42 protein-coding genes and 1 tRNA gene are annotated in these 43,438 nt (G+C 41.4%); 23 read left to right on the top strand and 20 right to left on the bottom strand.

What is annotated here, in order from left to right:
• Positions 1-45: 45 nt before the first annotated feature.
• On the bottom strand, positions 46-1,077 hold the full coding sequence (locus tag ACM0OP_RS11750) for a cysteine desulfurase family protein (protein ID WP_414528590.1): 1,032 nt from the start codon (positions 1,075-1,077) through the stop codon (positions 46-48).
• Positions 1,078-1,182: 105 nt separating this feature from the next.
• Positions 1,183-1,758, bottom strand: a complete 576-nt coding sequence (locus ACM0OP_RS11745) for a hypothetical protein (protein WP_414528589.1) — start codon at positions 1,756-1,758, stop codon at positions 1,183-1,185.
• A 190-nt stretch (positions 1,759-1,948) separates the two neighbouring features.
• Here ACM0OP_RS11745 and tnpC point away from each other — a divergent pair, with 190 nt between their 5' ends.
• On the top strand, positions 1,949-3,490 hold the full coding sequence (gene tnpC, locus ACM0OP_RS11740) for an IS66 family transposase (protein ID WP_414528588.1): 1,542 nt from the start codon (positions 1,949-1,951) through the stop codon (positions 3,488-3,490).
• 54 nt (positions 3,491-3,544) lie between these two features.
• Here the strand turns inward: tnpC and ACM0OP_RS11735 are convergent, their stop codons facing one another.
• The 3 genes from ACM0OP_RS11735 to ACM0OP_RS11725 all read right to left on the bottom strand — a co-directional run bounded on the left by ACM0OP_RS11735 (position 3,545) and on the right by ACM0OP_RS11725 (position 7,179).
• On the bottom strand, positions 3,545-5,866 hold the full coding sequence (locus tag ACM0OP_RS11735) for a hypothetical protein (protein WP_414528587.1): 2,322 nt from the start codon (positions 5,864-5,866) through the stop codon (positions 3,545-3,547).
• Between the two features lie 29 nt (positions 5,867-5,895).
• Positions 5,896-6,135 (bottom strand): hypothetical protein, encoded by a 240-nt coding sequence (locus ACM0OP_RS11730; protein WP_414528586.1) that lies wholly within the window; start codon positions 6,133-6,135, stop codon positions 5,896-5,898.
• Positions 6,136-6,261: 126 nt separating this feature from the next.
• A complete protein-coding gene (locus tag ACM0OP_RS11725; protein WP_414528585.1) occupies positions 6,262-7,179 on the bottom strand; it encodes a DUF4007 family protein in 918 nt (305 codons plus the stop codon).
• Between the two features lie 224 nt (positions 7,180-7,403).
• On the opposite strand from ACM0OP_RS11725, the gene mazG reads away from it, so the two are divergent.
• On the top strand, positions 7,404-8,207 hold the full coding sequence (gene mazG / locus ACM0OP_RS11720) for a nucleoside triphosphate pyrophosphohydrolase (RefSeq protein ID WP_414528584.1): 804 nt from the start codon (positions 7,404-7,406) through the stop codon (positions 8,205-8,207).
• 111 nt (positions 8,208-8,318) lie between these two features.
• Here mazG and ACM0OP_RS11715 read toward each other — a convergent pair whose 3' ends face one another.
• Positions 8,319-10,328, bottom strand: coding sequence for a M48 family metalloprotease (locus ACM0OP_RS11715; RefSeq protein WP_414528583.1), 2,010 nt, complete (start codon positions 10,326-10,328; stop codon positions 8,319-8,321).
• A 183-nt stretch (positions 10,329-10,511) separates the two neighbouring features.
• On the opposite strand from ACM0OP_RS11715, the gene ACM0OP_RS11710 reads away from it, so the two are divergent.
• The 14 genes from ACM0OP_RS11710 (at position 10,512) to ACM0OP_RS11645 (ending at position 24,185) form a co-directional block, all read left to right on the top strand.
• On the top strand, positions 10,512-11,819 hold the full coding sequence (locus tag ACM0OP_RS11710; protein WP_414528582.1) for a glutamate-5-semialdehyde dehydrogenase: 1,308 nt from the start codon (positions 10,512-10,514) through the stop codon (positions 11,817-11,819).
• Between the two features lie 71 nt (positions 11,820-11,890).
• The gene (locus tag ACM0OP_RS11705) at positions 11,891-12,787 is read left to right on the top strand and encodes a bestrophin family protein (RefSeq protein ID WP_414528581.1); all 897 of its coding nucleotides are present in this window, start codon (positions 11,891-11,893) and stop codon (positions 12,785-12,787) included.
• Positions 12,788-12,906: 119 nt separating this feature from the next.
• Positions 12,907-13,995 (top strand): chorismate synthase, encoded by a 1,089-nt coding sequence (gene aroC, locus ACM0OP_RS11700; protein WP_414528592.1) that lies wholly within the window; start codon positions 12,907-12,909, stop codon positions 13,993-13,995.
• A gap of 14 nt (positions 13,996-14,009) precedes the next feature.
• The gene (locus ACM0OP_RS11695) at positions 14,010-14,450 is read left to right on the top strand and encodes a DUF29 domain-containing protein (protein WP_414528580.1); all 441 of its coding nucleotides are present in this window, start codon (positions 14,010-14,012) and stop codon (positions 14,448-14,450) included.
• 38 nt (positions 14,451-14,488) lie between these two features.
• Positions 14,489-15,583, top strand: coding sequence for an AAA family ATPase (locus tag ACM0OP_RS11690; protein WP_414528579.1), 1,095 nt, complete (start codon positions 14,489-14,491; stop codon positions 15,581-15,583).
• On the top strand, positions 15,580-16,227 hold the full coding sequence (locus tag ACM0OP_RS11685) for a DUF4276 family protein (RefSeq protein WP_414528578.1): 648 nt from the start codon (positions 15,580-15,582) through the stop codon (positions 16,225-16,227). Before ACM0OP_RS11690 ends, ACM0OP_RS11685 begins: the two co-directional genes overlap by 4 nt.
• 129 nt (positions 16,228-16,356) lie before the next feature.
• Complete coding sequence (locus tag ACM0OP_RS11680; RefSeq protein WP_414528577.1) at positions 16,357-16,611, top strand: SemiSWEET transporter; 255 nt, start codon at positions 16,357-16,359, stop codon at positions 16,609-16,611.
• Positions 16,612-16,685: 74 nt separating this feature from the next.
• Positions 16,686-18,335 carry a B12-binding domain-containing radical SAM protein gene (locus ACM0OP_RS11675; protein WP_414528576.1) on the top strand — a complete coding sequence of 550 codons (1,650 nt, stop codon included), beginning with the start codon at positions 16,686-16,688 and terminating at the stop codon, positions 18,333-18,335.
• Positions 18,319-18,507, top strand: coding sequence for a CPXCG motif-containing cysteine-rich protein (locus tag ACM0OP_RS11670; RefSeq protein ID WP_414528575.1), 189 nt, complete (start codon positions 18,319-18,321; stop codon positions 18,505-18,507). The genes ACM0OP_RS11675 and ACM0OP_RS11670 overlap by 17 nt, the downstream gene beginning before the upstream one ends.
• Positions 18,508-18,526: 19 nt before the next feature.
• Complete coding sequence (locus ACM0OP_RS11665; RefSeq protein WP_414528574.1) at positions 18,527-18,976, top strand: SRPBCC family protein; 450 nt, start codon at positions 18,527-18,529, stop codon at positions 18,974-18,976.
• Between the two features lie 246 nt (positions 18,977-19,222).
• Complete coding sequence (gene bioD, locus ACM0OP_RS11660) at positions 19,223-19,906, top strand: dethiobiotin synthase (RefSeq protein ID WP_414528591.1); 684 nt, start codon at positions 19,223-19,225, stop codon at positions 19,904-19,906.
• 200 nt (positions 19,907-20,106) lie between these two features.
• Complete coding sequence (locus ACM0OP_RS11655) at positions 20,107-21,336, top strand: M20 family metallopeptidase (protein ID WP_414528573.1); 1,230 nt, start codon at positions 20,107-20,109, stop codon at positions 21,334-21,336.
• An 89-nt stretch (positions 21,337-21,425) separates the two neighbouring features.
• Positions 21,426-23,588, top strand: a complete 2,163-nt coding sequence (locus tag ACM0OP_RS11650) for a DEAD/DEAH box helicase (RefSeq protein ID WP_414528572.1) — start codon at positions 21,426-21,428, stop codon at positions 23,586-23,588.
• Positions 23,589-23,600: 12 nt separating this feature from the next.
• A complete protein-coding gene (locus ACM0OP_RS11645; RefSeq protein ID WP_414528571.1) occupies positions 23,601-24,185 on the top strand; it encodes an Npun_F5749 family FMN-dependent PPOX-type flavoprotein in 585 nt (194 codons plus the stop codon).
• A 65-nt stretch (positions 24,186-24,250) separates the two neighbouring features.
• On the opposite strand, the gene cysE is transcribed toward ACM0OP_RS11645, so the two are convergent.
• The 3 genes from cysE to ACM0OP_RS11630 form a co-directional block, all read right to left on the bottom strand.
• Entirely contained in the window at positions 24,251-25,015 is a 765-nt protein-coding gene (cysE, locus tag ACM0OP_RS11640) for a serine O-acetyltransferase (protein ID WP_414528570.1), read from the bottom strand.
• A gap of 152 nt (positions 25,016-25,167) precedes the next feature.
• Complete coding sequence (locus ACM0OP_RS11635) at positions 25,168-25,659, bottom strand: hypothetical protein (RefSeq protein ID WP_414528569.1); 492 nt, start codon at positions 25,657-25,659, stop codon at positions 25,168-25,170.
• A 157-nt stretch (positions 25,660-25,816) separates the two neighbouring features.
• Positions 25,817-27,478 (bottom strand): DUF3352 domain-containing protein, encoded by a 1,662-nt coding sequence (locus ACM0OP_RS11630; RefSeq protein ID WP_414528568.1) that lies wholly within the window; start codon positions 27,476-27,478, stop codon positions 25,817-25,819.
• 211 nt (positions 27,479-27,689) lie between these two features.
• Here ACM0OP_RS11630 and ACM0OP_RS11625 point away from each other — a divergent pair, with 211 nt between their 5' ends.
• The 3 genes from ACM0OP_RS11625 to ACM0OP_RS11615 all read left to right on the top strand — a co-directional run bounded on the left by ACM0OP_RS11625 (position 27,690) and on the right by ACM0OP_RS11615 (position 30,292).
• Entirely contained in the window at positions 27,690-28,049 is a 360-nt protein-coding gene (locus ACM0OP_RS11625; protein ID WP_414528567.1) for a rhodanese-like domain-containing protein, read from the top strand.
• A 490-nt stretch (positions 28,050-28,539) separates the two neighbouring features.
• Entirely contained in the window at positions 28,540-29,628 is a 1,089-nt protein-coding gene (hrcA, locus tag ACM0OP_RS11620; RefSeq protein ID WP_414528566.1) for a heat-inducible transcriptional repressor HrcA, read from the top strand.
• Between the two features lie 10 nt (positions 29,629-29,638).
• A complete protein-coding gene (locus ACM0OP_RS11615) occupies positions 29,639-30,292 on the top strand; it encodes a DUF2834 domain-containing protein (RefSeq protein WP_414528565.1) in 654 nt (217 codons plus the stop codon).
• A gap of 47 nt (positions 30,293-30,339) precedes the next feature.
• Here ACM0OP_RS11615 and crtW read toward each other — a convergent pair whose 3' ends face one another.
• On the bottom strand, positions 30,340-31,128 hold the full coding sequence (gene crtW, locus ACM0OP_RS11610) for a beta-carotene ketolase CrtW (protein ID WP_414528564.1): 789 nt from the start codon (positions 31,126-31,128) through the stop codon (positions 30,340-30,342).
• A gap of 272 nt (positions 31,129-31,400) precedes the next feature.
• Complete coding sequence (locus ACM0OP_RS11605; RefSeq protein WP_414528563.1) at positions 31,401-33,074, bottom strand: protein kinase domain-containing protein; 1,674 nt, start codon at positions 33,072-33,074, stop codon at positions 31,401-31,403.
• A gap of 634 nt (positions 33,075-33,708) precedes the next feature.
• Between ACM0OP_RS11605 and ACM0OP_RS11600 the strand changes: the two genes are divergently transcribed.
• A complete protein-coding gene (locus ACM0OP_RS11600) occupies positions 33,709-34,725 on the top strand; it encodes a ribose-phosphate pyrophosphokinase (RefSeq protein WP_414528562.1) in 1,017 nt (338 codons plus the stop codon).
• A 66-nt stretch (positions 34,726-34,791) separates the two neighbouring features.
• Here the strand turns inward: ACM0OP_RS11600 and ACM0OP_RS11595 are convergent, their stop codons facing one another.
• The gene (locus ACM0OP_RS11595; RefSeq protein WP_414528561.1) at positions 34,792-35,967 is read right to left on the bottom strand and encodes a CapA family protein; all 1,176 of its coding nucleotides are present in this window, start codon (positions 35,965-35,967) and stop codon (positions 34,792-34,794) included.
• Positions 35,968-36,047: 80 nt separating this feature from the next.
• Positions 36,048-36,680: a TetR/AcrR family transcriptional regulator gene (locus ACM0OP_RS11590; RefSeq protein ID WP_414528560.1), complete on the bottom strand. Its 633-nt coding sequence runs from the start codon at positions 36,678-36,680 to the stop codon at positions 36,048-36,050.
• Between the two features lie 113 nt (positions 36,681-36,793).
• Here ACM0OP_RS11590 and ACM0OP_RS11585 point away from each other — a divergent pair, with 113 nt between their 5' ends.
• Genes ACM0OP_RS11585 through ACM0OP_RS11575 form a run of 3 tightly spaced genes read left to right on the top strand, consistent with a single transcriptional unit; the run spans position 36,794 to position 38,005 of the window.
• Positions 36,794-37,006, top strand: coding sequence for a hypothetical protein (locus tag ACM0OP_RS11585; protein ID WP_414528559.1), 213 nt, complete (start codon positions 36,794-36,796; stop codon positions 37,004-37,006).
• A gap of 30 nt (positions 37,007-37,036) precedes the next feature.
• Positions 37,037-37,738 carry a Coq4 family protein gene (locus tag ACM0OP_RS11580; RefSeq protein WP_414528558.1) on the top strand — a complete coding sequence of 234 codons (702 nt, stop codon included), beginning with the start codon at positions 37,037-37,039 and terminating at the stop codon, positions 37,736-37,738.
• Between the two features lie 12 nt (positions 37,739-37,750).
• Entirely contained in the window at positions 37,751-38,005 is a 255-nt protein-coding gene (locus ACM0OP_RS11575) for a hypothetical protein (protein ID WP_414528556.1), read from the top strand.
• A gap of 5 nt (positions 38,006-38,010) precedes the next feature.
• Here the strand turns inward: ACM0OP_RS11575 and ACM0OP_RS11570 are convergent.
• The 7 genes from ACM0OP_RS11570 to ACM0OP_RS11540 all read right to left on the bottom strand — a co-directional run bounded on the left by ACM0OP_RS11570 (position 38,011) and on the right by ACM0OP_RS11540 (position 43,115).
• A tRNA-Ser gene (locus ACM0OP_RS11570) sits at positions 38,011-38,095 on the bottom strand.
• Between the two features lie 218 nt (positions 38,096-38,313).
• Complete coding sequence (gene proB / locus ACM0OP_RS11565) at positions 38,314-39,423, bottom strand: glutamate 5-kinase (RefSeq protein WP_414528555.1); 1,110 nt, start codon at positions 39,421-39,423, stop codon at positions 38,314-38,316.
• A 229-nt stretch (positions 39,424-39,652) separates the two neighbouring features.
• A complete protein-coding gene (locus ACM0OP_RS11560) occupies positions 39,653-40,225 on the bottom strand; it encodes a YqeG family HAD IIIA-type phosphatase (RefSeq protein WP_414528554.1) in 573 nt (190 codons plus the stop codon).
• 23 nt (positions 40,226-40,248) lie between these two features.
• Complete coding sequence (locus ACM0OP_RS11555; RefSeq protein ID WP_414528553.1) at positions 40,249-40,821, bottom strand: DUF3727 domain-containing protein; 573 nt, start codon at positions 40,819-40,821, stop codon at positions 40,249-40,251.
• Positions 40,822-40,969: 148 nt separating this feature from the next.
• Positions 40,970-41,437 (bottom strand): Holliday junction resolvase RuvX, encoded by a 468-nt coding sequence (gene ruvX / locus ACM0OP_RS11550; RefSeq protein WP_414528552.1) that lies wholly within the window; start codon positions 41,435-41,437, stop codon positions 40,970-40,972.
• A gap of 1 nt (position 41,438) precedes the next feature.
• Positions 41,439-42,677 (bottom strand): GNAT family N-acetyltransferase, encoded by a 1,239-nt coding sequence (locus ACM0OP_RS11545; protein ID WP_414528551.1) that lies wholly within the window; start codon positions 42,675-42,677, stop codon positions 41,439-41,441.
• Between the two features lie 231 nt (positions 42,678-42,908).
• On the bottom strand, positions 42,909-43,115 hold the full coding sequence (locus ACM0OP_RS11540) for a hypothetical protein (protein WP_414528550.1): 207 nt from the start codon (positions 43,113-43,115) through the stop codon (positions 42,909-42,911).
• Between the last annotated feature and the right edge of the window lie 323 nt (positions 43,116-43,438).

Raw genomic sequence — 43,438 nt, 5'->3', positions numbered from 1 at the left:
TCAATCCTCTCCTAGAATCCCACTGTCAATAGGGTTTGAGACGCGCTAACCCTGTTGTAAAACGTGAGAGGGTGCAACAATACCGGAAGAACAAGCCGCACCTGTAGAAATGGCTAATTGATGGCGAACTCTCGCAATAATCGCACTATTAGGAATATTTGGGATAGAAATATGTAAGTTACCTGATAAACGGTTGTTTAAGTCTCCGTTAATTACTAAGCCAGGTATTTGTGATTGTAGCAAGTTTTGGAGTTGGTTTCGCATAAGTGCGATCGCCTGTTCATCTGCTTCCATCTCCAAGCGTCTCCAGTGACAAGCTTCACCTAAACCAGCGATTCCGGGGACATTCAGCGTACCTGATCTAATTCCCTGTTCATGTCCACCACCATATATGATAGGTTGCAGGTAATGACCTTTTTTCACGACTAATGCACCAACTCCTTTGGGCGCATAAAGTTTGTGTCCAGAAATAGCTAAATAGGTAATACCCCAGTCTTGAAAGTTGAGAGGAATTTTACCCACTGCTTGAGAAGCATCACATAAGAAAGGAATATTGTAGGAAGATGCGATCGCACCAATTTTTGCAGTAGGATAAATTGTACCCACTTCATTATTAGCAGCCATCACACACAGCAAAGAAGCACCTTCAGCGCAGACTTTTTCCAGATAGTTTAAATCGATTTGAGCTTGTTGATTAACCTTTAACCAAACAATTTCCACTAACTTTTTTTTCGCTAAAGCAGCGCAAGTATCTAAAACCGCCTTGTGTTCAACAGGAGAAACAATAATTTTGCATGAGTGATTTTGTTGGGAAACATAACCTTGAATTGCTAAATTAATACTTTCCGTTGCACCAGAGGTAAAAATAATTTCCTTGGGGGAAGCATTAATTAATTCGGCTATTTGTTGACGGGCTTGTTTAACAACTTTTGCTGCTTCATCTCCATATATATGATCTACACTATTGGCATTACCAAAAGCAGTAGTCATATAATACATGACTTTTTCTGCTACTCTCAAATCAACGGGAGTAGTTGCATGATAATCAAGATAAATTATCTTTTCTTGTCTAGTCATTTTTTTAAACGCAAAGGTACGCAAAGGTAACGCGGAGTAACGCAGAGAATTATCATAAAATCTCTCCAAACTCTCTGCGCCTCTGCGCCTCTGCGGGAGTTTTCATCATAACTCATTCTCTAAAAATCTTCTGGCAACTCTCCCCCAATCAACGCGAGTATCTTGGGCATGATCTTTACGTTTTCCTTCAGGCTGTTCATCTTCATATCTAGCCCATGCCATTAATAGTAATTTTAACCCATCTAAGGAGTTAGTTAACCTTGAACGTAAAGTATCTATATCGGCTTTATCTACATCCTCTTCTAAAATTTCTACTAAGTTTTGATAAGCCGGATGATTGGTGTTCAAAGTAACAATAATTGCGCCACCTCTAGGTTTGACGGAGAAAAAAGCGGAACTATCAAGGGCAGATTGGGCAAAAGTATATTTTAAGCCATCATCTACAGTTGTTGCTGCTAATAATTCTGCTTGTGATTCAGCAACCCCTTCTTCTTTTAAAGTTTCTTTAATAACTTGTTTTCTTTCTTCTTTTGGTAATTGTTCATCTTCATCACTTTTGCCTTTATGACCTTGTAATTTACGTTCTTGGGTGATAGTTGTGGCTACTTTTTCTGGTGTGTTAAGGTCATGGCGCTTTGGGGGGGGTACGAGTGCCTTTTGTCTGTGCTTTAATGAAACCACGAATAAAACTGAGTTGGCTATTAATTTTATCAGCAATAACTATAAGTGAACTTTTTGGATCTTCTTCTTGTTCTAGTTCTTCTTTAAGTTGTGTAATAGTTTTTCCATCTTCTAGTAAAGATGTAACCGTTCAGGGGGGTAGTAGAGAGATAGCCAAAAATTCCCCCCAAAATCTGATAAATTAAGTGACATGGAATTTACTTGCGTCAATCACTTAGAACAGATACCCCCAGAAGATTGGGGAAAAACTCCAACCAGCGTCAAAAAACTGGTGGAGGAGATGGCGCAGCAAATAGAACAACAGTCAAAGAAATTAACTCAAGTCCTGACAGTTCAAGAACAATTATTAGAAAAAATTAATCGGACTTCGGTTAACTCATCATCACCACCATCAAGTGACCCACCGGGATTTGGAAAAAAGCCTGCAAAACACAAAAGCGGTAAAAAGCGAGGGGGACAGCCAGGTCACAAAGGAAAGAGCCGAGATTTATACCCAATCGAAGAATGTAGCGAAGTAATAAACCATCATCCAGAAGAATGTGCAAATTGTGGAGCCACCCTGACTGGAGTTGATACAAACCCCTATCGTCACCAGATAGTAGAAATACCACCCATCAGTCCCATAATCATAGAGCATCGTTTGCATCAATTGACCTGTACTGGATGTGGCACAAAGACCCGTGCCATATTACCATTCGATGTGAACCCAAGTGGTTACGGGGTAAGAGTAGTAGCTCTAGTAGCATTGCTGAGTGGAGTATATCGCAATAGTCAAAGAATGGTACAAAGTGCCATGCAAGAGGTGTTTGGAATCTCAATATCGTTGGGAACCGTCAACAAACTCAGGCTCGAAGCGAGCAACTCAGTGGCAGCCTGCGTAGATGAAGCCAAACGATATATTCAAAACGCAAACATCGTCGGAGCCGATGAAACCAGCTTTAATCAAGGAAATATTGACGGGTTTAATCCTGAACAGAGAAAAGCTTGGTTATGGGTTGCAGTTACGCCCTTAGTGACATTTTTTGAAATAGCCCTCACCCGTTGTACCCAAGGGGCAAAGAATTTATTGGGTGAAAACTTCAATGGAATTTTAAACTCCGACCGTCATGGTGCTTACAACTGGGTAGACTTAGAACGTCGGCAATTGTGTTGGGCGCACCTGCGACGGGAATTTATCAAAATATCGGAACGTCCTGGAGTCTCGGCTGAATTAGGAACTGCACTGGTTAAACAACAGGAAAAATTATTTGAGTTATGGCATCGAGTCCGAGATGGTACTCTGTCCCGTGATGAATTTGTGAAGTTAGTCACAGATATTCGGGAGCAAGTCCTAGTTTCCTTACAAGAAGCCGCCGACCATGAGATTAGCTATCGGGAAAAAACACCCTTGTCCAAAACTGTTCGTACTTGCCGCCAGCTTTTAAAGGTTGAATCTGCGATGTGGTTGTTTGTGACAACTGTTGGGGTTGAACCCACTAATAATGCTGCTGAAAGAGCTATTCGTCCCGCCGTGATCTGGCGACGGACTAGTTTCGGTTCTCAGACTGAAGCGGGTAGCAATTTTGTAGCTCGGATGTTGACTGTGGTCACAACGCTTAAGTCCCAAAAGCGTAATGTTTTGGAGTTTATGACTCAGGCTTTTGTTGCTGCTCGTGGTAGTACAGCCACTCCTTCTCTGCTTCCAGAAGCTACTGCTTGTTCTGATGGTTCTGACTTGTCGAAAGCTGCATAATTTGATTGCTTGATTTTGGGGGTTGTTTTCTTCTTCTTTACACCCCCTGAACGCTTACTTGAATACTTCCGCCCTTAATCCTAAAACTGCAAAATACTTAACTGCAAAACGTTCAGGATATTTGACTAATAATTCAAAATGTTCTGTTCCTAAAACTGGAATAAATGTTCCATCTTGATACACTCCCAAATCATCAGCGTGATATAACAGCACCGCCGCTATAATCACAGGAATTGCACCTTGTTTAACACCATAAGGAGGTGCGGCTAAACGTTGATAAACTAAATCAAAAGTTTGGCTTTTTTCCGTCGCTGATAAACAAAAATCCTCTACCACTTCCCAAAGAGAATTTAAACCCGAATCTTCTAATGGTGGTAAAAAGTCCCAATAATCATCTTCCTGTTGATGAATCCCGGTTTGTTCTAACAGAGAATAATACATACAAACTTCGGGACCATAACCTTCTAACCCTAATCTCTCCTCATTTTGATGTTCTAACATAGCCTGAATCAATTCTCGTCTAGCTTTTGTCCCCTGAGAGGTTAAATCTCGACGGTTAATTAATTCATTCCAGAGAATGGGACTTTGATGATAAACCTGATCGCAAATATCAGAAAGTTTGCTATTAAAATCAGTAACATTATTGAGTTTGGTGAGTTTTCCTTCTACCCAACAGCGCTGATTTATCCCAATACTAAAAGATTGACTGAGGTTTTCATCTAAAGATTGTTCAGCTTCTAATAAACGATAATTTACCTCTTTTCTCGCCACCCCATCTGTTTGTAATTCCTTGGCTGTTTTTTTGATATTATTCAAAGCCACAAATTCTAGGGTGCGAATCCTCAAAATAGCTAAATTCGCTGCACTCAAAATTACTAAGGGTTTACCATCGCTCGTTGTGGAAGGAACAGCATCAGGAATTTCTTCATCTACCCAATACCCCACAAAACCATCCGCATCAACGCTACTACAACTTAATTGCTGCAAATCGTGGGATTTATCTAAATAATGGCGTTCAAAATAACGTAAAGTCCCCTTTTGGTAACTGTGACGTTGAGCTACTAAAGGTCTGAGAGGACGGTGCAAAGATAGAAGTTTTACTAAAGGCGATCGCTCTTGTTCGATATAATTAGATAACTCACTATCAACATTAAAATCAGAACCTTGCCAAATCCGCAATTCATCTAATTGACGACGATGAGTAATTAAATTCTGATTCAGCAATTTATCAATAATTTCTTGCCAATAATTAATCTGTGCTGCTGAGGGAGAATCGCACATTGCTAAACAGACTAAAGTTCTAGTCGCTCTCATTGAACCCGTAATAGTAATCAGGTTCAAAATTCCAATAGTTTTTAGTACCCTCAGACTATCTTCTTCTAAGCGTTTAACATCACTAATTAAATCTTGAATTTCTACCCATCTTTGCAAATTAGGACGAGAAGCTAAACCCATACCGGCAGCTTCAATGAAATAGTCATAAATTCGATATAATTTCAGAGTAGGAAAGCTGTCATCAGCAACCGTGACTTCCTCTAAGAAATTGCGAAAAGATAAAGGTTCACTACTCGTTAAAAACGTAAATAAAGAACGGTCATTTTGAGCATAACGTTGACAGAGAGTTGGTAAAACCAAAGCCGATAAAGGATGTAGCGGATAAACTGCCTCAATCACCTTATCAGTGACTTCTTCACCAATAATCTGTGATTCCAAATGTTGAAACCACTCCTGAGCATTACTATGAATAGCACAGCTAATTTTTTCAGATGCTGAAGAGTCAATTGCTTGACCAATTAACCGCATCATTTGCCCAGATGATTCCGCAAAAGGAATATCCTCAAATCTTCCTTGAATCTTCGCCCATTCATTACGTTGAACAGCAGCTAATCGTTGCCCATATTCGGCAAAAGCTTGATGTAAAATCCCTAAAATATAAACAGGAGTTTTGCTATCTTTGGGTAATTCAGCTAATTGTTGTAAAACATATAAATCTTCAGCCCCTTGCTCATGAGAAGCATACTCTAAATTCTTACCCAGTTCATCAATAACCAGTAAAATCCCCGTTTGAGATTCCTGAGCCAGTTCTAAAACCAAACTAGGAATTTCTTTACTATCAACCGCTCTACCAGCATTAATTTCAATCTCTAAATCTAGCAATTTTTGAACAACATTAATATTGTTGATCTCAGTCAGATTCCAAAAATTATTAACACCGATTAATAAAGCCCGAATAACAGTATGACTAATTGGTTCTCTTTGTCCCGTAGCAACAGCCCTAATTAATCCTACAGAATTAGTTTTTTCTTGAATTGATTGATAAATATTACTCTCTCTTCCCAATGCTTCCTCAGCTATAGATAAAGCTGTCCTGTGCATTCTACTCTGAGAACCAGCAGCAAGAGAAATTAAATAATGAAATGAGCAAAAGCAGATTTACCAGTACCATAAACACTGGTTAAAGTCCAAGCTCTACTTCCTACATCAGAATTAAAAGTATTAACAATGCGTCCTAGAGATTCAATCGCTCTTTGAGTCAGAATATAACCCTCTAAAGCCTCCACACTTTCTAAATCTCTTTCTAAATTAATTGAACGAGTATAGCGACGTTCAAGGGTGAAATAATGGGATAATTTTTTGTTAGTCATAACTTTACTTAATTATTTTATAGGATTTCCTAGTCTATAGTTATCTGCGTTCATTTGTGTACTCTGCGAGAAGCCGCTAACGCGTCTACATCTGCGTTCGCTCATCTTTAATTCCCATCTGCTGTATCAAGAATTATAATACTTTCCTAAAACTTCTTGAGTTAAAATATCTGGTTCTTCAGTAAAAGATAACTGAATTAACCCTGCGGTATCAGAAAGAATTAGCACCTTAAACTTTTGAATAACTGTTTCAATAGCTTCATACAAAACATTTTCAGTTAATTTAAACACCATTCCCGGACTACCTTCATCATAAAGTAAACGAGAAATAGCAATTGTTTTTGTACTACCTGCCCAAGCCGCATATTCCAAACAAGCAGCAACTATAATTTCTGCTGGTAAATTCGTTTTAGTTCCAATTTTAAACTGATAATTCTTACCAAAAGTACGAATTAAACCAAGTTCATTAAAAGGACAATCCATAGAATCTTCAATGGGGCTATTATTGCCCATAAAATCTTGTGAAGCATACATTCGTAAAATACAATTTACATCTTTTATAAACGAAGATTCCGCAATATTTTTAGTGAACTTGTCTATATACTCGTTCAGTCCTGCTAAAATATCTGCTTTTGTAAATTCTGAATCCCGAAATATATTAAAAATATAATACCAAGCAGCAGCTTCACAAGTAGGTTTTAACAAATTCCAATGTAATAACCATAATGATGCAGGGTCTTCTAAATAAGGGTCCCATCCATTGTTTCCCAAAAGTTGCTCACCAAAAATTGTTGGGGAATTATTTTTATCAATAATGTTAAAAGCATTACACCAATAACGCATAGAGCGTACCATATTCTTACCCACACCCAAACGGACAGGTGCATCATCTTGTAAGAAAATTCCCGAATTTGTTTTCACCGCATCAAATCCTTTTTTCAACCAACCAAAACGAGGATGAAAAGTTTCATGGTTGGCAAATATTGGATTTACTGGATTTACTGGAGTTTCAACTTTTTTTAAGTTCAGTTTAGTTTCGATCACGATTTAATGTATAAATAGCAACTATTTTTGTTATTATGACTCAAAGAAGACACAATTGAGTTAATCCAGTAAAAAAAATTATTTAAATTTTCATGATATTAACTAGTTAATTTTCCCAATATTTGCTTAAATTTAGTGAAAATCACGAACCCAAATAAATATCCCCGAATTGTTCAAGAAGTCGGGGATCTGAGTCTCTCGGTGAAGTACGCGGAGGTTTTTTTATGGATGAGAGTTTGGATGCTTTAGAAGAGTTGATTGAGGTGGTGGCTAAGTTGCGATCGCCTGATGGGGGTTGTCCTTGGGATTTGGCACAAACGCCGGAAAGTCTGATTCCTTATGTGATTGAGGAGGCTTATGAGGTGGTGGCGGCGATTCAAGGCGGGGATGAGTCAGAGGTAAAGGAGGAGTTGGGGGATTTACTTTTGCAGGTGGTTCTTCAAGCCCAAATTGCTGGGGAGTCGGGTGGGTTTAATTTGCAGGATGTGGCTAAGGGAATTTCTCAAAAGTTGATTCGTCGTCATCCTCATGTTTTTGGTGATGTGGCGGTGTCGGGTGTAGATGAAGTTCGCCAAAATTGGGAGGCGATTAAGGCACAGGAGAAGGGGGAAGTTTCAGAGAAGCATCAATTCAGTGCTAAGTTAGATCGTTATAGTCGCACTCTTCCTCCGTTAATAGCGGCGATGAAGATTTCCCAAAAGGCGGCGGATATCGGCTTTGAATGGGAAAATATTGACGGGGTTTGGGCGAAGTTTCATGAGGAGTTGGGCGAGTTTCAACAAGCTGTGGCTGAGGAAACCCCGGAACGTCAACAAGCGGAGTTGGGTGATTTATTATTTGCAGTGATGCAGTTGGCGCGTTGGCATAATATTGACCCTAGTGCAGCGTTACAGGGGACAAATCAACGCTTTGTGCAGAGGTTACAAAAAATGGAGGCGGTTATTGATCGCCCCCTTGCTGATTACAGTTTGGATGAGATTGAGTCTCTCTGGCAGCAGGCTAAAGCCCAATTAGCCAAAGAGCAGTGATAGTTTTATAATTTCATTGTAACGGTCTTGACTTAGGTGTATTGGTTTTTTCTGTTCCGCCTTGGTGTCTCCGTTGAAAAATCATTGATTTGACCACAGAGACAAGAGGTGCTAAAAATTCACAGAGACAACTAGGAATATTCCCAAGATAATCGATCCACCGCCCATAATGAATGACCAAAAGCGATGGTAACTATTCACTATTGTGCCATTGTCACTTTCCAGTTGAATTAAATCCATCCAAGGTGCGACACCGCGACGGAACCAACCCACAGCCCCGACTTGTTGACCAATCAGGCTTTGGACTCGTTTCATCCCAAATAAGAAGTTACCAATGGGACCAAAGCGGGAACTGTAGCGCAGATATAGCATACCGTTACGGTCTTGGATTTTTAAATCGGAACCAAATTTATAACCAGCGTCACCCCGCCCAATCAGTGAACCTGATAGTTTTGCCGGTTTTCCCCGTAAAGGACTAGCGTAGGGGTCGGACATTAAGGTGAGAACGTCGGTGGCTGGTGCTTGCTGGTAGTTGGGGAAGGTGACTAAGGTTTTGATCAGGATTCCTATACCTAAGCCGATCAATGGCGCACCTATGATTAAACTTGGGTTTAACAAGATGATACCAATTGCCAAGCCAGCGAAGAAACCAATAGTTTCCCCACAGTATAAAACTATGTCTAAGAAGAAGTTACCGTACAACTTCTGTTTATTCAGAGTTTTACCTTCGCCGATGACTCTTCCCATGTCAAATTCAGTTGGTAAACCTAACTGTTCGGCATAGGTACTCAATGCACGAACCCGTTTACCTGTCAATGGGTGAGTAGAATTTAATTCCATCCACCAGCCCCAGGGGTTAAACATATCCCATAAAAATACCCGTCCAATTTTGCTGGGGTCAGATGCAACTCTATAGGCGGTTCCGGTGGATGTTGCGGCTTTAGCATCATAAATTCCCAAGGCGCGAGTACCTTCAATCAGCTTGCTAGGTTCTTTTTCTCGTGTCCCTTCTTCTAAAATTCCATAGGCAATTTTCACCAAAGCGCGGGATAAGCCATTGGGGTTCCCTGTACTTTCGGCGGCGAAGTGGTCGGCAAAGTATTCTCTGGTGCGGGAGAGGTAGAGTAATAAATATGTTCCGACAATATAAAACACGTAAGCCATGAAAGCTGCATTTTGCGCCGCACCTTTAATTTTGTTATCGCCACCGCCACGACCCAAGCGCCTAGCTGTGGAGTAAATTAGATAGCAAATCTGGACGAGGGTAGATGCAACGGTCATTACAGCAAAGTCCCAATGGACGATGTGTCCTAGTTCATGGGCGTAAACGGTAGCAATTTCATCATCATCTAAGTAGGTGAAAAGTCCCTGACTGACTACTAACCGGGCGCTGTTGGGTAAGGAACCATAGGTAAAAGCGGTAGGATTTTGGTCGTCAATGATTCCTAACCGGGGGGTTTTGAGATTTTTATCTCGGCAGATTTGACGAATAATTCTCCCTGTTTCTGGGCTGAGGCTTTCTACTTCTGCTAAGTCTACCCAGCGTCTCTGGTACAGCCAGCCTTGGGTGATATCCATGAACCAGGGAGAAAAGAAAAAGGCGGCGATATTAAAGAGAATGGTGATGGTAATGGCGAAGAATAACCCTTGTGAGGGATTGTCACTACCGAGAATGAAGACTAAGTTTAAGCCTAATACTAAGACCATGCCAAACATCAAGGTCATGGTGACAGCAGAAGCTAAAACTAAGTTACCACCTACACTCCCCATTGCGATTTTTACACCTGTAGCGGCGGCGCGTCCGGCTTTTTCCATCGTTTTGGGCTGGTTTTCTGACTCTGTAGAATTAGGCTGGTTGACTGTTTTGGAAGTCAAATATTGACTGGCTTTTTCTGCCCATGTTCGCACGTTGAGGTTGTCACTGGCCATTAACCTTTGACAGAGGATAGTAGCTTTTTCCATTTCCCCCGTAGCTTTATAGGCTTTGATTAGCCACATCTGTGCGGAAAGATAATCTGAGGAATTTTGATCTATGCAATTACGGCTGAATTGTTCCAGTAATTCCACCGCTTCCTGATAACGTTTTGCTTGAAAGGCTTCTAATCCAGATTGCAATGACATAGTATACCCTTTCTGAAGGAGTAGTATTTTATTCCTTAATACTCCATAGATCCAACCTGTGTCATGACAATTACGGAAACTTAATCCAGATAAAATACAAAAGTTTACGGATAATCCCATTGGTATATTATTTCATCCTCTTGCGAACCTTGATAGGATGGGGAAAAAGCTAAGTTTTGTGATATGACTATTGTTCAAGATGCTTCTTCATTAATTGCGATCGCCCAACAAACCCGCGCCTCTGCAAGTAAGTTGGCATTATTGGGGACTGAAGGGAAAAATCAAGCGTTAGAAGCGATCGCCCAAGCCTTAGAATTAGCTCAGGACGAGATTTTACAGGCAAATATCGCTGATTGCGAAGCTGCATCTGCTGAAGGTATTGCCAAACCACTGTATAAACGGTTGCAGCTAGATGAACATAAATTAAGGGATGCGATCGCCGGGGTGCGAGATGTGGCTAAACTAGCTGATCCGGTGGGTAGTGTGCAGATTCACCGGGAGTTGGATACAGGTTTAGTTCTCAAGCGCATAACTTGTCCTTTGGGTGTGTTGGGAATTATTTTTGAAGCCCGTCCAGAAGCTGCGATTCAAATTGTTTCTTTAGCAATTAAATCCGGTAATGGTGTGATTCTCAAGGGTGGAAAGGAAGCGATGCGTTCTTGTGAAGCCATTGTCAAAGCCATTAAAAAAGGATTATCTGCAACTGCTGTTAATTCAGATGTGGTGCAGTTATTAACTACTAGAGAAGAAACACTAGAACTGTTAAAGTTAGATAAATATGTAGACTTAATTATTCCCAGAGGTTCCAATTCTTTTGTGCAGTTTGTTCAGGATCATACGCGGATTCCAGTATTAGGACACGCCGAGGGAATTTGTCATCTATATATAGATAAAGCGGCTGATATTGCTCAAGCGATTACAGTTACTGTTGATGCCAAAATTCAATATGCTGCTGCTTGTAATGCGGTGGAAACTTTATTAGTCCATCAATCTATAGCCTCAGAGTTTTTACCAAAAGTTGCTGAAGCTTTGTATAAAGTTGATGTAGAGTTAAAAGGTGATGAACGCACTTTAGAGATATTACCAGAAATCACCCCAGCTACAGCCACAGATTGGGAAACAGAATATAGTGATTTGATTTTAGCCATTAAAATTGTAGCCTCCATAGAAGATGCGATCGCACATATTAATGAATATGGTTCTGGTCATACTGAAGCTATCATCACAGAAGATTTAGCAGATGTAGAAACATTCTTTGGTATGGTAAATGCAGCCGGAGTATTTCATAATTGTTCTACCCGTTTTGCTGATGGTTTCCGTTATGGTTTCGGTGCAGAAGTGGGAATTAGTACCCAAAAAATGCCTCCTCGTGGTCCCGTTGGTTTGGAAGGATTAGTTACTTACAAATATCAAATGACTGGCAAAGGTCATATTGTGGCTAATTACACAGGAGTAAATGCTAAATCCTTTACTCATCGGGATTTAGAATAAAATTTCTAGAAATAAATGAACTACAGAGCGGCTTTTTTGGTCGTTCTGCCAATACTTAGCGCAATATGTAGATGATTGTAAAAAAACCAAGTTGGTTGGAAGTGGCTTTACAAATTAAAGGTTCTGTCGTCCCAGTAATTCTTCCCCGCCTAATTTTATGTGGTGGTTTAGGATTTATCATATCTGTAATTCATTACTACGGTTATGGTTTTCCCCAGCCAATTTTTAGTAGTGTAATTACCAATGTCGCCTATAATTTGGTTTTAGGTTTGTTAATGGTATTTCGGACTAATACAGCCTATAGCAGATATTGGGAAGGTCGGCAAATCTGGGGAACAATTGTGATTAATAGTTTAAACTTAGGGAGAAAAATTCGGCTATCGGTTAGCGATAGATCAGCCAGTGAACAACAACAGAAAAAAGCAGCTATCAAAATGTTAACAGCATTTGCGATCGCCACAAAATTAAAACTGCGACGTTTACCTGTAAATAATGAATTAGCAGCCTTACTCACACCAGAAAAATATTTAGAACTGAAAGACACAAACAGCCCCCCATTGAAAATTGTATTGTGGATTGGAGATTATCTTAAACAGCAAGAAAAGCAAAATATTCTTACTACCTTAGAACTAATTGAAATGAACACCAACCTAGATAAAATGGTAGAAGGATTCATTGGCTGTGAACGAATTTTAACAACACCAGTACCCTTAGCTTATACAATTTATCTCAAGCGAGTCTTATTAATATATTGCTTAATCTTACCCTTACAATTAGTATATGATTTAAACTGGTGGACAGGCCCAATCGTCACCATTATCAGCTTTATTTTACTAGGGGTAGAAGAAATAGCCAACCAAATAGAAAACCCCTTTGGAATAGAACCAAACGACTTACCAGTAGATGAAATTTGCCGTAAATTAGGCACAAACCTGGAAGACCTAATGAGTGCAAACTTAAAACCTTAACAAACCCTCTCCCCTCCCTTGGCGTACTTGGCGACTTGGCGGTTCGTTATCAAAATTCCCTCAACCAAAGCAATAACATTCGGTACAATACAAAAGCCTCACTTTTTTTCCTCAACATCATGGGCAATACCTTCGGACATTTATTTCGCATCACAACATTTGGAGAGTCACACGGCGGCGGAGTCGGAGTAATAATTGACGGTTGTCCACCTCAACTAGAAATTACAGCCGCAGAAATTCAACTAGAACTAGACAGAAGACGACCCGGACAAAGCAAAATCACCACACCCCGCAAAGAAGCCGATACTTGCGAAATCCTTTCTGGAGTATTTAACGGGAAAACCTTGGGAACACCTATCGCCATTATGGTGCGGAATAAAGATACCCGTCCCCAAGACTACGACGAGATGGCGCAAACCTATCGCCCATCCCACGCCGATGCAACTTATGATGCTAAATATGGGATTCGTAATTGGCAAGGTGGCGGCAGATCCTCAGCCCGTGAGACAATAGGGAGAGTAGCCGCAGGTGCGATCGCAAAAAAAATTCTCCGTCAATTTGGTAATATAGAAGTCATCGGTTACGTCAAGCGGATTAAAGACTTAGAAGGGGTAATTGACCCCAACACCGTTACCTTAGAACAAGTAGAAAGTAACATTGTGCGCTGTCCCGATGTAGAATGTTGTGATCGCATGATTTCATTAATAGAAGAAATTGGTAGACAAGGTAATTCCATCGGTGGTGTAGTAGAATGCGTCGCCCGCAACGTTCCCAAAGGTTTAGGCGAACCAGTCTTTGATAAATTAGAAGCAGATATTGCCAAAGGTGTGATGTCTCTTCCCGCCAGCAAAGGCTTTGAAATTGGTTCCGGTTTTGGGGGAACACTATTAACAGGAATTGAACATAACGACGAATTTTATATTGATGAAAACGGAGAAATTCGCACCGTCACCAACCGTTCTGGAGGCATTCAAGGGGGAATTTCTAACGGTGAAAATATTGTTTTAAGAGTTGCATTTAAACCCACCGCTACTATTAGAAAAGAGCAAAAAACAGTTACTAAAGAAGGTGAAGAAACAGTATTAGCCGCTAAAGGTAGGCATGATCCTTGTGTTTTACCCCGTGCAGTGCCAATGGTTGAGGCGATGGTAGCATTAGTATTATGTGACCATTTATTACGCAATCATGGGCAGTGTCAGGTGTTGTAATTCGTAATTTGAGGATGAGTCAAGAAACTGGTTATGAACAAGATTTTCTCCTGTGGACGGAACAACAAGCCGAGTTGTTGAAAAAAGGACATTGGACTGAATTAGATATTGAAAACTTGGTAGAGGAAATAGAGGCTTTAGGGCGTAGTGAACAGAAAGAACTCGGCAGCTATTTACAGGTGCTGTTAATGCACTTACTCAAATGCCAGTATCAGCCAAAACGCCGAACCAAAAGCTGGGATAGTACCCTTTCTAACTGCCGTAATCAAATTCAAGATTGCTTAGAAGATACTCCCAGTTTACAGCGTTATCTTCAAGATTCAGTATGGAGAAAAAAATACTATCGTCGTGCTTGTCGAGACGCAGCGAAAGAAACTCAAATATCAGCAGAAACCTTTCCGGCTGAATGTCTGTTTATAATTGAGCAAATTCTTGACCCCAGTTTCTTAGTTTAACTCGAAGCACCTCTACAGAAAAATTAGGAGACTGTTTCATGACAAATTTGAGCAGTGAAAAGCAACTATCAAGAATTATTATAAAGGGTTTTAAATCCATCGCCGAATGTGACATCCAGCTTTCTCAACTCAATATACTTATTGGCTGTAATGGTGCTGGTAAATCTAACTTTATCGGCTTTTTTCGCATGGTGCAACAAATACTTGATGAACAGTTGCAACTTTTTGTAAGTCGCCAAGGTGGACCAGATACAATCTTACATTTTGGGCGAAAAAAAACCAAACAACTAGAAATTCAGCTTTACTTTGGCAACAACGCATATTTTGCCACCTTTGAACCAACTCAAGATAATCGTCTCATGTTTTCCGAAGAGTCTTTTTGGTGGAAGATGGGCGGTGGGCGTAAAATAGGCAGTGGTCATTTTGAAACTAAAGCTTTCCAGGGTAATAAAACTCAAATTGACGAATACATATTACCTGCTATGCGACAATGGCGGGTTTACCATTTCCATGATACGAGCGACACTGCTTATGTGAAGCAACCACATAGTATTAATGATAATATTTACCTGCGTCCAGATGGCAGTAATTTAGCTGCTTTTTTATATTTATTAAAAGAAAATTATCCTGATTCTTATCAACGAATCATTAAAACAATTAGACTCGTCGCTCCTTTTTTTGGAGAGTTTTGTTTACGAACTTCTCCACGAAATAAGGAAGTAATAGAACTAGAATGGTTTGAACAAGGTCAAGATATTCCCTTTAAAGCTCATCTGTTTTCTGATGGAACCTTGCGTTTTATCTGTTTAGCAACGGTATTTTTACAACCCATTTATCTGCAACCAGAAACCATTTTGGTTGATGAACCTGAGTTAGGTTTACACCCTTATGCAATTACTGTACTAGCATCTTTAATGCGTGCAAATTCTAGAGAAAAACAAGTTATTGTTTCCACTCAATCGGTAGAATTGCTAAATGAATTTGATGCTAAAGATGTAATTGTTGTGGATAGAGAGGATGGAAAATCATTACTCCGCAGATTGAATGAAGATGATTTGCATGAGTGGTTAGAAGACTACAGCTTAGGAGAGTTATGGAAAAAGAACATCCTGGGAGGTAGACCTTCACGATGATGCGAGTCAATATTTTTGTGGAAGGACAGACAGAAGAAACTTTTGTGAGAGAATTACTTTATGACCACTTTCAGCGACAAAATATTTACCTGAATCCCATCTTGGTGCGAACTAGCTCAACCAGTAAAGGTGGTATAGTCAGCTACGAGAAAATCAAAAGGCAATTGCATATAAAATGCTCAGAAGATAGTTCTGCATTGGTCACGACAATGTTTGATTTGTATGCATTACCAAAAGACTTTCCTGGAAAAGATTCTTTACCAAATACTAATGACCCATTCACAAAAGCTGAACATCTGGAACAAGCAATGAGGGAAGATATTGGACATCAAAACCTTATTCCCAACTTAATACTGCATGAATTTGAGGGACTATTGTACAGTAATCCCAATGCTTTTAAGGAATGGTTTGATCAAAGCATAGTAGACAAGCTACAGCGTGAGCGTGATTTTTTTCCTTCACCGGAACATATCAATGATAGTCCGATGACAGCACCATCAAAAAGAATTATCAGTTGTTGTCCTAGCTATAATAAACCCTTACATCGATCTCTAATTGCCATAGATATGGGATTAGATATAATTCGTCAACAGTGTCAGCATTTTGATAAATGGTTAACATATATAGAAAACATTAGATTGTAGAAAATCCCAGTTACAGCTAAAAAGTAATAATTAAACATCACTGCAATTTGACATATTGCCGGTGCGTTTAAAAATTATTTTCGTAACTTAGATATAATTGCTATATATTTCCCAGGTATCTCTGCCAATATGGAATTGATCACAATATTAGGATTGTGTGCTGCTACTTTAACAACTAGTGCTTTTCTACCCCAAATGTGGAAAACATGGCAAAGCAAATCAGCCAAAGATGTGTCTTACTTGATGCTAATTACATTTATTAGTGGTCTTTTCTTATGGTTAATATATGGAATTGTTCTCAAATCTGTACCAATTATTCTGGCTAACAGCTTCACCTTATTTTTCAACTTCATAATTCTATGGCTTAAAATTAAATATAGATAACCATTTTTCTATCACACACCCATTGAAACCAATTATCCAACTTCTCAATTACGAATTACGAATTACGAATTAATATGACCTTATTTGCCTCGGAACGCCTATTATTCACCCCCACAACTCCTAATAGTGATGCTATCCCGCTAATTTTCGCCTTTCCTAATGAGTACACGGTGGGTATTACTAGCCTCGGCTATCAGGTGGTATGGGCAACTTTGGCGATGCGGGAAGATGTGCAGGTGAGTCGCTTATTTACTGATATTCAAGAACAATTACCCAGAAATCCGGAAATTTTAGGGTTTTCTATTTCCTGGGAACTGGATTATGGCAATATTTTAAATTTATTGGAATCTCTAGAAGTTCCGATTAGGGCGACTTCTCGTGATGATTCTCATCCTCTAGTTTTTGGTGGTGGCCCGGTTCTCACTGCTAACCCTGAACCTTTTGCAGACTTTTTTGATGTGATTTTATTGGGTGATGGAGAACATCTGTTACCGAATTTTATTGAGACTTATAAGGAAGTCAGAACCGCTTCTAGAGAAATTCAATTGCAAGCATTGGCGCAAGTCCCCGGAATTTATGTTCCCAGTTTGTATGCGGTGGAATATCACGCCCCAGATGGGGAGGTGAAGTCAATTAAACCGATTTTCCCAGAGGTTCCCGCCGTGGTGGAGAAGCAAACTTACCGAGGAAATACTTTATCTACTTCGACTGTGGTGACGGAAAAAGCGGCTTGGGAAAATATTTATATGGTGGAAGTGGTGCGGAGTTGTCCGGAAATGTGCCGCTTTTGTATGGCTAGTTATCTGACTTTACCTTTTAGAACAGCCAGCCTGGAAGAGTCGTTAATTCCGGCTATTGAAAAAGGTTTAGCTGTCACAAACCGTCTGGGTTTATTGGGGGCTTCGGTGACTCAACACCCAGAGTTTGAGGCTTTGTTAGATTATATTAGTCAGCCGAAATATGATGATGTGCGTTTGAGTATTGCTTCGGTGCGAACTAATACCGTAACTGTGCATTTAGCTGAAACTTTGGCGAAACGAGACACGCGATCGCTTACTATTGCTGTAGAAAGTGGTTCTGATAAACTCCGCCAAATCGTGAATAAAAAGCTGGATAATGATCAAATCATCCAAGCTGCCATCAATGCCAAGGCTGGAGGATTAAAAGCTTTAAAACTCTACGGTATGGCTGGTATCCCCGGTGAAGAACCAGAGGATTTAGAGGAAACTGTGGCGATGATGCGGAGTATTAAAAAAGCCGCCCCCGGTTTGCGGTTAACTTTTGGATGTAGTACATTTGTTCCCAAGGCACACACGCCATTTCAATGGTTTGGGGTAAATCGTCAAGCGGAAAAACGGTTACAGATGCTGCAAAAACAGCTAAAACCCCAGGGAATAGAATTTCGCCCAGAAAGCTATAATTGGTCAATTATCCAGGCTTTGCTATCTAGAGGCGATCGCCGACTGTCGCAACTGTTAGAATTAACTCGTGAGTTTGGTGATTCTTTAGGTAGCTACAAACGAGCTTTTAAACAACTCAAAGGACAAATACCAGACTTAGAGTATTACGTTCACAGCCACTGGTCAACAGAGCAAACATTACCTTGGCATCACTTGCAAGGGCCTCTGCCACAGTCTACACTACTAAAGCACTTAGCGGAAGCTACAACTCATTTCCGCTCCACACCCCCAGAACTACAGCCATTGAATGCAAAATACTGCTGAATACTACTGCGCTTATTGCGGCGAACCCAACTTAACTTTTATCGATTTAAGTGCGGGGTTACAACAATCTTATATTGAAGATTGTCAAGTTTGCTGCAACCCGAATATTTTATATGTATCGGTTGATGAAGATACTTTAGAAATTGAGATTAATACTGATTGCGAAGGCTAGATTTTAGGTTGTTCTTTCCATGCTGCACTTTCAACATTCCTCAATCATTAATGCGCCAGTAGAAGTAGTGTGGAAATTCCACGAAAGACCAGATATTTTGCAAGTTCTTAACCCACCTTGGCAACCGGTGAAAGTAGTACGTCGGGAAGGTGGGCTGGAAGTGGGCGCTATTACGGAATTTCGCCTGTTTCTAGGGCCATTACCTTTAACTTGGTTAGCCCGTCACATTGAATGCGAAAAAAATCGCCTATTTATTGATCAACTCATATCTGGGCCTTTTGATTCTTGGGTACATCGCCATGAATTTCAGCCGGAAAATGGTAAAACTAAATTAACTGATGTTGTTGCTTTTTCTATGCCTGGGGGAAGCACTGTGGAATTTATCAGTGGTTGGCTAATACAAGCCCAGTTAGAAGCTATGTTTCGCTATCGCCACCATGTGACTAAAGGTGAGTGTGAATCTCTATAAGAGGATGTTTGAAAAGTCTAATTTATTACTTACCTTGGCGACTAGAAGTCGCGGCTACACAGACAAAACCCACCTTCGTGGGTTCAAAAAGATCGATTTACCGTTAGTCCGCGCAGGCGGACTTCGTTTGTGTAGTAGCGAATTATATTCGCCCGATACTTTTCAAACATCCTCTAAAAATAGGTGGGGAGTGGAAAAAAGCAATGTTGAACGCCAAAGGAAATCAAAGAGGAGTGCTTTCGATTGTTGAATACATTACTGATTACTGGTACTGATACTGAGGCTGGTAAAACTGTTTTAACTACGGCTTTGGCTGCCTATTTCCAAAAGTATTACCCCCAGCGTACTTGGGGAATTATGAAGCCGATTCAGTCGGGGATAGGCGATCGCCAATTATATCAAAAGTTATTTTCTTTACAACAATCTGCTGAGGAAATTACACCTTTGTATTTTGATGCACCCCTCGCCCCTCCCATCGCTGCCGCTAAGGAAAATCGTACCGTGGATTTGGGGGTGGTTTGGCAAGCTTTTTCTAAATTGCGATCGCAGCGTGATTTCGTTTTAGTAGAAGCTTTAGGTGGTTTAGGTTCACCGATTACTGATGAGTTGACGGTGGCGGATTTAGCCGGTGATTGGCGTTTACCTACAGTATTAGTAGTCCCAGTCCGATTAGGTGCGATCGCGCAAGCTGTAGCAAATGTGGCATTAGCCAGGCAATTGAAAGTGAATCTCAAAGGTATTGTGCTTAACTGTGTACAACCCCGTACAGAGGCGGAAATCGCGGATTGGACACCATCAGATTTAATTCAATCTCTGACCAATATACCTGTTTTGGGTTGTTTGCCTTATTTAGATAATTTAGAAGACTTAGATAAACTCGCGGAAGTAGCATCTAACCTGGATTGGGAAAGGTTAACCGCCGATGCGTAGCTGGAGACTGGGGATTGGGGACTGGGGATTGGGTATTGGGTATTGGGGACTGGGTATTGGAAACTAAAAATCTTTCCTCCCACACCTCCCACACTCCCCACACTCCCCCCTGCTATAACTATGTGCGCTGAACTCTTTGGGAAGGATTAAACTGGGAAAATATCCTCAGTTAGCTTTACTGAAACGAGCTTATTTTCATCATGGTTTCCACTTTTCCCAACTCTTCTGTAGATTTATCTCGCGTTCGTCTGGAAATTCGCTCGTTGCAACCGCGATTGGTAGAGTGGCGACGACGACTGCATCAAAAACCAGAGTTGGGGTTTAAAGAAAAACTCACAGCTGAGTTGGTTTCCCAGCAGTTGCAAACATGGGGAATTGAGCATGAAACTGGTATAGCTCAAACTGGTATTGTGGCTATTATTAAAGGAAATAAACCCGGTGCGGAAAAAGTATTGGCAATTCGGGCTGATATGGATGCTTTGCCAATTCAAGAACTGAATGACGTTCCCTATAAATCGCAACATGATGGAGTCATGCACGCTTGTGGACATGATGGACATACTGCGATCGCACTGGGTACAGCTTACTATTTACATCAGCATCGGCACAACTTTAGCGGAACGGTGAAAATGATCTTCCAACCCGCCGAAGAAGGGCCAGGGGGCGCACAACCCATGATTGCAGCCGGGGTACTGAAAAACCCTGATGTGGATGCAATTATCGGTTTACATTTATGGAATAATTTACCATTGGGGACAGTTGGTGTCCGGGCTGGGGCCTTAATGGCATCTGTAGAATGCTTTAACTGCACCATTTTGGGTAAAGGTGGACATGGTGCTATGCCGCATCAAACCATTGATTCTATCGTCGTTGCCGCCCAAATTGTCAATGCCCTACAAACAATTGTCGCCCGTAACGTTAACCCCATTGATTCAGCCGTCGTGACAGTGGGCGAACTTCATGCCGGCAGCAAGCTGAATATCATTGCCGATAAAGCCCGCATGAGTGGTACTATCAGGTATTTCAACCCTAATTTTAAAGGATTTTTTAACCAAAGAGTTGAGCAAATCATCGCCGGAGTTTGTCAAAGTCATGGTGCAAAATATGACTTAGAATACTGGAGTCTTTATCCACCAGTCATCAATGATGCAAGTATAGCGGAACTAGTCAGGTCAGTAGCAGAAGAAGTGATTGAAACCCCTATGGGTATTGTCCCAGAATGCCAAACAATGGGTGGTGAAGATATGTCATTTTTCTTACAAGAAGTGCCTGGTTGTTACTTCTTCCTGGGATCTGCCAACCCTGAGAAAAATTTAGCCTATCCCCATCATCACCCCCGATTTGATTTTGACGAAACCGCTTTAGCAATGGGTGTAGAAATATTTGTGCGGAGTGTGGAGAAATTTCTGGCAAAAGGGAGTGGGGAGTAGGGAGTGGGGAAAGAAGCAGGGGTGCAGGGTGCAGGGCGCAGGGGAGAAAAGACGGTAATTTCCCAATAATCAATGACTAATAATAACTAATGACTTTTTCCAGACTTGCACCCTTTATCCAGGAGTACATCTACCTTCACAACTGGACTGAATTAAGACCAGTACAAATAGCGGCGTGTGAAGTTATATTTAACACTGATTCTCATTTGCTAATTGCGGCAGCAACTGCGGCGGGAAAAACAGAAGCAGCTTTTTTACCAGTTTTAACTCTAGTACATGAAAAACCCGCTAATAGCATCGGCGTATTATATATTGGTCCCATCAAAGCCTTAATTAATGACCAATTTGAACGCCTTAACGACTTGCTAAAAACAGCAGATATCCCAGCATATCACTGGCATGGAGATGTAGCCCAAAGTCGCAAAAATAAACTCATCAAAAATCCCCAAGGTATTCTGCAAATTACACCGGAATCTTTAGAAAGCCTATTAATTAATAAACATCATGATTTAATCCGTTTATTTGGTGATTTACGATTTGTGATCATTGATGAAATCCATTCCTTTATGGGTTCTCAACGTGGTTGTCAGATTATTTGCCAATTACAACGTTTAGCCAAGGTTACAAATACCCAACCCCGCCGCATTGGTTTATCAGCAACCCTGGGTAACTATGTAATGGCGGAAGAGTGGTTAAGTTCTGGAACTGACAAGCCTGTAATTACTCCCAATATCACCGCCGCAAAACGGCAAATTAAGTTAGCTATAGAACACTTTTATCTTGATAGTGAAATTGATGAATTAGAGTCTACAGCTTACGAGAAATATATTTTTAATCTCAGCAAATCTCGTAAATGCTTAATTTTTGCTAACAATCGTACCCAAACTGAATCAGTCATCGCATCATTACGCCGAATAGCCACAGAACAAGCATTACCAGATATATATCATGTACATCATGGCAGTATATCTGCTAGCTTACGCCAAGCGGCCGAAAATGCGATGCGCGAACCCCAAAAGCCTGCGGTAACTGCGGCTACACTAACTTTAGAATTAGGTATAGATATCGGTCATTTAGAGCGAGTAATTCAGTTAGAGTCGCCTTTGTCTGTGGCGAGTTTTTTACAACGTTTAGGACGCAGTGGGAGGAGAGGCGAAGCTGCTGATATGCGTTTTATCTGTGGGGAAAATCAACCTTTATGGTCAGCACCTTTACCAGAACAAATTCCTTGGCAACTTTTACAATGTATTGCCATTATTCAACTTTATTTAGAAGAACGTTGGATTGAACCTATAGAACCGATTAAATATCCCTGGAGTTTGCTATATCATCAGACCATGAGTATTTTAGCTGCAACAGGAGAAATGACACCTGCGGCTTTAGCGAAACAGGTTTTAAATTTATCACCCTTTGGGGCTATTTCCTCAGCAGAATTTAAGTTATTATTACGCTATTTAATTGATATAGACCACATTCATCACACGGAAAGGGGTAAATTAATTATTGGTTTGGCTGGAGAAAAGGTAGCAGGAAAATTTCAGTTTTATGCGGTTTTTGCTGATAATCAAGAATATACCGTTAAGCAGGGAACAACGGAAATTGGTAGCATTGCCATACCAACTCCTGTGGGTAATCAATTCGCCTTAGCAGGTAGAACTTGGGAAGTTTTAGAGATTGAGTTTAAAAAAAAGGTAATTTTAGTAAAGCAAGTAGCGGGAAAAGCTACTATTTATTGGCGGGGTGGTAGTGGAAGTATTCATACCAAAGTTTTGCAAAGAATGCGGCAAGTATTACTGGAAGATATAGAATATAGTTACTTACAAAATAATGCTCAAGCACGTTTAAAATTAGTTAGACAATTGAGCCGTAATGCTGGATTAGATAAAAAAAATATTTTACAATTAGAAAAAGGTAAATGTTGTATCTTTCCTTGGATGGGTACAGTAGCTTACCGGACTTTGGAAAGGTTGCTTAATTCCTGTTGTCGGGAATCATTAGAAATTAATAGTATTGGTGGGGTAAATCCTTATTATTTGACAATTAAATTAGGTAAAGATAAATTTAAACATCTGCAAGCAGAACTGGTTTCATTGTGTGAACAAAGAATTACAGGTGAAGATTTAGTTAGTTCCGCAGAAGCCCCAGAACTGGAAAAATATGATCAATTTATCCCCCATGCTCTTTTAAGAAAAGGGTTTATGGAAGATTACTTAGATATTAAAGAAGTTAAGAAACAAATTTTACTTTGGTAGGCAATTCAAATAATGTCCATTGCTCCTTGGCGTGGTGCGATCGCCCATGCACTGCATCGTAATCGTAGCCTAGTATATGCCCGTTATCTACAACTGGCAACAGTGGCGGAAAACAATCGTCCTGCTAATCGTACTGTAGTGTTTCGGGGTTTTCTAGAAGATAGTAACCAGTTAAAATTTATTACTGATGCCCGTAGTCATAAAGTTGACCAAATACAAAAACAACCTTGGGCAGAAATTTGTTGGTACTTTCCCAAAACGCGAGAACAGTTCCGCATTTCTGGTTGCTTAACTTTAATTGCAGGGGATGATTCTGACCCCAGTCTCCAACCAGCCAGAACAAAAACTTGGCAAGAATTAAGTGATGCAGCGCGGTTACAATTTGCTTGGCCTCATCCTAGTCAACCGAGAGTAAATGAACCAGGAGCTTTTGCGCCATCAGCACCTAATTCTGCCCAACCACTGCCAACTTTTTGCTTATTGTTACTGGAACCACTGGAAATAGACCATTTAGAATTACGTGGAGAACCCCAAAATCGCCGACTGTACAGCGTAAATGAGCAGCAAGAGTGGGTTAGTCAAGAAATCAATCCTTAATCATTAGTCATTGGGAAATTACCGTCTTTTCTCCCCTGCACCCTGCACCCTGCACTCCTGCCTCTTTAAATCCCGGCTCCATCGAGAAATTGCTGAATTGCTTTGTCTCGGAGGTTACATTGGGGAGCTTCTATTAACAAATCACTTTCAGAAGAAACTAAAGAAACAGCTAAAAGGTGGGTTTTTGGGGAAGTCTGATTATTTTGGAGATTTTGGATTTGTTCTTCTAAGGATTCAATCCGATTAACTAAGGCGCGAATTACTTCAGCTTCGGAATCGGGTAAGTTGTTGTGTTCTAGGGGTGCAACTCGCGTACCAGAACGATAGACAATGCGACCGGGTACGCCTACTACTGTGCAATCTGTCGGCACATCTCGAAGCACCACTGAACCTGCACCAATGCGGACATTATTTCCAATGTGAATATTACCAAGTACCTTTGCACCGGCTCCAACTACGACATTTTCCCCTACTGTGGGATGGCGTTTGCCGGTTTGTTTACCAGTTCCCCCCAGGGTGACACCTTGATAAATCAGAGTATAATCACCTACTATGGCTGTTTCCCCAATTACTACGCCCATACCATGATCAATAAACACACCCTTCCCAATGGTTGCGCCGGGATGGATTTCGATTCCTGTTAAAAATCTGGCGGTGTGAGAAATTAAGCGGGGAAAAAAGGGCAGTCCCAGATGATAGAGCCAGTGAGCCAGCCGGTGGAATAGCAGGGCTTGCAAACCTGGGTAGCAAAACAAGACCTCTAACCAGTTACGGGCAGCTGGGTCACGTTCAAATATAATGCGAAAATCAGCGCGTAGTCTAGATAGCACGATGTAGTACCCTCGGAAAGCAAAACGAGCTACTACTCCATAGTACCGCTCCTGGTGTCAACTCTGAAATTTGGGGAGTAGGGAGTGGGGAGTGGGAAGTGTGGGGGGTGTGGGGTAAAGATTTTTAACTGTTCTTTTTTCTGGCGGTTGAGTTATTTTTCTTGGACTCTAAGAGTATAGTTACGCCTGATGCCAGGATTAAAAGTACCTACCCAAATTTTATAAGTGCCACTTTTAAAGTCTGTGTCTTCAAAACTGGCATCTTTATTTGTTCCTGTGTCATCCCCGCAGCGAATTGTGTTGTCGTCTGGCCCTTGAATAAGTATGGTTGTGTCATGGCCGCCACTTTTGACTTTGATGTTGATGTGCTGGAAGTCTTCTGTCAATGTCAGTATGTGATCTGGCTGGGGATCAGCAAAACCGACGCAGGGATTTTTATCGCGATCGCGTCTGCTAATCTCAGATAGGGAGTAAGAACCACCTGTGTGACCAGTGACTCTTCCTTCTAATGGCTCAAAACCCGGTGATAGGCTGAGTGTACCAAAATGTGATGTTTCTGCCGTTGCTGGTGTGGCAATAATGGCGGCTACGATCGCCACAATCCAACGACCTGGAAAATGATGCGGGGGGCGACGGTAGTTCATAAAGGAGCGCTCCAAGAGGCTTTATCTTGATGATATATACAACATTTTACCCCGCCACAATTCCAGAAAAGTATTTAGACAATTAGCAAATTTCACAGCAGGGATCAAAGGAAAAATGTCACATTTTCTTTATTTTTGTACCCTCTGGAAAAATTTATTAGTCTAAAAATCGCAATAATACTCCGCCTTTGAGTAATCCTGGCTCGTTACCGTAACTACTAATGGTGAGCGATCGCAAATTTTCAAACAAAGGTTTTCCCAATACTTCCACTAACTTCAAAATCGGCAATTGACGCTCTATCAGAGTTTGGCTTTTTGTCCAATCCACATAGACATACCCCTGATTGGGTTGAGGAATAGCAGCGATACTATCTTTAAAATTGCGATTCCCAATCAAAGAACTCTTTTTAGTAGTAATAACTTGGTTCAAAGTTTCCAAATTCGAGGCAAAAATTTCGTAATTTCCCAAAGTTGTGTGTACTCCCTGAACTTCAGCCTCAATCGCAAATGTGGGAGATTTGTCAGTTTCAGTTTGTCTAGTGACTGCGTTTAACTCTGTCCAAGCGGAGATTTTTTGTTGATTTAAGTTGAAAGAACTAATACTGAGTCCACGGGATGAGGCGATCGCATCTAAACCAGAAATTCCCCCTGAGACATCCTCTAAATTTTCCACAACAAAAACCCAATCACTAACGCTTTTTCCAGCATCAGGTAACACAGCTAAAGCATATTCGCCCTTCACCCAACTAAAAATATCCTCTACCAAATTTATCCCCTGGTTATTTTCCAGTTCTGCTAAAGGTCTTACCACGCTAGCAATGGGATCTGTTCCCGAATTAGAAAACACCGTTTTCCCTTGTGTCCACAGTTTGGCTAAACCACTGTTACCCAAATTATCTAAATCAGCACTGGAAACCACCAAACCAGCCCCATCAGGGATATATGCTAAAGCCCCTACAGTTTTAGTCAGGGGAGGAGAAGCCGGTATAATTTCCCCATCAGTCAAAAAGCTAGTTTCTGCTAACAGTCCCTGGGAGTTCAAAGACAAAGAAATAATTTCGCTTTCAAAGGTGGTTTCTGGTAACTCCAAACCTTGCCATTCTCCCACGGCGGGAAGATTGAGAAAAGCCGTAGCGAAAGCAGATTTCGGTAATTGTTCGGTGGCTTTTTGGTATTGGGAATAACTCGACAAATTCAAATCAGGAGCCTGAACATTATTAATTGCGTCTCGCAGCACCTTTAAATCATTAGCAAATAAGACAAAGCCATCAACCACCGCACCAGCCAAAGACTTTTCCTGTGATGGGGAATTGTCAGAGATTAACTTTATCCCTTCGTACTCCTCAACAGCCAAGTTTCCCCCAGCCAATACCCGGCGAGAAAATAACAAATCTAAAAATTCACGGCTTTTTTCTGGTTTCTGGGTAGCTAAAGCCATGAGATACCCTGGTTGTTGTCCGTTTTCTGCATCTCGGTCAATATCTACAGTCGTCACCGAGAGGGTAATTTCATTTCCTAGCCAGGGTTGAATATCTTGTTTGTAATCTATGCCACTCTGAGCCAATAAACTAGTTTTGAGTTGAGATAATTCTCCATGACGCTCTAAGGACTGCAAGCGGTCAGGATTAGTTAATAATGAAACCGTCACCGGAGCCAGTTTAGAAACGAATATAGCCCCATTGGGTGCAGAAGTAGAAGTGAGCAGGTTAACCGGAGACTTGGCAAAAAACCTGTAAAAACCGATGACTAAAATTAGGAGTGCGATCGCCCCAATTACCAAAAAACGCGAAAATGAACCTTGACTATTGACATTAGACATAGTAAACCAGCAATAAATTTTAACTTTTTCGATTGGTCGGGACTTGTTACCCCTTTCTTTGTTGGGACTGTCTCTTTACCCACACCCTACACCCCGCCCAAAGCCACACAATCGGGAATAACTAATAACTACTCCCGTGGGAATAGATGCTGATGCTAGTAGAGAGATTATCTGTCACCATAAGGGGGATAAGGTTGTTTATAAGAATCTCATGACAGGGAATCCTTCTGGTCAACTCATTACTCAGATTAGTGTAGAGGAACTAGCGCAACGTCTGTCTTCTGGTGATCTAACTATTCAGTTAATAGACGTGCGCGAACCCCAAGAAATAGCAACAGCTAGAATCAAGGGCTTTGTTAATCTCCCCCTGAGCGAATTTGTGGAATGGGGCGATCAAGTCCCCACCATGTTTAATCCCCACGCAGAAACTCTTGTATTATGTCACCACGGTATTCGCTCCGCCCAGATGTGCCAGTGGCTCATGGTTCAAGGGTTTACAAATGTTAAAAATATTACAGGTGGCATTGATGCCTATTCTCTATCAGTTGATACGTCCATTCCCCAATATTAGTTGATCATCCCCTGAAACATGGCATTGCGAAGATAGGGCTGATAGTCTATCCTAGCAATGCTCCTACTTTCCCGGTTCATTCTCCAGGCAATCAACTCTTGAGTTATAGCATCACTAAATTTTGACTCCTGCTGCACATATAGGTAGGGAGTGGGGAGTAGGGAGTAGGGTAAAAGTCTTTCGGTGTCTAACTTTTATGATCAGTTTATTTCCTAACGTCCTTGGCGGTTGCTATATCTGAATCTTACCAAAAAATAAGTATTTAAAAATACAGCTTTGTGATAAGATAGCTGAGAAAATACTGAAAAATCAAATACTTCCTCGTCAGAGTTCAATTTTCCTAAATCGCCATCTCCTAACTCAAATATCAGTGATTGCGACAAACATAACTATTTTGCTAACTTAATTAACTATTATTTCAATCTTTTGCTTTCAAATCCCAAATTTTCTCCCAGCTTAATTAAAATTTGCCTTCAGCAAAACAGACCCTATGGAAGTCCAGTTAACCAACCGACAACAGCATATACTTTGGGCAACAGTTAGACACTATATTGCTACAGCAGAGCCTGTAGGTTCAAAAGCTTTGGTTGATGAATATGACTTGGGTGTGAGTTCAGCCACAATTCGTAATGTGATGGGTGTGTTAGAAAAATCCGGTTTACTTTATCAACCACACACTTCTGCTGGCAGAATACCTTCAGACTCAGGTTATCGGATTTATGTTGACCAGTTAATTACACCATCGCTGCGAGATGCTACCCGAAGGGATGTTTTAGCGAAAGAGGTAGAATTGGCGCTGCAAAATCGTCTCCAGTGGGAAGATTGGAGTTTGGAAGCGGTTTTACAAGGTGCAGCCCAAATTTTAGCCACTGTCAGTGGTTGCATTAGCTTAATTACTATGCCTCAAACCACTATAGCAATTTTGCGACATCTGCAATTAGTGCAAATTGAAGCCAACAAAATTATGCTGATTGTGGTGACGGATGCTTATGAGACTCATTCCAAGTTGATGAATTTGTCGCCAACGGAAGAAGAAAAACTTGATCCAGAGGGAATAGATCATGAATTGCAAATTGTCTCTAACTTTTTGAATAGCCACTTGCGGGGGCGCAGTCTATTGGAATTAGCTACTCTAGATTGGGGGGAATTAGATCAGGAGTTTCAACGCTATGGCGAGTTTTTGAAAGGTTCTATCACAGAATTAACTCGTCGTCCCCTGACAACTACCACCACCCAAATTATGGTTCGGGGTGTAGCGGAGGTTCTCCGTCAGCCAGAATTTTCGGAATTACAGCAAGTACAGACAATTATGCAACTGCTGGAAGAAGAACAAGAACAACTGTGGCGATTAATCTTTGCAGAACCTGAAGAGGTGGGTAAGTCCAGGGTAACGGTTCGCATTGGTACAGAAAACCCCCTAGAACCGATCCGCACCTGCACTTTAATTAGTTCTACTTATCGCCGTGGTTTGCTACCTGTGGGAAGTGTGGGAGTTTTGGGACCGACAAGGTTAGATTATGAAAGTGCGATCGCAGTTGTTGCAGCTGCGGCTGATTATCTTTCAGAAGCTTTTAGTTAATATAAAAATCATGCTCAAAAAAGTCTTTTTCGGGGTGCTGTGGCTAGGATTTATCACCTATGCTTTTGTTTTTGCTCCCCCAGACCAACCCGATACATTGGAGTTAATTCAAAAACTTGTCGGGGGAGAATGGGAGGGAATTAATCCCCTAGTCATATCATTATTCAATATCATGGGCATCTGGCCGATAATTTACAGCGCAGTGTTGTTTATTGATGGTAGGGGACAAAAAATCCCAGCTTGGCCATTTGCTACAGCTGCTTTTGCCCTTGGTGCTTTTGCTTTATTGCCTTATTTAGCATTACGGGAACCAAATCAGGCATTTTCTGGTAAAAAGAATCTCTGGCTAAAATTATTAGATTCTCGGATTACTGGTTTAATTTTGACTATAGGGGCAGTGATTTTTGTGGCATACGGTGTACAAGGAGATTGGGGAAACTTTGTGCAGCAATGGCAAACTAGCCGCTTCATCCATGTGATGAGTTTAGATTTCTGCCTACTTTCTCTGTTATTTCCCACATTATTGGGAGACGACATGGCACGTAGGGAGCAAAAAAATCAGCAATTATTCTGGTTAATAGCCTTTATTCCCTTATTTGGCCCCTTAATTTATTTATCTGTGCGATCGCCAAGCGACCCCAAGGAATCGCCCTTACTTGCGTAGGTGGGAGGTGTGGGGAGTGTGGGGAGAGAACAAATAATACCAATCTCCTATAAACTTGCACTCTCTTCCTTGGCGGTTTTTTGATAAATTTCTGGTAATTGCCACCAAGGAACATGGGGGTATTCATGGTGTTCATGATGATAACCAAAATGGTAACAAGTCATAAATGACCACCAAATTGGTCGGTTAATGGTTTGAGAACGGTGAGAATCTTGATAACCTGCTGCTGGTTCGGTGTGGGGGATAAAAGTCCCAAAATAAAATAATTGTACAGAACTTAAAATTGAAGGAATTACCCAAAAATAGGTGAGATTATCCTCTGGCAGATGTAATAGACTTTTTAAAGCATGATAAATCATCACTAATGTGATAATTTGTCCCCAATTCCAGTAATTCTTCATGAAATATAAATACCAAGCAAAAAAGTTTTTATGTTTGCCATTATGAAAATCTGGATCGGCTTCACTGGCTGGATGGTGGTGATGTAACCAATGCTTTTTTAAAAGTTTGGGATAGGATAAAAGACCATAAAGAAATAGACAGAATGAGCCAATAAAGTGGTTGATTTGGGGATTTTTAGAAAAAACTACCCCATGCATGGCATCATGAGCTGTAATAAATAATCCTGTATATAAGAATGTTTGCCACAATACAATGGGTAATAACATCCACCATTTAAATTCGGATATATCAATATAAAGCAATAAACCCAGGCTAATAGCCCATATAGTAATAATGGCGATCGCTACGAAAATTCCCTTAAACACAAATTGACTTTTTACTGCTGGGGTGGTAAGAATTTTTATCTGAGATGGTGGTGGTTCTAACTGGAACACGCTTTTACTCCGCGTAGGATTCAGGTGAAAATTTGCAAAATCTAGCCATGAAAATACCAAGCACAAGCCAGAATGCATCACGGCTCGTGTTGACACTCCAATAGTATTAATATTCGACAAATATGTTGAAATATTAAAATACTTTACATATTATTACACACATCACCACGGTTTCCATTGAAAAATTGCGTAGTAGGCTGAGTTGATTGTTAAACCTGAGTCACTAATCACACAGCATTCCCGATATGAAATAGGGAATCAGCGTCAGGTTTTTATTGTAATTCTGGGGTTTCCTGACTAGCAGGATCATTTTCCCTGCCAGAATCAGGTTTCAGTATTGGGGATGGGGTAGGGTTAAAAAAGGGTGTTTCTTCTACAGGTGTTTCTTCTACAGGTGTTTCTTCTCCGGGTATTTCTTCCGTAGATGTGGGTACATCTGGATTCTCTAATACCAAATTTAGACTGTAATCACTTGCGGAAATCTGTGGTTCTGGAGTTAACTGAATCATATATATGCCAGTATTTGGCAATATTCCTGTATATACTGTTACTACACTATTGTCAATCTCAATGGATTCTTGATTTTCATCTAAGACGGTCAATAAAATTCCACTTCCTGGTTCCATTAATACCGTTAACTTGTCTCCTGCTTCCCCGGAAAATCTATACTGAATGATTTGATTTGCTTGAATAGTGTCTTCAACAGTGCGAATTTCAGATGGTCTTAAGTTCAGACGGTTACGCACAATCACAGGTTCAAGATTTTCTGGTGTGGGTTCCAATGTGGGTTCCGGTGTGGGTTCCGGTGTAACTGTTTCCTCCCCAGTCACAATTGGTGAGGGAAAAGATTGTGGTGGAATTACTTGTGGTGATTCCATAGGCTGGGTGCGGATTAAACTGACTAATAGCCAAGAACCAACACCCGCTAAAATTATGACTCCAGCACTAATGGCTCCTAATGCGAAGGGATTATCTAAAATAGAGTGCGGCTGACTGCGTGAAATTACTGGCTGAGGTTTAGCAGATGAAACTGGGCTGGCGACTGGTTCTGGGGGATGACTGATAGCGATGGTTTGCAGTTGGGATACTTCTGGAGTGGGAATACTGGGTTTTTCTAGCTTTTCTAAGGCTTGGATGACATCAGCTGCATTGCTAAAGCGATCGCCTGCAATTCGCTGTAACATCTGATTAATAACTTGGGCAAATCCTGGATTTACCTGTACCCACTTTTGCCAATTCCAAGTCAGTTGAGATTGATCAAATAAATCACTTGGTTCCTTACCAGTCAACAAAACTATAGCTGTCACAGCTAAAGCATACAAATCACTATGAGGGTAAGCTAACCCTGATTCTATCTGTTCACTGGGAGCAAAGCCTAAATTACCGACGCTGGTAACTGGGGTTGTGCTATCTGGAGACTGTAACCGGGTTGTGAGTTCTTGGATAATGGCGAAGTTAATTAATACTGGTAGGCGATCGCCATCTGGCAAAATAATATTATCCGGTGAAATCTGCCGGTGAATAATCCCTTGACCATGAATATGGTCTAAAACTGGCAGCACAGAGCGAATTAACTGCAATATTTCCGCCTCAGTAAAAGTTTCACCAGTCTCCAAGCGCTGACTCAGCAAAGTCCGGTAACTTTTACCTGCAATATAATCCTCCACTAAAAATAACCGTTGCTTTTCCTGAAACCTTTCCCGAAATTCCGGTACTTGTGGATGGTCAATTTTATATAAAATAGCGGCCTCTTGCTGGAAAACTTCTTGTGCTTTTTCCCAACCATCAGCCCCCGTGACTGAAATCAATTCTTTAATGGTGCAAAGTTCGTTAAACCTTCCCTGATCTTCTGCCAAATAGCTGTTGCTAAATTCCCCTTCTGAGAGAGTTTGGATAATCCGATAACGATTTTGCAGGATAGAACCAACTGTAATAGGTGCTTGCATGATTAATTAAAGTAATAGCAGCGAGGAAAGAAGCAACTGACCAAGATCAGTCCCAGACGGGCGGTGATCAATTCCGTGGTAGTACCTACCAACTAAGCCTTTAAAGACTTATTTAACTCTATTTTTCCCGGTTTTATCCGTAAAAATAGCTGAGGAGTGGGTTAAAACCCTGTTTATGTCTAAGTTTTATGATCCATTCATGTCCTAACGGACTTAGCGGTTGCGATCAATTTGCCACCTCCCAGAATTTTGGGGGAGATTTATGATCAAAAATCTAGTCTGCGATCGCAATCCTCAATCATTCATAATCCAGAAAAGGGCTGAAAAGCTGATAAATGAGTGGTTATCGTCTCCGTATTTTCTCACGCTTCAATTAGGATTGCGATAGTTTATAATTTTTTAGGAGAATCATAGAGTATTAAGGCAAAATTCAAATTTTATTGATAAATCTATCTAGCAGTCTTGCTATTTTCTTTTTCCCAAGAATAGTTTGTTCACCAAAAGCACTACAATATAAGTTAGAAATAATTATATTGACAAATGTTTAAATTTTTATGAAAGCTTTCAAAAAACATCTGTAAGTTTTTTAGGCTATTCCGGTTAAATCTACTAAATATCTAATGATAATATTGCCATGAATGCACATCGAGGATCTGCTGTGCTGAGTTCTGCAAATTTAAAGGTAAAACCAGCAGCCACAGGATTGACTGAAAATCATCGCCTGCGGCTATTTTCCGGTTCTGCCAATGTCCCACTGTCTCAAGAAGTCGCCCGTTATCTGGGGATGGACTTGGGGCCAATGATTCGTAAACGGTTCGCGGATGGCGAACTGTACGTTCAAATCCAAGAATCAATTCGGGGTTGTGATGTTTATCTAATCCAGCCCACTTGTCAACCTGTGAATGACAACTTGATGGAATTACTGATTATGGTTGATGCTTGTCGTCGCGCCTCTGCACGACAGATAACCGCAGTAGTTCCCTATTATGGTTACGCTCGTGCTGACCGTAAAACCGCAGGAAGAGAGTCAATTACTGCCAAATTAGTGGCTAACCTGATTACTAAAGCAGGAGCTAGTCGTGTTTTGGCGATGGATTTGCACTCGGCGCAAATTCAAGGCTATTTTGATATCCCTTTTGATCATGTTTACGGTTCACCAGTAATTTTTGATTATCTGGTTAGTAAACAATTGTCTGATATTGTGGTTGTTTCTCCTGATGTCGGCGGTGTAGCTAGAGCTAGAGCATTTGCGAAAAAGCTGAATGATGCACCTTTGGCAATTATCGATAAACGTCGTCAGGCTCATAATGTCGCTGAAGTGATGAATGTCATCGGTGATGTTAAGGGCAAAACAGCCATTCTGGTGGATGATATGATCGATACTGGTGGCACAATTAGCGAGGGCGCACGGTTGCTGCGTAAAGAAGGCGCAAGTCAAGTATACGCCTGTGCCACTCACGCTGTATTTTCACCCCCGGCAAAGGATCGTTTGTCCGGTGGCTTGTTTGAGGAAGTCATTGTTACTAATACAATTCCCATAGCCGAAAGTAATCGCTTTCCAGAATTAGTGGTGCTTTCTGTAGCTAATGTTTTAGGGGAAACTATCTGGCGTATTCATGAAGATACTTCAGTAAGTAGTATGTTCCGCTAAAAAAAAGATAGGTCATAATCTTAAAAATCCCCACCAAAGTCTCCGGTGGGGTAATTTTTTTGGGGATTAATTGTTGGAATCAGCTTTTACCAAGACAATTTCACCCTGCTGGTTAAATTCTATTGGCCCCAGAAGATGATCATTTTTATTCAAATAGCGCAATAATCCCACAGTCCGAAAATACTGGTCAATTTCTGGGATTCCTTGATTATTTATATGTATTGGGATAATGCGACCGCCAACTAATTCTCCCTGGGAATTTAGTTTTACTTCTAAAATCATGGAGTATGCAGTCTGAGCTTTTGTAGATAAAGTCCGATATCCAATAAAGTTACCCAAGGAATAAGCTATCAATTTACCCTGATACATTTCCATTGCTCTGGGAACATGAGGGCCATGTCCTACCACTAAGTCGGCTCCTGCATCTATGACTTTCCTGGCAAACTGGATAGAATTACCTCGATTTTCGCTATAGAAAAACTCGGTTTGATTTCTCACGTGTAAGGCGGCGGTTCCTTCGGCTCCAGCGTGCATGGAGACAATTACAATGTCAGCATTTTTTTTCGCTTCAGTTACCAGTGCTTGGGCTGCTGCTAAATCATGAATAGAATTATACATCCCATAAGGAGCAAATCCGATCATGGCGATCGCCATATTATTGGCTTCTAAATAGAGAATTTGATCTTTATGACCTAATGTTTTAATCCCCACATCAGTCAGATTTTTCACTGTATCTGCAAAACCCACAGGCCCAAAGTCCATTGCATGGTTATTTGCTATATGAAAGACATTAAACCCTACCTCAGCAAATAAACTGGTATAGCTAGGTGGAGAACGAAAAGCAAAAACTTGTCCGCGACTAATATTTTTTGGTGTGTGGGGATGGTTGGTAAAGGTGCTTTCTAAATTACCCATCACAATATCAGCACCTTGTAAATATCCCCTCACAGACTTTGGTAACAATTTATCTGGAGATGTGGGCAATCGATAATCAGGGAAGTTGGTTCCGGGGATAATATCACCAACAGCTTTGATAGTCACTGTATCTAAAACAGTTTTCTTTGTTTCTGGCAGAGGTTCTGATTCCGCGACAAGATAGAACTCTGTTTCAGTCTCTATATTACTCGCTTCTGATACTTGCCATTGTCCCTGGCGAATGAAAAATCCCATCCCAATACCGATACAAAAACAGCCACTAATAAAACTCAGTGACAGTAATTGCACTAATCTTTGATTCGCCATTGTTTACTCCACACACAATGGCATTAGTTTAGCCCAAATCTCAGTATTTCAGTATATATCTCGTATTTACAGAAACAAATTTAACGAAAATAACTTTGTAGGTAGCTTAAGGTTAACTGTTTCGTTTCTGCTACTAGGCGCTGGCGAAATACTTCCTCTTGACTCAGGGATAGCCACAGCAACGTCCCAATCGCTTTTACCAACACAAAGGCGATCGCTTGATAATCCCCTGGTGCTAATCTTGGATTCCGTAGAGCTAAAGATTTTGCCAAATCTTGAATTAGTTGAGCATCAGCAGCCTCTTCGATTTCCTGCAATTCCGGTATCGTCCCCTGAACCTCCATGAAAATGGCGTGGTAGCCAGGATTTTCCCGAAAAAATTGATCTGTCCCATCAATCAACCGCTCCACATAAGTCGATAAGAGGAGCGTTGCTAGTTTCATTTCATCAATGGCTGCTAAATGTTGACGCAGCATTTCCCCATAGCGTCGGGCTAAGGCTTGCAAAATCGCTGCCTTGTCTGGAAAAAACTGATACAGCGACCCGATGGACACATGAGCGCGAGTGGCGATCGCATTTGTGGTAGTAGCACTGTAACCTTGGGCGACAAACATTTGCTCGGCTACATCCAAGATTTGATTCACCCGTTCCTGACTTCGGGCTTGCTTGGGCTGGCGGCGCATTTTAGGGGATTTGGTTGATTCTTCAGACATAAGTAGGTAGGCACAAAAGTGAGTATCCCTCATATTATTCTTGACAAAACATGAGTAAAACTCATATTATCTAAAAGTGAGCATTACTCATAATATTAACTGACTTAACCCAGATGAAGACTCCTGATTTAATTAGGGTTTGCCGCTTCGGACGGCGCTTCCTGTGGTGCAAATCTACGCCGTGGATAACGTTGGCGATCGCCCCATTTAATTTGATGATCTCATCCGGTCGTCAACGCACCTATGAACAAATCCGCTACTTGAAAGCAATTAGCAAAATTGATTTTGCAGGTTTTTATGAACTGCTAAATAGTTGTCTCTATTGATGTTTTTTCGTTCTTTTAAAGGTATTTATCATGCAATTGATGGATTTGTTGAAAACCAATCAAGCCGTGAACGCTCAAATACAACAGCAAAATCACGATCAAATGTTGTTGATTTTGAAGCCATTCTTTTCCATGTTGACGGAGGATGATAGCCTAAAGCCAGTGTTGGAAATGAGTAATTCTTTGATAGAAACCCCTGCCTTTGAGTTGGCAGCGCAACACTTAAAACGCGAGCCGGCTGGCGCGGAACTGATTAGCGATCGCTATATTCCCTCAGCCCATGACTTAGAAAAATTACTCACCTATCCACAGGATTCATTGGGCTATATCTACGCGGCTACCATCAAGAAAAAGGGCTTCGACCCTAATCTTCATGCGGGAATGAGAGCGCAATCCGATGCACACTATGTGGAACTACGCTTGAGTCAAACCCATGATATTTGGCATATTGTCACTGGGTTTGATACATCCGAAATTGGTGAAATTGGTTTGCAGATGTTTCATCTGCCTCAGTTTCCCTATCCTTTGGCGACAATGTTAGTGGCAAATAGCTTGATGTCTACCACATTGCTAGCACCGGAAGAGTTGCCTAAATTGCTAGAGGCGATCGCCTTGGGATGGCAAATGGGTAAAACCAGCAAACCATTATTTGCTCAAAAGTGGGAAGAAGACTGGGAAAAACCCCTAACCCAATGGCAAGCAGAGTTGAACATCCAGCCGATTCAGAATTAGGCGGACGAGTAGATGGGCGGGCCACTAAAACAGCATCGCGCATTATCCCATTACCTGAAAAAAACAATGCTGCGATCGCCTTTGCAACTATCTAACTTTCGCTGGCTCTGGTTCGGACAAACCTTCATTTTTTCTGCGTCTCAATTCTGGTTTGTGGCATTAACTTGGCTAGTTTTACAAAAAACAGGCTCAGGGATTACCTTGGGTACTGTGTTAATGGCAACAGCAATTCCCCGTGGTTTGTTGATTCTGTTACCTGATAACTGATAAAACGGAGAGGGGGGGATTCGAACCCCCGTTGAGTTTCCCCAAAACGCATTTCGAGTGCGTCACCATCAACCACTCGGACACCTCTCCAGATATGTATTCAATTTTCGGTAAATGCCAATACTTTGGCAGAAACTCGATTATAGTCAGATCCTATTATATAGTAATCCGCTTTGGTTTTTCAACTTACTTGCGTAGGTGGGGAGTGGGGAGTGGGGAGTGGGAAACAGCTTTTTCAGTTGTAAGCGCAAAGCCCAGGCTACGCCAACAGAAATCAAATAGGAGTCCTATAGCATCGTAAGTGATGATTAAGTGAGAACTAAATTATCCCGATGAATCACAGTTTCTGCACCTACATAGCCCAAAATAGTGAGAATTTCTTTAGAATGACAGCCCCGAATTTTTTGTAGTTCCTCACTGCTGTAGTTTACCAGTCCTCTAGCAATTTCGTTTCCCTGGTTATCGCACAACTGCACCGCTTCTTGAGCGTCAAATTCTCCTGACACTGATTTAATCCCAGCAGCTAATAATGATTTTCCGGCCTGGGAAATAGCGGCGATCGCCCCACCATCCAAGTATAATTTTCCTGTAGGTACTAAGCCATAAGCTATCCAACGTTTACGGGCTGAAGTGGGTTCTGGCTGTGGCTGAAAGTGAGTCCCCAGGGGTTCCCCTTGGAGAATTTTCTCAATATTGTGAGGAAATCTACCTTGAGTAATGACAGTGCGAACTCCGGCCGCAATGGCAATTCTGGCGGCGGAAATTTTAGTAGCCATTCCCCCAGTACCCCATTGAGAGCCTTGAGAGCCGGTTTGCACCTGTAATTCTGCCAATTCTTTGAGGCTAGTTACTAAAGATATCGGCTGTGCATCGGCTACAGAACGGGGATCGGCGGAATATAACTTATCTACATCGGTGAGGATAAATAACCAATCTGCTTCCACTAAACTCGCCACCAAAGCAGAAAGGGTGTCATTATCCCCAAATTTCAGTTCGTCCACTGCGACGGTATCATTTTCATTGACTACAGGAATTACACCCAGTGCTAGTAGTTCCTGAAAAGTGTTGTAAGCATTGAGATAGCGGCTACGCTGTACCAAGTCGCTACGTGTGAGTAATACTTGAGCAATGGGCTGATTTAAGGTGCTAAATAAATCATCATATATCCGCATTAACCGTCCTTGTCCTACTGCGGCTACTGCTTGTTTGAGGGCGATCGCCTTCGGACGTTCCGTTAAACCCAACCGCGCACAACCCACACCCACCGCACCGGAAGAAACTAAAATCACTCGATGTCCTTGCTGCCTTAAATTACACAGTGTTTCTGCTAAGGTGGCAATGGTGGAAAGTGCTAGCTGTGCGGTTTCTGGTTGAGTAAGGCTAGAAGTGCCGATTTTGACAACAATTGTCTTAGTCATTGCATAGGATTAAAAGGGAACAGGAAACATTTCAACAACTGTTACACTAAGCTTCTCAAACTTGGGGTTCCTGTGGCTAAAATTTTTAAAGCGCCGCTCCTTCTATAAGTGAAGGCCGACGCTTTAAGGGTTTATTTTTGTCTATTATACGCTAGGGTCTTTATATTACTGACCCCATGTTATTAATACTCATGATCCCCGATGTTGGAATTTGGTTGACATTTCTTAATCATTTTTTAAGATTTATTTTTCCATCAATTGTTTGACTTTTGTAAATTTTTGTGGACTTGGGAGTAATGGACGCTCCCAATAATTCTGAGAACCACACTTCAAAATTGCGGATGGGATGAGAGCGTAAGGCTGCATCAGCATGGACAATTGGTTCTACTAAAACCGTAAACATTCCTAGACGATTACCAGCGATTACATCTGTAAATAAGCGATCGCCTACCATTCCCACTTGCTGTGCTGGTAAATTCATCCCCGTGAGTGCAGCTCTAATTTTCCGGCGTGATGGCTTGGCTGCACCCAGGTAATAGGGCAAATCGAGCGATCGCGCAATCCCACCAATGCGTGCCTCACTGAGATTATTACTCACCAAACACAACTCTGTACAAGTCCGGACTTCCTTTACCCATGCTTGTAGTTCCGGTGAAGCCGTCTCAGACGTAAACGGTACTAAAGTCTCATCCACATCTAACACCAACCCCTTCAGCCCAGACTGTTGAATAATTGCGGGTGTGAGATTTAATACAGAACCTTCTAAAATCAAATCCGGCTGTAAAAGTTTATTCCAGATCATTTAAACCACTGAACAGTGAACAGTTAATCAACTTCGTTAAAGAGATACTCCTCTAACATAGGTTGTAGCTTTTTAATTTCTTCTGGGGAAAGTAATTCAGCTTGACCTGTAGTAGAAATCCGGGCAAAAAACAGCAGAGGATCGAGTGGTGTATAAATTGCGTACTCTTCCTCTTCATAATAGAAATTAGCCAGTAGCTGTAATTGTTCTGGCTCTAAATCCGCCTCTTCATCTTCGATTTCTAAGGTGAAAATATCTGACTCATCCACTGGTGGTAAATCACCCGCCACAGTCAAAGCATAAGCAGTATGCTTAACTATCAAATTTTGTTCAGCTAAGACAGCTTGAGCAGTGGCAAAAATTTGGTTAATTACAGCATCATCTTCCACCAAAACAGCTTCCTCTTCATCATCTTCACCTTGCCAGGCGAAAATTTCTATAGGTGAGTCTACAGGAAGCAGTAAAACATATTCTTGTTCATCTACCGAAAACGAACGTTCAACATAACATTCGAGAGTCCGCCCTGCGTCATCGCTGAGGGTGATGGAACTTGCATGAGCATGATCATTTTCTTCAGGAAACGGAGAGGAAAACATAGCCGAGGTGTAAGAAATTATAATATACCAGCAGATGTACAAACTTCTTTACCATTTAATGACTGATTAAGTCAAAAAAATAGCTTCAGAACTAAATACAAGTTTCACTGACCCAATTCAGAATATCATGTCAAAAGCATCAATAGTCTCAGGCTAACACTGATTTAGATAAGTTAGCCCGCCTAGTATCCAGCCATTGTTGCAAAATTATCGAGGCTGCTTTCCGGTCAATTAAACCCTTATGGCGTGATGGAGAGCGATTTTCTGCAATTAACAGTTGCTCTGCTTGAAAAGAAGTTAATCGCTCATCTACATATTCCACAGGTAATTCCAGAGCTTTCGCCAACTTTTTCGCAAATTTTTGGACTTGTCGAGCCTGGAATCCGACGGTACCATCCATCGAGTAAGGCAAACCCATAACCAGAACTTGCACCTGACGCTCATCCACTAAATTGCGGATTTGCTCCACATCTCTGGCAAAAGATGTCCGCTCAATAGTGGTGAGTCCCGTAGCAATCAAACCCGTCCCATCACACCCCGCTACGCCTATCCGCTTGCGACCGAAATCTAATCCCAGTGCTGAAATTGACGGTTGTGGCTGTTTTGGGGATGTCAAACTAATTCTCCTGTGTTGTATCTGTTGATTCAGGCATAGGCAATGGCTCTATATTGAGATTTTCGCATTTAAAGGTGACAGGTTCTGATTTAGTTAGCGCTGATCTGTCTGAAGGGGTTTGCTGACTTGGTTTAACCCACGACATCCCACCGGGGATTGGTTTACGAACTGGTTGCAAACCTTGCAGCACACCAGTCCACTGAATACCTTCTAAGGAGACAAATTTAGATTCCCGTAGTTTATGCCAAACCGAGCGAGACATCACCAGGGTATGTTCTATCCGTTTTGCGCCAATCCGCTCTAAATACTCTTCTCGTTCTGCTTGGTAATCTGAGGATGCAAGTTGTAAACATTGCTGAGGGAAATCTTGGGTAATCCGCGCTAGTTGGGAAAGCAACTCTGGATAGAGCCATGTATAAGCAGGGTGGACTGTCAGCGTGGCGACGTGAGGATTTTTACCTTTGCGGTCAAGTTTGACTTGGAAATAGCCGATGGCTGCTTTACGTTGGGGTTCAAATACATAGCCACTTACTACTTCGGTTTTGGTTAACCATTGTTTCACAGCATCAGTTAATACCCCAAACAAACTGGTTTTGAAGTCACGAATATTGCGATCAAAAACTTGACGCACTAAAGGAGGCATTGATGCTGTATCTAGCTGATAGAGTAATTGAGCATCAGCATTACTTACAGGCAGAAGGTTGGGTAAATCAGGCTCGGCTTGTGCCAATTCCGCCAGTAATGCTGGTTCAATTTCCCAGTAGGTCATTTCTGCTAGACGCTGAAATCCATTTTGGCGATACAGTGCTAGCGCGTCTTTATCATTAACACTGACTTCTAATAGCCACGTCCGAGCTTCTAAAATTGATTCAAAGCAGTGGCGCAAGAGTTGTGAACCCACAGCTTGCTTTTCCACTGATTTCGCCAGCATGACCTGATCAATCCGCCATGTGCTGCGTGTGCGGTTAAAAGGGGAAACTTGAATGATTCCTAAAAGCGATCGCCCCTGCTCGGCGACGTAGGCACAGAAACGATACTTGAGGGGGTTAGGAAACCAACTCAAAAATTTCAAAAATCCATACCAACGCCGTAACCATTGCATCTGGCTAATGGCTAGTTCCACTTCTTGGGGTGTCAGGGTAGCAAATGAGTCTTGAGTTATTTGTTCAATTCCGTCCAGATCCCGGTATTGGGCTGGCCGGATGACAACACTGAGGTTGCGAGGGAGTAATGAAGTCATATTAATTCCAGCTATGATTTAGCCTTAACTTACGGGGACAGGGGAAGTGTTGCAATAATCTTAACGGCTTTCTGCTCCTGGGTATTGCTCCCAAAGGGTGATTATGGTAACCAGATACTCAAATATTATTTTGAATAAACTAAAAAAAGCAGACCTGATGATCACCACTTTGGTGTTGACGCAACATATCTGCTTTCATTTTATGAGAATTTTAATGAAAATTTGTAGATATTACACCCCTTGTCGGGAAATTATTTTCTCAAAATTGGCTTGAGTCTGGTGTAGCAGTTGCTCTCGGCTATCTTCAAATACCAGTGTATGCTTGAGGGTGGGAACCAGGTTGCGGGCTTGTAGAGTCATGTGAAGTTGTAGGTGGGCAACATATTCGCTGAAGTCTTCATTTCCTACAGAGAGTGCCGGTGAAATATTTGATTCCATTACTGTTGTGTTCTCCTTATCTTCCAATACTCTGTCCTCACATCACTCAGAAGTTATCACATTGTTTTGCTTAACTTTTTAATTCGCAATGAAGTGTAATGTTTTGCATCAATGGATTGTATAAAATTGCTTTAGTAGGTGTGATCGCCTAGAGGACGTTTGGAAAGTGTGTTGTTTTACCCCTCCCCTTGCACTACGCCGAAGGCGCATCCCCGAAGGGGTTTAGGAGCGGGAACTGGATTTTCTTGTTTTCCCCCCAGTTGCTCATGCTACGGTGTACACACAAGTAGGCCTAGAGCGAGTTTCCAACCAAAAAAGGTGGA

It is taken from the genome of Nodularia chucula CCY0103 (assembly GCF_963923915.1).
In the GTDB taxonomy this organism is placed as follows: Bacteria; Cyanobacteriota; Cyanobacteriia; order Cyanobacteriales; family Nostocaceae; genus Nodularia; species Nodularia chucula.
The sequence above is the reverse complement of the archived record's forward strand: the minus strand, read 5'-3'. Positions and strand labels throughout refer to the sequence as shown.

What these genes read in the sequence shown, in the direction of transcription:
- ACM0OP_RS11750 (WP_414528590.1), bottom strand. Translation starts at nt 1,077, where the DNA reads ATGACTAGACAAGAAAAGATAATTTATCTTGATTATCATGCAACTACT.
- tnpC (WP_414528588.1), top strand. Translation starts at nt 1,949, where the DNA reads ATGGAATTTACTTGCGTCAATCACTTAGAACAGATACCCCCAGAAGAT.
- ACM0OP_RS11735 (WP_414528587.1), bottom strand. Translation starts at nt 5,866, where the DNA reads ATGCACAGGACAGCTTTATCTATAGCTGAGGAAGCATTGGGAAGAGAG.
- ACM0OP_RS11730 (WP_414528586.1), bottom strand. Translation starts at nt 6,135, where the DNA reads ATGACTAACAAAAAATTATCCCATTATTTCACCCTTGAACGTCGCTAT.
- mazG (WP_414528584.1), top strand. Translation starts at nt 7,404, where the DNA reads ATGGATGAGAGTTTGGATGCTTTAGAAGAGTTGATTGAGGTGGTGGCT.
- ACM0OP_RS11715 (WP_414528583.1), bottom strand. Translation starts at nt 10,328, where the DNA reads ATGTCATTGCAATCTGGATTAGAAGCCTTTCAAGCAAAACGTTATCAG.
- ACM0OP_RS11710 (WP_414528582.1), top strand. Translation starts at nt 10,512, where the DNA reads ATGACTATTGTTCAAGATGCTTCTTCATTAATTGCGATCGCCCAACAA.
- ACM0OP_RS11705 (WP_414528581.1), top strand. Translation starts at nt 11,891, where the DNA reads ATGATTGTAAAAAAACCAAGTTGGTTGGAAGTGGCTTTACAAATTAAA.
- aroC (WP_414528592.1), top strand. Translation starts at nt 12,907, where the DNA reads ATGGGCAATACCTTCGGACATTTATTTCGCATCACAACATTTGGAGAG.
- ACM0OP_RS11695 (WP_414528580.1), top strand. Translation starts at nt 14,010, where the DNA reads ATGAGTCAAGAAACTGGTTATGAACAAGATTTTCTCCTGTGGACGGAA.
- ACM0OP_RS11690 (WP_414528579.1), top strand. Translation starts at nt 14,489, where the DNA reads ATGACAAATTTGAGCAGTGAAAAGCAACTATCAAGAATTATTATAAAG.
- ACM0OP_RS11685 (WP_414528578.1), top strand. Translation starts at nt 15,580, where the DNA reads ATGATGCGAGTCAATATTTTTGTGGAAGGACAGACAGAAGAAACTTTT.
- ACM0OP_RS11680 (WP_414528577.1), top strand. Translation starts at nt 16,357, where the DNA reads ATGGAATTGATCACAATATTAGGATTGTGTGCTGCTACTTTAACAACT.
- ACM0OP_RS11675 (WP_414528576.1), top strand. Translation starts at nt 16,686, where the DNA reads ATGACCTTATTTGCCTCGGAACGCCTATTATTCACCCCCACAACTCCT.
- ACM0OP_RS11670 (WP_414528575.1), top strand. Translation starts at nt 18,319, where the DNA reads ATGCAAAATACTGCTGAATACTACTGCGCTTATTGCGGCGAACCCAAC.
- ACM0OP_RS11665 (WP_414528574.1), top strand. Translation starts at nt 18,527, where the DNA reads ATGCTGCACTTTCAACATTCCTCAATCATTAATGCGCCAGTAGAAGTA.
- ACM0OP_RS11655 (WP_414528573.1), top strand. Translation starts at nt 20,107, where the DNA reads ATGGTTTCCACTTTTCCCAACTCTTCTGTAGATTTATCTCGCGTTCGT.
- ACM0OP_RS11650 (WP_414528572.1), top strand. Translation starts at nt 21,426, where the DNA reads ATGACTTTTTCCAGACTTGCACCCTTTATCCAGGAGTACATCTACCTT.
- ACM0OP_RS11645 (WP_414528571.1), top strand. Translation starts at nt 23,601, where the DNA reads ATGTCCATTGCTCCTTGGCGTGGTGCGATCGCCCATGCACTGCATCGT.
- ACM0OP_RS11635 (WP_414528569.1), bottom strand. Translation starts at nt 25,659, where the DNA reads ATGAACTACCGTCGCCCCCCGCATCATTTTCCAGGTCGTTGGATTGTG.
- ACM0OP_RS11630 (WP_414528568.1), bottom strand. Translation starts at nt 27,478, where the DNA reads ATGTCTAATGTCAATAGTCAAGGTTCATTTTCGCGTTTTTTGGTAATT.
- ACM0OP_RS11625 (WP_414528567.1), top strand. Translation starts at nt 27,690, where the DNA reads ATGACAGGGAATCCTTCTGGTCAACTCATTACTCAGATTAGTGTAGAG.
- hrcA (WP_414528566.1), top strand. Translation starts at nt 28,540, where the DNA reads ATGGAAGTCCAGTTAACCAACCGACAACAGCATATACTTTGGGCAACA.
- ACM0OP_RS11615 (WP_414528565.1), top strand. Translation starts at nt 29,639, where the DNA reads ATGCTCAAAAAAGTCTTTTTCGGGGTGCTGTGGCTAGGATTTATCACC.
- ACM0OP_RS11605 (WP_414528563.1), bottom strand. Translation starts at nt 33,074, where the DNA reads ATGCAAGCACCTATTACAGTTGGTTCTATCCTGCAAAATCGTTATCGG.
- ACM0OP_RS11600 (WP_414528562.1), top strand. Translation starts at nt 33,709, where the DNA reads ATGAATGCACATCGAGGATCTGCTGTGCTGAGTTCTGCAAATTTAAAG.
- ACM0OP_RS11595 (WP_414528561.1), bottom strand. Translation starts at nt 35,967, where the DNA reads ATGGCGAATCAAAGATTAGTGCAATTACTGTCACTGAGTTTTATTAGT.
- ACM0OP_RS11590 (WP_414528560.1), bottom strand. Translation starts at nt 36,680, where the DNA reads ATGTCTGAAGAATCAACCAAATCCCCTAAAATGCGCCGCCAGCCCAAG.
- ACM0OP_RS11585 (WP_414528559.1), top strand. Translation starts at nt 36,794, where the DNA reads ATGAAGACTCCTGATTTAATTAGGGTTTGCCGCTTCGGACGGCGCTTC.
- ACM0OP_RS11580 (WP_414528558.1), top strand. Translation starts at nt 37,037, where the DNA reads ATGCAATTGATGGATTTGTTGAAAACCAATCAAGCCGTGAACGCTCAA.
- ACM0OP_RS11575 (WP_414528556.1), top strand. Translation starts at nt 37,751, where the DNA reads ATGGGCGGGCCACTAAAACAGCATCGCGCATTATCCCATTACCTGAAA.
- proB (WP_414528555.1), bottom strand. Translation starts at nt 39,423, where the DNA reads ATGACTAAGACAATTGTTGTCAAAATCGGCACTTCTAGCCTTACTCAA.
- ACM0OP_RS11560 (WP_414528554.1), bottom strand. Translation starts at nt 40,225, where the DNA reads ATGATCTGGAATAAACTTTTACAGCCGGATTTGATTTTAGAAGGTTCT.
- ACM0OP_RS11555 (WP_414528553.1), bottom strand. Translation starts at nt 40,821, where the DNA reads ATGTTTTCCTCTCCGTTTCCTGAAGAAAATGATCATGCTCATGCAAGT.
- ACM0OP_RS11545 (WP_414528551.1), bottom strand. Translation starts at nt 42,677, where the DNA reads ATGACTTCATTACTCCCTCGCAACCTCAGTGTTGTCATCCGGCCAGCC.
- ACM0OP_RS11540 (WP_414528550.1), bottom strand. Translation starts at nt 43,115, where the DNA reads ATGGAATCAAATATTTCACCGGCACTCTCTGTAGGAAATGAAGACTTC.